The organism is Neoroseomonas alkaliterrae, from assembly GCF_014199195.1.
Taxonomy (GTDB): Bacteria; Pseudomonadota; Alphaproteobacteria; order Acetobacterales; family Acetobacteraceae; genus Neoroseomonas; species Neoroseomonas alkaliterrae.
In genome coordinates, this window is the sequence record NZ_JACIJE010000002.1 from 220318 (window position 1) to 273881 (window position 53564).

At 74.4% G+C, this 53564-nt stretch carries 57 protein-coding genes and 2 tRNA genes (1 of these 59 running past the window's edge); 20 read left to right on the forward strand and 39 right to left on the reverse strand.

Going from position 1 to position 53564, the window contains the following annotated elements; translation table 11 throughout:
• Window positions 1–106: 106 nt before the first annotated feature.
• Window positions 107–1111 (reverse strand): RluA family pseudouridine synthase, encoded by a 1005-nt coding sequence (locus FHS88_RS04425; protein WP_246419440.1) that lies wholly within the window; start codon window positions 1109–1111, stop codon window positions 107–109.
• Between FHS88_RS04425 and FHS88_RS20520 the strand changes: the two genes are divergently transcribed.
• The 3 genes from FHS88_RS20520 (at window position 1098) to FHS88_RS04435 (ending at window position 1679) form a co-directional block, all read left to right on the forward strand.
• On the forward strand, window positions 1098–1376 hold the full coding sequence (locus tag FHS88_RS20520) for a DUF6476 family protein (RefSeq protein WP_338146401.1): 279 nt from the start codon (window positions 1098–1100) through the stop codon (window positions 1374–1376). The genes FHS88_RS04425 and FHS88_RS20520 overlap by 14 nt on opposite strands.
• Window positions 1377–1383: 7 nt before the next feature.
• Complete coding sequence (locus tag FHS88_RS04430) at window positions 1384–1584, forward strand: DUF2256 domain-containing protein (protein ID WP_184481720.1); 201 nt, start codon at window positions 1384–1386, stop codon at window positions 1582–1584.
• A 19-nt stretch (window positions 1585–1603) separates the two neighbouring features.
• Window positions 1604–1679, forward strand: a tRNA-Glu gene (locus FHS88_RS04435).
• A gap of 184 nt (window positions 1680–1863) precedes the next feature.
• Here FHS88_RS04435 and FHS88_RS04440 read toward each other — a convergent pair.
• A tRNA-Arg gene (locus FHS88_RS04440) sits at window positions 1864–1940 on the reverse strand.
• Between the two features lie 72 nt (window positions 1941–2012).
• Between FHS88_RS04440 and FHS88_RS21035 the strand changes: the two genes are divergently transcribed.
• Entirely contained in the window at window positions 2013–2135 is a 123-nt protein-coding gene (locus FHS88_RS21035; protein ID WP_272872796.1) for a hypothetical protein, read from the forward strand.
• 541 nt (window positions 2136–2676) lie between these two features.
• Here the strand turns inward: FHS88_RS21035 and FHS88_RS04445 are convergent.
• The 3 genes from FHS88_RS04445 to FHS88_RS04455 form a co-directional block, all read right to left on the reverse strand.
• On the reverse strand, window positions 2677–4182 hold the full coding sequence (locus tag FHS88_RS04445; protein WP_184481722.1) for a tripartite tricarboxylate transporter permease: 1506 nt from the start codon (window positions 4180–4182) through the stop codon (window positions 2677–2679).
• A gap of 12 nt (window positions 4183–4194) precedes the next feature.
• Entirely contained in the window at window positions 4195–4821 is a 627-nt protein-coding gene (locus FHS88_RS04450) for a tripartite tricarboxylate transporter TctB family protein (RefSeq protein WP_184481724.1), read from the reverse strand.
• A gap of 88 nt (window positions 4822–4909) precedes the next feature.
• Window positions 4910–5776 carry a tripartite tricarboxylate transporter substrate-binding protein gene (locus tag FHS88_RS04455; RefSeq protein ID WP_184481726.1) on the reverse strand — a complete coding sequence of 289 codons (867 nt, stop codon included), beginning with the start codon at window positions 5774–5776 and terminating at the stop codon, window positions 4910–4912.
• A gap of 234 nt (window positions 5777–6010) precedes the next feature.
• Between FHS88_RS04455 and FHS88_RS04460 the strand changes: the two genes are divergently transcribed.
• From FHS88_RS04460 to FHS88_RS04485, 6 genes are all read left to right on the forward strand, one after another.
• Window positions 6011–7186 (forward strand): M20 metallopeptidase family protein, encoded by a 1176-nt coding sequence (locus tag FHS88_RS04460; RefSeq protein WP_184481728.1) that lies wholly within the window; start codon window positions 6011–6013, stop codon window positions 7184–7186.
• 23 nt (window positions 7187–7209) lie between these two features.
• A complete protein-coding gene (locus FHS88_RS04465; protein ID WP_184482304.1) occupies window positions 7210–7410 on the forward strand; it encodes a GDCCVxC domain-containing (seleno)protein in 201 nt (66 codons plus the stop codon).
• Between the two features lie 18 nt (window positions 7411–7428).
• On the forward strand, window positions 7429–8217 hold the full coding sequence (locus tag FHS88_RS04470) for a creatininase family protein (RefSeq protein WP_184481730.1): 789 nt from the start codon (window positions 7429–7431) through the stop codon (window positions 8215–8217).
• Entirely contained in the window at window positions 8214–9200 is a 987-nt protein-coding gene (locus FHS88_RS04475; protein WP_184481732.1) for a 2-dehydropantoate 2-reductase, read from the forward strand. The genes FHS88_RS04470 and FHS88_RS04475 overlap by 4 nt, the downstream gene beginning before the upstream one ends.
• Before the next feature lie 53 nt (window positions 9201–9253).
• Entirely contained in the window at window positions 9254–9400 is a 147-nt protein-coding gene (locus FHS88_RS04480) for a hypothetical protein (protein ID WP_184481734.1), read from the forward strand.
• A gap of 350 nt (window positions 9401–9750) precedes the next feature.
• The gene (locus tag FHS88_RS04485) at window positions 9751–10662 is read left to right on the forward strand and encodes a transglutaminase family protein (RefSeq protein ID WP_184481736.1); all 912 of its coding nucleotides are present in this window, start codon (window positions 9751–9753) and stop codon (window positions 10660–10662) included.
• Window positions 10663–10754: 92 nt separating this feature from the next.
• On the opposite strand, the gene FHS88_RS04490 is transcribed toward FHS88_RS04485, so the two are convergent.
• From FHS88_RS04490 to FHS88_RS04560, 15 genes are all read right to left on the reverse strand, one after another.
• Entirely contained in the window at window positions 10755–11339 is a 585-nt protein-coding gene (locus FHS88_RS04490) for a nitrile hydratase subunit alpha (protein WP_184481738.1), read from the reverse strand.
• Entirely contained in the window at window positions 11339–11644 is a 306-nt protein-coding gene (locus FHS88_RS21040) for an SH3-like domain-containing protein (RefSeq protein ID WP_184481740.1), read from the reverse strand. The genes FHS88_RS04490 and FHS88_RS21040 overlap by 1 nt, the downstream gene beginning before the upstream one ends.
• Window positions 11641–11934, reverse strand: a complete 294-nt coding sequence (locus tag FHS88_RS21045) for an SH3-like domain-containing protein (protein ID WP_184481742.1) — start codon at window positions 11932–11934, stop codon at window positions 11641–11643. The genes FHS88_RS21040 and FHS88_RS21045 overlap by 4 nt, the downstream gene beginning before the upstream one ends.
• A gap of 77 nt (window positions 11935–12011) precedes the next feature.
• Window positions 12012–12944 carry an SH3 domain-containing protein gene (locus FHS88_RS04505; protein ID WP_221244329.1) on the reverse strand — a complete coding sequence of 311 codons (933 nt, stop codon included), beginning with the start codon at window positions 12942–12944 and terminating at the stop codon, window positions 12012–12014.
• Between the two features lie 44 nt (window positions 12945–12988).
• A complete protein-coding gene (locus FHS88_RS04510; RefSeq protein ID WP_184481744.1) occupies window positions 12989–13363 on the reverse strand; it encodes a DsrE family protein in 375 nt (124 codons plus the stop codon).
• Between the two features lie 12 nt (window positions 13364–13375).
• A complete protein-coding gene (locus tag FHS88_RS04515) occupies window positions 13376–13804 on the reverse strand; it encodes a hydroxymyristoyl-ACP dehydratase (protein ID WP_184481747.1) in 429 nt (142 codons plus the stop codon).
• Window positions 13801–14628 (reverse strand): beta-ketoacyl synthase chain length factor, encoded by an 828-nt coding sequence (locus FHS88_RS04520; protein ID WP_184481749.1) that lies wholly within the window; start codon window positions 14626–14628, stop codon window positions 13801–13803. Before FHS88_RS04520 ends, FHS88_RS04515 begins: the two co-directional genes overlap by 4 nt.
• Window positions 14625–15809, reverse strand: coding sequence for a beta-ketoacyl-ACP synthase (locus tag FHS88_RS04525; protein ID WP_184481751.1), 1185 nt, complete (start codon window positions 15807–15809; stop codon window positions 14625–14627). The genes FHS88_RS04520 and FHS88_RS04525 overlap by 4 nt, the downstream gene beginning before the upstream one ends.
• A gap of 5 nt (window positions 15810–15814) precedes the next feature.
• Complete coding sequence (locus FHS88_RS04530; RefSeq protein WP_184481753.1) at window positions 15815–18106, reverse strand: MMPL family transporter; 2292 nt, start codon at window positions 18104–18106, stop codon at window positions 15815–15817.
• Window positions 18103–18666: a LolA-related protein gene (locus FHS88_RS04535; RefSeq protein WP_184481755.1), complete on the reverse strand. Its 564-nt coding sequence runs from the start codon at window positions 18664–18666 to the stop codon at window positions 18103–18105. Before FHS88_RS04535 ends, FHS88_RS04530 begins: the two co-directional genes overlap by 4 nt.
• Window positions 18663–19565, reverse strand: coding sequence for an LpxL/LpxP family acyltransferase (locus FHS88_RS04540; RefSeq protein ID WP_184481757.1), 903 nt, complete (start codon window positions 19563–19565; stop codon window positions 18663–18665). Before FHS88_RS04540 ends, FHS88_RS04535 begins: the two co-directional genes overlap by 4 nt.
• Window positions 19562–19900: a hypothetical protein gene (locus FHS88_RS04545; protein WP_211842740.1), complete on the reverse strand. Its 339-nt coding sequence runs from the start codon at window positions 19898–19900 to the stop codon at window positions 19562–19564. Before FHS88_RS04545 ends, FHS88_RS04540 begins: the two co-directional genes overlap by 4 nt.
• A 110-nt stretch (window positions 19901–20010) precedes the next feature.
• Window positions 20011–21324 (reverse strand): AMP-binding protein, encoded by a 1314-nt coding sequence (locus FHS88_RS04550; RefSeq protein WP_184481759.1) that lies wholly within the window; start codon window positions 21322–21324, stop codon window positions 20011–20013.
• Window positions 21314–21913, reverse strand: a complete 600-nt coding sequence (locus FHS88_RS04555) for a COG4648 family protein (protein WP_184481761.1) — start codon at window positions 21911–21913, stop codon at window positions 21314–21316. Before FHS88_RS04555 ends, FHS88_RS04550 begins: the two co-directional genes overlap by 11 nt.
• Before the next feature lie 5 nt (window positions 21914–21918).
• Window positions 21919–22185 carry a phosphopantetheine-binding protein gene (locus FHS88_RS04560; RefSeq protein ID WP_184481762.1) on the reverse strand — a complete coding sequence of 89 codons (267 nt, stop codon included), beginning with the start codon at window positions 22183–22185 and terminating at the stop codon, window positions 21919–21921.
• A gap of 161 nt (window positions 22186–22346) precedes the next feature.
• On the opposite strand from FHS88_RS04560, the gene FHS88_RS04565 reads away from it, so the two are divergent.
• The gene (locus FHS88_RS04565; protein WP_184481764.1) at window positions 22347–23192 is read left to right on the forward strand and encodes a DUF3473 domain-containing protein; all 846 of its coding nucleotides are present in this window, start codon (window positions 22347–22349) and stop codon (window positions 23190–23192) included.
• A 119-nt stretch (window positions 23193–23311) separates the two neighbouring features.
• Here FHS88_RS04565 and FHS88_RS04570 read toward each other — a convergent pair whose 3' ends face one another.
• On the reverse strand, window positions 23312–23677 hold the full coding sequence (locus tag FHS88_RS04570) for a hypothetical protein (RefSeq protein ID WP_184481766.1): 366 nt from the start codon (window positions 23675–23677) through the stop codon (window positions 23312–23314).
• Window positions 23678–23765: 88 nt separating this feature from the next.
• Between FHS88_RS04570 and FHS88_RS04575 the strand changes: the two genes are divergently transcribed.
• A complete protein-coding gene (locus FHS88_RS04575; protein ID WP_184481768.1) occupies window positions 23766–23945 on the forward strand; it encodes a hypothetical protein in 180 nt (59 codons plus the stop codon).
• Between the two features lie 20 nt (window positions 23946–23965).
• On the opposite strand, the gene arsJ is transcribed toward FHS88_RS04575, so the two are convergent.
• Genes arsJ through FHS88_RS04590 form a run of 3 tightly spaced genes read right to left on the reverse strand, consistent with a single transcriptional unit; the run spans window position 23966 to window position 27092 of the window.
• Window positions 23966–25201, reverse strand: a complete 1236-nt coding sequence (gene arsJ, locus FHS88_RS04580; RefSeq protein WP_338146407.1) for an organoarsenical effux MFS transporter ArsJ — start codon at window positions 25199–25201, stop codon at window positions 23966–23968.
• Window positions 25198–26241 (reverse strand): ArsJ-associated glyceraldehyde-3-phosphate dehydrogenase, encoded by a 1044-nt coding sequence (locus FHS88_RS04585; RefSeq protein ID WP_184481770.1) that lies wholly within the window; start codon window positions 26239–26241, stop codon window positions 25198–25200. Before FHS88_RS04585 ends, arsJ begins: the two co-directional genes overlap by 4 nt.
• Complete coding sequence (locus FHS88_RS04590) at window positions 26238–27092, reverse strand: metalloregulator ArsR/SmtB family transcription factor (RefSeq protein ID WP_184481772.1); 855 nt, start codon at window positions 27090–27092, stop codon at window positions 26238–26240. Before FHS88_RS04590 ends, FHS88_RS04585 begins: the two co-directional genes overlap by 4 nt.
• Window positions 27093–27442: 350 nt before the next feature.
• Between FHS88_RS04590 and FHS88_RS04595 the strand changes: the two genes are divergently transcribed.
• Complete coding sequence (locus FHS88_RS04595) at window positions 27443–28138, forward strand: trypsin-like serine peptidase (RefSeq protein ID WP_184481774.1); 696 nt, start codon at window positions 27443–27445, stop codon at window positions 28136–28138.
• A gap of 44 nt (window positions 28139–28182) precedes the next feature.
• Here the strand turns inward: FHS88_RS04595 and FHS88_RS04600 are convergent, their stop codons facing one another.
• From FHS88_RS04600 to FHS88_RS04610, 3 genes are all read right to left on the reverse strand, one after another.
• Window positions 28183–29295: a glycosyltransferase family 4 protein gene (locus FHS88_RS04600; protein WP_184481776.1), complete on the reverse strand. Its 1113-nt coding sequence runs from the start codon at window positions 29293–29295 to the stop codon at window positions 28183–28185.
• A gap of 368 nt (window positions 29296–29663) precedes the next feature.
• The gene (locus tag FHS88_RS04605; RefSeq protein ID WP_184481778.1) at window positions 29664–30164 is read right to left on the reverse strand and encodes a L,D-transpeptidase family protein; all 501 of its coding nucleotides are present in this window, start codon (window positions 30162–30164) and stop codon (window positions 29664–29666) included.
• 54 nt (window positions 30165–30218) lie between these two features.
• Window positions 30219–31379, reverse strand: a complete 1161-nt coding sequence (locus FHS88_RS04610; RefSeq protein WP_184481780.1) for a GTP cyclohydrolase II — start codon at window positions 31377–31379, stop codon at window positions 30219–30221.
• A 253-nt stretch (window positions 31380–31632) separates the two neighbouring features.
• Here FHS88_RS04610 and FHS88_RS04615 point away from each other — a divergent pair, with 253 nt between their 5' ends.
• On the forward strand, window positions 31633–32346 hold the full coding sequence (locus FHS88_RS04615) for a response regulator transcription factor (protein WP_184482312.1): 714 nt from the start codon (window positions 31633–31635) through the stop codon (window positions 32344–32346).
• Complete coding sequence (locus tag FHS88_RS04620) at window positions 32343–32729, forward strand: carboxymuconolactone decarboxylase family protein (protein WP_184481782.1); 387 nt, start codon at window positions 32343–32345, stop codon at window positions 32727–32729. The genes FHS88_RS04615 and FHS88_RS04620 overlap by 4 nt, the downstream gene beginning before the upstream one ends.
• Before the next feature lie 155 nt (window positions 32730–32884).
• Here the strand turns inward: FHS88_RS04620 and FHS88_RS04625 are convergent, their stop codons facing one another.
• The 4 genes from FHS88_RS04625 to FHS88_RS04640 form a co-directional block, all read right to left on the reverse strand.
• On the reverse strand, window positions 32885–33997 hold the full coding sequence (locus tag FHS88_RS04625; RefSeq protein ID WP_184481784.1) for a DUF2235 domain-containing protein: 1113 nt from the start codon (window positions 33995–33997) through the stop codon (window positions 32885–32887).
• Window positions 33998–34062: 65 nt separating this feature from the next.
• Window positions 34063–34800, reverse strand: a complete 738-nt coding sequence (locus tag FHS88_RS04630) for a DUF5765 domain-containing protein (RefSeq protein ID WP_184481786.1) — start codon at window positions 34798–34800, stop codon at window positions 34063–34065.
• 141 nt (window positions 34801–34941) lie between these two features.
• Window positions 34942–36306, reverse strand: a complete 1365-nt coding sequence (locus FHS88_RS04635; protein ID WP_184481788.1) for an ammonium transporter — start codon at window positions 36304–36306, stop codon at window positions 34942–34944.
• A gap of 10 nt (window positions 36307–36316) precedes the next feature.
• Window positions 36317–36655 (reverse strand): P-II family nitrogen regulator, encoded by a 339-nt coding sequence (locus FHS88_RS04640; RefSeq protein ID WP_184481790.1) that lies wholly within the window; start codon window positions 36653–36655, stop codon window positions 36317–36319.
• Window positions 36656–36838: 183 nt separating this feature from the next.
• On the opposite strand from FHS88_RS04640, the gene FHS88_RS04645 reads away from it, so the two are divergent.
• Window positions 36839–38098, forward strand: a complete 1260-nt coding sequence (locus tag FHS88_RS04645) for an FAD-dependent monooxygenase (RefSeq protein WP_184481792.1) — start codon at window positions 36839–36841, stop codon at window positions 38096–38098.
• A 94-nt stretch (window positions 38099–38192) separates the two neighbouring features.
• On the opposite strand, the gene FHS88_RS04650 is transcribed toward FHS88_RS04645, so the two are convergent.
• The 3 genes from FHS88_RS04650 to FHS88_RS04660 all read right to left on the reverse strand — a co-directional run bounded on the left by FHS88_RS04650 (window position 38193) and on the right by FHS88_RS04660 (window position 42122).
• On the reverse strand, window positions 38193–38858 hold the full coding sequence (locus tag FHS88_RS04650; protein ID WP_184481794.1) for a LolA family protein: 666 nt from the start codon (window positions 38856–38858) through the stop codon (window positions 38193–38195).
• A gap of 43 nt (window positions 38859–38901) precedes the next feature.
• Window positions 38902–39492, reverse strand: coding sequence for a DUF4412 domain-containing protein (locus tag FHS88_RS04655; RefSeq protein ID WP_184481796.1), 591 nt, complete (start codon window positions 39490–39492; stop codon window positions 38902–38904).
• 95 nt (window positions 39493–39587) lie between these two features.
• On the reverse strand, window positions 39588–42122 hold the full coding sequence (locus FHS88_RS04660) for a DNA translocase FtsK (RefSeq protein ID WP_184481798.1): 2535 nt from the start codon (window positions 42120–42122) through the stop codon (window positions 39588–39590).
• A 125-nt stretch (window positions 42123–42247) separates the two neighbouring features.
• Between FHS88_RS04660 and FHS88_RS04665 the strand changes: the two genes are divergently transcribed.
• Together FHS88_RS04665 and FHS88_RS04670 are read left to right on the forward strand one after the other, a co-directional pair.
• Window positions 42248–42904, forward strand: coding sequence for a Crp/Fnr family transcriptional regulator (locus tag FHS88_RS04665; RefSeq protein WP_184481799.1), 657 nt, complete (start codon window positions 42248–42250; stop codon window positions 42902–42904).
• Window positions 42905–42986: 82 nt separating this feature from the next.
• Window positions 42987–43184, forward strand: a complete 198-nt coding sequence (locus FHS88_RS04670; RefSeq protein WP_184481801.1) for a YgaP family membrane protein — start codon at window positions 42987–42989, stop codon at window positions 43182–43184.
• A 4-nt stretch (window positions 43185–43188) separates the two neighbouring features.
• Here the strand turns inward: FHS88_RS04670 and FHS88_RS04675 are convergent, their stop codons facing one another.
• Both FHS88_RS04675 and FHS88_RS04680 read right to left on the reverse strand, forming a co-directional pair.
• A complete protein-coding gene (locus FHS88_RS04675; RefSeq protein ID WP_184481803.1) occupies window positions 43189–43695 on the reverse strand; it encodes a hypothetical protein in 507 nt (168 codons plus the stop codon).
• A complete protein-coding gene (locus FHS88_RS04680) occupies window positions 43692–45413 on the reverse strand; it encodes a transglycosylase domain-containing protein (protein WP_338146408.1) in 1722 nt (573 codons plus the stop codon). Before FHS88_RS04680 ends, FHS88_RS04675 begins: the two co-directional genes overlap by 4 nt.
• 247 nt (window positions 45414–45660) lie before the next feature.
• Between FHS88_RS04680 and FHS88_RS04685 the strand changes: the two genes are divergently transcribed.
• The gene (locus FHS88_RS04685) at window positions 45661–46638 is read left to right on the forward strand and encodes a Bug family tripartite tricarboxylate transporter substrate binding protein (RefSeq protein ID WP_184481807.1); all 978 of its coding nucleotides are present in this window, start codon (window positions 45661–45663) and stop codon (window positions 46636–46638) included.
• A gap of 108 nt (window positions 46639–46746) precedes the next feature.
• Here FHS88_RS04685 and FHS88_RS04690 read toward each other — a convergent pair whose 3' ends face one another.
• Together FHS88_RS04690 and FHS88_RS04695 are read right to left on the reverse strand one after the other, a co-directional pair.
• Window positions 46747–48351 (reverse strand): GMC family oxidoreductase, encoded by a 1605-nt coding sequence (locus tag FHS88_RS04690; RefSeq protein ID WP_184481809.1) that lies wholly within the window; start codon window positions 48349–48351, stop codon window positions 46747–46749.
• Window positions 48352–48429: 78 nt separating this feature from the next.
• The gene (locus FHS88_RS04695) at window positions 48430–49374 is read right to left on the reverse strand and encodes a LysR family transcriptional regulator (protein ID WP_184481811.1); all 945 of its coding nucleotides are present in this window, start codon (window positions 49372–49374) and stop codon (window positions 48430–48432) included.
• A 106-nt stretch (window positions 49375–49480) separates the two neighbouring features.
• Between FHS88_RS04695 and FHS88_RS04700 the strand changes: the two genes are divergently transcribed.
• Window positions 49481–49921 (forward strand): DoxX family protein, encoded by a 441-nt coding sequence (locus tag FHS88_RS04700; protein ID WP_456306772.1) that lies wholly within the window; start codon window positions 49481–49483, stop codon window positions 49919–49921.
• 31 nt (window positions 49922–49952) lie between these two features.
• Here FHS88_RS04700 and FHS88_RS04705 read toward each other — a convergent pair whose 3' ends face one another.
• Window positions 49953–53564 carry the 3' portion of an NAD-glutamate dehydrogenase gene (locus FHS88_RS04705; protein ID WP_184481813.1) on the reverse strand. It continues 1065 nt past the right edge of the window, so the window shows 3612 of its 4677 coding nt (coding positions 1066–4677); its start codon lies beyond the right edge, outside the window — the gene reads right to left on this strand; its stop codon occupies window positions 49953–49955.

The window sequence follows — 53564 nt, forward strand, 5'->3', positions numbered from 1 at the left end:
CGGGGCGGGCCGGACGGGGCATCTTCTGGCGCCCTTCGGAATCCGACGCCGCTTATCTACCGCGCCGCCCGCCCGGGCGCAACAAAAACCGAGTGCAATAGTCGGGTTACTGGCCGTTACCATCCAGCAACGCGACCAGCGCCGCGAAATCCGCCGGCGGCGGGCTTTCGAAGGCGAGCGACTCGCCCGTCACCGGGTGGCGGAATCCCAGCGTGGCCGCATGCAGCGCCTGGCGGGGAAACGCCAGCAGGGCGTCCCGGGGCGCAGGGGGCAGCAGGCGCGCCGCAGCCGGGGTGCGGCGCAGATAGACCGGATCCCCCACCAGCGGATGGCCGATATGGGCCAGATGCACGCGGATCTGGTGGGTGCGGCCGGTGAGCAGGCGGCAGCGCACAAGGGCGACGGCGCCGCCCCAGGCGCGTTCGACCGCATAGCGGGTGGTGGCGGGCTTGCCGCCGCGCTCGACCACCGCCATGCGCTTGCGGTCGCCGGGATGGCGGCCGATCGGGGCGCTGACCTCGCCCGCGAGCGGCGCCGGCAGGCCCCAGGCCAGCGCCAGATAGGCGCGGTCGAGGTCGCGGTTGGCGAAGGCCTCCGAGAGGGCGCGGTGGGCGCGCTCGGTCTTGGCGGCGACCATCAGGCCGGAGGTGTCCTTGTCCAGCCGGTGGACGATGCCGGGGCGCTTCTCCCCCCCGATTCCGGGCAGGTCCTCCCCCGCATGGGCGAGCAGCGCGTTGACCAGCGTGCCGTCCGGGTTGCCGGGCGCGGGATGGACGACGAGGCCGGCGGGCTTGTCCACCACGATCAGGTCGGCATCCTCGAACACCACGCTCAGCGGGATGGGCTGGGCCTGCGGCGTGGCCGGCGCGGCGGGAGGGATGGCGAGCACGTAGAGCGAACCGGGCCGCACCGCCTCCGACGGGTCGGTGAGCGGCGCGCCGTCGCGGCTGGCGTGGCCCGCTTCGATCAGCGCCTTGACCCGGGAGCGCGAGAGCGAACCTATGGCATCCGCGAGGAAGCGGTCGGCGCGGGTGCCGGCGGCCTCGGGCGGCGCGACGGCTTCGGCGCGGCCGGGTTCGGCGAACGAGGGGGATGGCGTGGCGGCGCTCAAGGCTCTGGTGATCGGGATGGGGGTGCTGATCGTGGCCGGCACCGTGACGCTCGCGGTGCTGCTCGTCCAGCGTCTTGGCGCGGCGCCGGGGGGCGGCGCGCCGTCAGCGCTTGCGCTCGGCGAGCCCGAGGGGAGCCGCATCGGCGGCATCGCCGCGACGGAGCGGGCGATCGCGGTCTGGGTGGTGCGGCCGGACGGGGAGCGGGTGATCCTGCTCGACCCGAGCGGGGCGCGGCGGATCGGCGAGGTCCGGCTGCGCGACTGACCCGCCGATGGCGCACCGCAAGCCGCATTTGCCGGAGAAGACCTGCGCGTCCTGCGGCCGCCCCTTCGCGTGGCGGCGCAAATGGGCGCGGGACTGGGAGGAGGTGCGGCACTGCTCCGACGCCTGCCGCGACGGGCGGCGCGCCGAGGCGCTGCGAAAGGCGGGCGCGGCGCGGAAGGGTGTTGATCCCGGCGGAAGACGGGGCTAGAAGCGCGCCTCCGGCCCGGGTCCCCTTCGTCTAGAGGCCTAGGACACCGCCCTCTCACGGCGGTAACAGGGGTTCGAATCCCCTAGGGGACGCCACATTTCCTGGCGGATGAGCGCGCATCGCCTGCCTTGGCGGCCGGCTTGCATGAAGCATGAGTCAGCCGAAGTGGCAAACGCCCGTCTTTGGGTGGATCGAACCGATCCGAGCCAAGCTGCCGGCTTCCCGACAGCCAGGGTGTTTCGGCCTTCGAGCGCAGGCTTGCTATCGGCTTGAAAGTTTTGGCGGACCCGACACGATTCGAACGTGCGACCTTTGCCTTCGGAGGGCAACGCTCTATCCAGCTGAGCTACGGGTCCCGATGGGCTGTCTCAGATACCGCCCTTCGCGATGCAAGTCGACCCCCGCTTTATGCAAGTCGACTGCCGCTTTTGCTCGACTTCATGGCGCATGTCGCGGTCGGTCTCGGCTCGGACCTGATCCGCGACGCCGTGCTGGGCGGCGCCGGTTTCGGCGACAGCCTGGCCGCCGGCCGGCAGGTGCGAGGCGTCTAAGGGGGGGCGCCATGAAGCTTGCGTCGTGGGGTGTCACTGGCGGCGGGGTGCTCATGGACAAGGTTTTCGACAGCGCGCCCCGGCGTGAGGCGTTGGCCGAAGCCGGGCATCATGCATCGCATCCATGCGCGGCGCCCGCTCGCATCGTGGCAGCGCTGGATGAACAAAGCCCAGGCCCCGAGGTCTAACACGCCCTCGGCACGCTCGCATGCAATTGCGGCCGTTGCCGCGCCAGCCATCGCGGCCTGTCGCGCGACGGCGCCCATCCGCACCTGCTCCGCACGGCGATGAACCTACGCCGCGCCGAACGCCTCCCCGTATGACAGGCGAACCGCGTCCGAACCGCCACTGCCTGGCCGCGAAACCCATCGCCAACGCCCGCTCCAACAACCTCCACCAAACGACCATGCGCGGCTCGCGGAGGTCTCCGATGCAGCAGATATGGACGCACCCAGATTTCCGTATTTCCGATCAGCACCGCGCAAAAGAATAGGGCGGGCCCCCACCGGGAACCCGCCCTGCTGCCGGATGGAACGCTGCCTCAGCCGCCTTCCTGAAGCGCCGCGTCCTTGCCCTTGCGGACATTGGGCATCAGCATCGCCACCAGGGCGATGGCAGCGATGCCGAGCAGCACCGCGCTGATCGGCCGCTCGATGAATACGCCCCAGTTGCCGCGCGAGAGCAGCATGGCCCGGCGCAGATGTTCCTCCATCATCGGGCCGAGCACGAAGCCGATCAGCATCGGCGCCGCCTCCAGCCTGAGCTTCGAGCACATGTAGCCGAAGATGCCGAAGAACACCGTCTGGTACACGTCGAAGACGTTGTTCTGCAGCGAGTACACGCCGATCGCGCAGAAGATCATGATCGAGGGATACATGTGCCGGTAGGGCACCGAGAGCAGCTTCACCCACATGCCGACCATCGGCAGGTTGATGATGAGCAGCATCACGTTGCCGACCCACATGGAAGCGATCAGGCCCCAGAACAGGTCGGGCTGCGCCTCGACCATGCGGGGCCCGGGCTGGATGCCCTGGATGATCAGCGCGCCGACCATCAGCGCCATCACCGCATTGGCCGGGATGCCGAGCGTCAGCAGCGGGATGAACGACGTCTGGGAGGCGGCGTTGTTCGCCGATTCCGGCCCCGCCACGCCCTCGATCGCGCCGGTGCCGAACTCGTGCCGGCCCTTCGAGATCTTCCGCTCCATCATGTAGGAGCCGAAGGAGGAGAGGGCCGCGCCGCCACCCGGCAGGATGCCGAGGACCGAACCCACCGCCGTGCCGCGCAGCACCGCGGGCACCGAGCGGCGGAACTCCTCGCGCGTCATCATCAGGCTGCCGACCTTGCCCGACATGACGTTGCGGGATTCCGGACGCTCGAGATTCATGATGATCTCGGCGATGCCGAACATGCCCATGGCGATCGAGACGAAGCCGACACCGTCCGACAGTTCGGGGATGCCGAAGGTGAAGCGTTGCTGGCCGGTCTGCACGTCGGTGCCCACCATGCCGAGCGCCACGCCGAAGATCACCATGCCGATGGACTTGACCACCGAGCCCTGCGCCAGCACGGCCGAGATGATCAGCCCGAGGAACATCAGCGAGAAGTAGTCAGCCGGCCCGAAGGACAGCGCCACCTGCGTCAGCAGCGGACCTGAGGCCGCGACCAGCAGCGTGGCGACCGTGCCGGCGAAGAAGGAGCCGATCGCCGCGATGGCGAGCGCCGCGCCCGCCCGCCCGCGCCGGGCCATCTTGTAGCCCTCGAGCGTTGTGACGACCGAACTGACCTCGCCTGGCAGGTTGAGCAGGATCGAGGTGGTCGAGCCGCCATACTGCGCGCCGTAGTAGATGCCCGCGAGCATGATGATGGCCGTGGTCGCCGGCTGGCCGAAGGTGATGGGCAGCAGCAGCGAGATGGTCGCCACCGGCCCGATGCCCGGAAGCACGCCGATCGCCGTGCCGATGACGCAGCCGATCAGGCAGAAGAGGATGTTGTTCCAGGTGAGCGCGACGGCGAAGCCGTGCGCCAGGTTCGCGAAAAGGTCCATGGCGGCGCTTCCTTACCGGCCGAGCTCGGGCCAGACCGGCACCCGTATGTCGAGGTACCAGATGAAGACGAACCAGCAGAGCGCGCAGAGGAACAGCACCAGCCCCGCGACGCCGAGCGGCCGGTGCGTCTTGTCCGCGAAGGAGGCGAGCACGACCGAGATCGTGATGGCGACCATGAAGCCGAGCGATTCCAGCACCAGCCCGAACAGGGTGAAGGCCGCGCTGACGAGGAACAGCGGGCGCCAGCTCTCGATGATGCTCGGGATCATGCAGCCGACGAACAGCCCGATGCCGAGCGGGTTCCAGCCCGCGCCGATCCAGCCCGGCATGTGGGAGGCGGCGATCCCTGCCGCCGTGCCGCCGACCGCACCGGCGATGAGGTAGATGACCTCGCTCGGGGTCCATTTCTCGAGCGGGTCGGGCCCGTTGAACAGGCCGAGCACGAGCACCGCCACGCCCAGACCCATCAGGATCCAGAACGCGAGCATCGGCATGTAGCCCGGCCCCATGCGCCGCGCCGAACCGAGCGCATGCTGCTCCCAGCCCAGGCCGAACAGGCCGCCGTTGATCAGGAGACCGACCAGGGCAAAACTCAGCAGGATGCCTGCCGAGATCAGATCCTTCGTATTTGGCTTCATGCTGTTTCGCCTGCCCTCGCGGGCAAATTAGGTGGGTCCCGGCGATTCTTCTTGGTCTAGTTGAACAGCGATTTCTTGCTTGTCGTGCTCAGTCGGCAGTCGCTCCTGACGCTTGCACGAGGGGCGCCCAGGCGGCGATCTCGCGGCGAACGAACTCGGTGTACTCCTCGGGCGACATCGCGCCCGCCGAGCCGCCGAGCTCCGCGAAGCGCGCCCTGACGGCATCCGTCGCGAGGAAGGCGCGCGTCTCGCGGTTCAGCCGCTCGACGATCGCCGCCGGCGTGCCGGCCGGTGCGGAGAGGCCGAACCAGGATTCGCTCGCGAGGTCGAAGCCCTGCTCGCGGAAGGTCGGTACATCGGGGAAGGAGGGGTGCCGCTGCGCCGCCGCCATCGCCACCGCCAGCACGGAACCCTGGCGGATGTGCGAACTGGCCGAGGGCAGGCTGTCCGACATCATCGGCACCTGGCCCGCGATCACCGCCTGCATCGCCGGCCCCGCCCCGCGGAACGGGATGTGGTTCAGCTCCTTGCCGATGATCTGGCCCATCCGCACCACCAGCAGATGGTTCGACGAGCCCGCGCCCGAGGTCGCGACATCAAGCCCCTGCGGGCTGCGCGCCCGCGCCACCGCATCGGCCAGCGTCCTGATGCCCGCGCGCGGGTTCGCCACCCACACGGTCGGGTTCGAGATGACGAGTGCGATATGCGCGAAATCGGCCACCGCGTCGTAGCGGATGCGCCCGCGATAGACCGACGGGCTGATGCCGTGGCTCGCGATGTTCGACATCAGCAGCGTGTAGCCGTCCGGTGCTGCGCGGGCGACCGATTCGCTGCCCACCGTCGCGCCGGCGCCGGCGCGGTTCTCCACCACCACCGACACGCCAAGCCTTTCCTGCAGGCCGGCGGCGAGCAGCCGCGCCACGAGGTCGGTCGTGCCACCCGGCGCGAAGGGCACCACCAGACGGATCGGCTGCGACGGCCATGCCTGCGCGGACCCCGCGCGCGGCGCGGCAAGGACAGGAATGGACGCGGCGATGAGCAAACGCCGCCCGGGCTTCCAGGACATCTCGCCCCCCAATTTCTGTCTTGCCCTATCGCATGCGCCACACCGCCCCGCAAGCCGAGCCTTGTATCACCGCGCCGCCTTCCTATGCTGCCCGCCATCAGCCTTGCGCCGGAACCCAGACCGATGCTCGCCAACGATCCGCAGCGCGCCATCCGCGAAGCCGCTGAGGCGGCCGAACCGCGCCTCGTCGCGCTGCGGCGGGACATCCATCGCGTGCCGGAACTCGCCTTCCAGGAGACACGCACCGCGGGCATCGTCGCCGCCGAACTCGCGCGCCTCGGTCTCGAGCCGCGCACCGGGATCGGCCGCACCGGGGTGGTGGCGGAGATCCGCGGCGCCCGCCCCGGCCCCACGCTCGCCATCCGGGCGGACATGGACGCACTGCCCATCCATGAAGAGACAGGGATCGCCTTCGCCTCGACCATCGAGGGGCAGATGCACGCCTGCGGCCACGACATCCACACCGCGACGCTGCTCGGCGTCGCGGCCGTGCTGAAGGCGCTCGCGCCGCAGATCGCCGGGACGGCGCGCCTCGTCTTCCAGCCGGCCGAGGAGATCCTGGAAGGCGCCGCCGCGATGATCGCCGACGGCGCGGCGGATGGCGTGGATCTCGCGCTCGGCTTCCACAACCACCCGGACATGCCGGTGGGCAGTTTCGGCTTCGTTCGCGGCGCCTGCCTCGCCGCCTCGGACCGCTTCGACCTGACGGTGCGCGGCAGATCCGGCCACGCCGCGCATCCCTATGCCGCCGTGGATCCGATCGTCGCCGCCGCGCATTTCATCGCCCAGGCGCAGACGGTCGTGAGCCGCGAGATCAAGCCGCTGCATCCCGCCGTCGTCACCGTGGGCATGGTGCAGGGCGGGACCACCTACAACATCATCCCCGAGCGGGTGCATCTCAAGGGCACGGTCCGCACCCTGCACGCCGATGCGCGCGACACCGCCGAGGCCGCGCTGAAACGCCTCGCGGACGGGCTGCAGGCGAGCCTGCGCGTGGCCTGCGAGATGCGCTACGAACGCAAGGTGCCGCCGCTCGTCAACGACGCCCGCGTGCTGGAGCCGGTGATCGCCGCGGTCGCCGCGCAGACCGGCATCGCACCCGAGGAAGGCGAGCCCTCCATGGGCTCGGAGGATTTCGCCGAGTTCGCAGCGCGCGCGCCCGCCTTCCAGCTGCGCATCGGCTCCGGCGCGCCGGGGCGGGAGGACCGTCTGCACAACGCCTTCTACCAGCCCGACGAACGCTGCATCGGCCTCGGCGTGCAGGCCTTGAGCCGCGCGGCGCTGGAGCTCCTGTCGTGACCGCCGCGCCCGTCCTGGAGTCGATGCTGACCTGCCCGCATTGCGGCACGCGGCGCCTCGAACGCATGCCGACCGACGCCTGCCAGTTCTTCTACGACTGCACCGGCTGCGGCCGCGTGCTCCGGCCCCGGCCGGGGGACTGCTGCGTGTTCTGCTCCTACGGCAGCGTGCCCTGCCCGCCGGTTCAGGCGGCCGGCGGCGCGCGCTGCTGCGGCGCCGGCTGAACCCTCCTGAGGCGCCCGATGACCCACCGCATCGCCGAACTCACCGCCCCCGAGGTGGCCTCCCGCCTCGGTGCCGGCGCCGTCGCCATCCTGCCCATGGGCAGCCTCGAGACCCATGGCCCCGCCCTGCCCATGGGCGACTACCTGGTGGCCGAGGAGCTCGCCGCGCGCATCGCCGCCGCCGCGCTGGCCGCCGGCGCCGACGCGCTGGTCGCCCCCGCCATCCCCTTCGGCGGGGAGGATTTCTTCGCCGGCGTGGCCGGCGGCATCACCCTCAGCGTGCCGACGCTGACCGCCGTCATCGAGGAGATGGCCGAGGCCTTCATCCGGACCGGTACGCGGCGCATCCTCATCGTCAACGGCCATGCCGGAACCATCGCGCCGGCCGAGGCCGCCGCGCGGGCCATCCGCCATCGCCACGGGGTCATCATCCCCGCGCTGCATCTCTGGCGCGAGGCCGGGAAGCTGCATGCCGAACTGGGCGGCGCGCCGGAACGCTTCGGCCATGGCGGCGATCCGGTGGCCTCGGTCACGCTGTATCTCCGACCCGATCTCTGCCGCCCCGAGCAGGCCCGCATGCGCGAGCCGACCGGCCCCTATCTCGGCACGCCGCCCACGGGCTTCGGCGCCATCCGCAGCCGCGGCGTGGAGTTCGCCGTGCCGATGTGGGTCGAGGAGGTGGCCCCCGGCGGCGTCGCAGCACCCGATCCGCGCGGCGCCAATGCGGCCCATGGCGCGGCCATCACCGAACGCCTGGTCGCCGCCGGCGCCGCGATCTGCGCCATGCTGAGGGACCACGCGCCGTGACCCGCATCTGCGTCTTCGGCGCCGGGGCCATCGGCAGCCACCTCGCCACGCGCCTCGCCCTCGGCGGTGCGGAGGTCTCCGTCGTCGCGCGCGGCGCGCATCTCGAGGCGATGCGCGAGAAGGGCATCACGCTGCGCGCCCATGACGGCACGCATCATGTGCGCGTGCAGGCGGAAGCCGATCCGGCGGCGATCGGCCCGGTGGACGCGGTGCTCGTCACCACCAAGGTGCCCGCGCTGCCGGCGGTGGCCGAGGCCATCGGCCCATTGCTCGGCCCGGCTACGGCCGTCGCCTTTGTCACCAACGGCATTCCCTGGTGGTACTTCCTCCGCCATGGTGGGGCGCAGGAAGGGCGTCGGCTGCCCGTGCTCGATCCGGGCGGTGTCATCGAATCGCGCATCGGCATCGCGCGCACCCTCGGCGGCGTCGTCTATTCCGCCAGCGCCGTGGTGGAGCCCGGGATCGTCACCTCCGAACACGCCGATCTGCGCCTGTTCCTCGGCGAGCCCGACGGCACCCTCAGCGAGCGCGCGCTCGCCATCGCCCGGCCGATGAGCGCGGGCGGCATGCCGACCGACGTGGTGCCGGACATCCGCCACCGCGTCTGGGGCAAGCTGATGGGCAACCTGACCTCCGGCCCGCTCTGCCTGCTCTCGCGCCAGGACATGATGACGACCTTCGCGGACCCGGTGATCTTCGCCGCCGGGGTGCGGATCGCCGAGGAAGGCGCCGCCCTCGCCCTCGCCTATGGCCACGACCTCGCCACGCCGGCCGAGGCGCGCATCCGACGCTCCGGCATGATCGCGCACAAGCCCTCGATCCTGCAGGATCTCGAACTTGGCCGCGCGATGGAGGTGGACGCGCTGTTCACCGTGCCGATGCTCCTGGCGCGGGAGGCCGGCGTGCCGATGCCCACCTTCGAGCTCTGCGCGCGGCTCGCGATCCAGGCCGCGCGCGCGGCGGGGCTGGCACCGGCGGAATGAAACCCGCCGCGGCGATGCGCGCCGCTCCCGCCAGCACGGCAGGAGCACGCAGAATGTCGAACCGCGACACCCTCTGTTTCCTGGGCGGCATCATGGTCGCCGCGCTGATCGGCGGGGCGGTCAGGATGCATCAGGACAGCCAGCGCTCGGGCGTGGAGATCACCGTCGGCCGCGGCGGCCCCAGCATCCAGGAGCGGTGAGGGCGGCGTCGCCGCGATGCGTCGGCGGGATTGCCGCAGCCGGTGCCGCCCTTCGCGCATGCGCCGGAGGGCCCGACGGCGCCGCGCGGCGTCATGACGAAGCATGGCGTCCGGCGGAGCATGGCGTTCCCGGACGGACAGACGACAGGGGGCGCGGAGCGGATGGCCGGGCGGGCTCGCGCCTGCCGCGGCGCGACGGCTTCCGCCGGCATGACGTGCAGCCGCGCGTCCGCGCCGCAGTCCGATAGGCGTGCCTTCCCGATGCGGCGGCACGGCCCGCGACCATCCGCCTCATGGCGGCCGGCGCAGCCGCGGCGCTATAGGTTGCGGCGCTCCGAGAGATTGCCGTCATGCCCCGCGTCCGCATCCGCCACGCCACGCGCTACACCTATCGCAAGCCGGTCGGGCTCGCGCAGCACCGGCTGATGGTCCGCCCGCGGGACAGCCACGACCTCCGGCTGCACGAGGCGACCCTCGCCGTCTCCCCGCCTGCCGCCGCCACGCGCTGGGCGCATGACGTGTTCGGCAACTCGGTCTGCCTGCTCGACTGGGATCCCGCGGAACGGACCGAGGCGCTCGAGATCGTCTCCAGCCTCGACCTCACGCATTACCCGGCCGGGCCTGCGCTGCCGCGCGCCACGCTCGACCCGTCGGTGGAGATCTTCCCCTTCTCCTACGGCGCGGAGGAGGCGCCCGATCTCGCCCACCTCGCCGAGCGCCACCTGCCCGACCCCGCGCGCCGCGTGGATGCCTGGGCACGGCGCTTCCTCGCTCAGGGCGGGCAGACGCGCACCCTGGCGATGCTCGAGGCCATGACCCGCGCCATCAAGGAGGAATTCGCCTACGAGGCGCGCGACGCCGAGGGCACCAACAGCCCCGTGACGACGCTCGAGACCGGCCGCGGCGCCTGCCGCGACTTCACCCTGCTGATGATGGAGGCGGTGCGCAGCCTCGGCCTCGCGGCGCGCTTCGTCACCGGCTACCTCTACGAGGCGGGCGGCGCCGGCACGGTCGGCGGCGGCGCCACCCATGCCTGGGTCGCGGTCTATGTGCCCGGCGCCGGATGGGTGGAATACGACCCGACCAACGGCCTCGTCGCCGGGCAGAACCTGATCCGCGTGGGCTCCACCCGCACGCCCGAGCAGGCCGTGCCGGTCGGCGGCGGCTATATCGGCGAGGCGGCGGATTTCGAGGCGCTCGCCGTGGATGTCACGGTGCAGGTGGGCGAGGATCCGCCGCCGCAGGAGGCCGCGCCCGCCTGATGCCCCGCGGGCAAAGGTTGGTGCATTGTCCGCGGGGAATCAGGACGTGGTTCCGCGCGCGGCCGCCCCGCCAGCCCCGCGCGCGGGCATGATCAGCCGGCCTTGGGCACCGCGACGCCGACCAGCGCGTCCCGCGTGACGATGGAGGCGAGCCGCGCCTCGTCCCAGCCTTCCGTGCCGGCCGGGCGCATGGGCAGCACCATCCAGCGATAGTCCGCCGTGCTGTCCACCACGCGGACCTCCACGCTGTCGGGCAGCATCAGCCCCCATTCGGCCAGCACCGCGCGGGGTTCGCGCACGGCGCGGGCGCGGTAGGCGAAGGACTTGTACCAGCCCGGCGGGTAGCCGAGCACGGCGCGCGGGTAGCAGGAGCACAGCGTGCAGACGACGAGGTGATGCCGCGTCGGCGTGTTCTCGAGCACGCCGAGCGGCGGCGCCCCGGCCATGGAGACGCCCATCGCCTCGGCCGCCGCGGCGCCGTCCGACAGCAGCAGCGCGCGATAGGCGGGGTCGGTCCAGGCGCGGGCGACCATGCGCGCGCCGGTCTCGGGGCTCGCCTTGTCGGTGTTCGCCTGGCGCTCGGCGATCTCGGCCTCGGTGACGATGCCCTTCGCCTCCAGCGCGGCGACCAGGCGATCGAGCAGGGCGAGGCTCTCGGGGCGCGGCGGTGCGGCCATCAGGCGCCTCCCTCGGCGGGTTCCAGCCAGTGTTCGAAGACCTCGACCATCACCGTGTCGCCGGGCCTGCCCTCGTGCCAGATCGGCCCCTGCTCGAAGAGCACGTGGTAGAGGGTGCGCGCCGGCGCGGGGCGGGCGAAGGCGAGGTCCTCCGGGTTGGCGAAGGCGCCGAGCGGGCGGACCACGGTGCCGGTGCGGCCGCGGATGTAGTGCGGCGTGCGGATGTGGCAGGGGCCGCGGCGCTCGGGCCAGTCGTCCCGCACGCGCACCCGGGCGCCGGGGGTGAAGCGGGCGGCGCCGCTCATTTCAGCGCCTCCGCGTCCACATGGCCCTTCTCGACCATCAGCGCGGCGATGGAGCGCAGCCAGCGCTCGTAATAGCCGAGGGCGAAATACTCCTCCTCGGGGATGCTCTCGATGCCGCGGCGCAGCTCGTCCACGGTCATCAGCTTCTTCTGCGCGAGCACCTGGCGCAGCGCGTCCACGCGCTTGCCGAAGGCGTCGGGCGGCGCCTCGTCGTGCTCGACGGGGGTGCAGCGGAAGCGGGCGAGGCCACCGATGTCGTGCGTCGCGGGTATGCGGGTTTCGTCCGGCATGGGCGCAGGCTAAGGCGGCGGTGGGCCGCGCGTCCAGGGCGCATCGCGCGGGCGGCGCGGCCGGCGCGACCGGCGCGCTAGCGCACCTCCTCCTCCGCGCCCACGCCCCACACCTCGGCGCGGCGGATGAAGCCGCGATGCTCGCCCACCTGCGCCTCGCACCACGCGCTGCGGGCCTCGCATTGCCGCAGGCGCAGCACGACGCCGGGGCGCAGCCGGGCGACGGGCGCGGCCTCCGGCTCGGGGCGGCGGCGCAGTATGGCCTCGCTGCCCGGCGCGCCGCGCACGATCACGCTGCGCCGGCCCATCAGCGTGGACTGATGCACCCAGCCCTCCGTCCCCTCGGGGTCGCGGATGCGGCGCCAGAGTTCGAACTCCCGGATGATCTCCACCGGCAGGTCGCGCCGCTGGTAGGTCCATTCGATCGGGAAGCGCGTGCCCGGGCCGCTGCGCAGGTTCACCGAATCCGAGCGCAGGGCGGCGAAGCGCGGCAGCGGCAGGTTGGTCACGGAGCCGACCGTGGGCTGGGGCTCCGGCGGCGGGGTGGCGGGCGCGGCAGGTTCGGGCGGACGGGCCGGGGCGGCGGCGGCGCCCGCGGCCGCGCCTGCCGCCGCGGCACCGGCCGCCGCGCCGGCGGCGCGGCCCTGGGTGCCGGCCTGGCCGCGCGGCGGGCGCTGGGCGGTGGCGCCGCCGGGGCGGGCATCGGGCCGGTTCGGCGGGCGCACCACGGGCGCGGCCTGCGGGGCGGGCTGGGCGCGCGGCGCGGCCGGGCGCTGGGCGGCCTGGGGCCGGGCCGGGGCGGCGGGGCGCGCGGCGGGTGCGGGGCTCGGCTGCGGCGTCGTGGCCGCGGGCGGCGTGGCCGGGCGGGGGGTCGCGGCCGGCGCGGGGCTGCCGCCCGGCCGTTGCGGCGGCGGCAGGCTGCCCGCGCCGCCGAGCGAGGATTGCCCGGCCGCCGGCAGGGTGCCAGCGATCGCCAGCGCAACGACAGCGATGCGGAGGAGGACCGTCATGCCCCTCTCTGTCCACCCCGGCCCGTTGCCGGGTCAAGCGCGCGCTACAGGGTGACGACCTGCCCCTCGCCGACCGCTTCGAGGAAGGTGGCGATGCCGGCCACCTCCACCCCGCCGAGGAGCGGCAGGGTGTCCAGCGCTTCGGCCTTCAGCCCCGCCTCGCAGGCGATCAGGCGCACGCCGAGTTCGGCGCAGGCGGCGCGCAGCGTGGCGATGCCGGCGACGCCGCGCGCCGCGAGCGCCGCCTCGCGCGGGTCCTCGATCAGCGGGCAGGGCTCGGCGAGCAGCAGGCAGCCGCGATTGGTGGCGAAAAGCGTCACCTCCCGCCCCAGCGCCGCGGCGCCGGCGGCGACCACGAGCGCGTAATGCCCGCGCGCATGCCCGCCGGATTCGAGCAGCACGCCGAGCCGCCTCGCCATCGCGCCCGCCCCTCAGGCCAAGAGGATGGTCGCGCGGCCGGCGAGCAGCCTGCGCGCCCCCTCGGCCACCTCGAAGCCGTAGATGAAGCCGCGGCTCTCGCGCGCGAGGGCGGTGGCGGTGACGAGCAGCGGCGCCTCCGCGGTGTCGAGCCGCTCCGCGGCCAGCGTCACGCCCGACAGCGCGACGAGGAAGCCCGGCCCCTGCGGCGCCCCGGCGGTCAGCGCGCCATGCAGCGCCATGGCCTGCGCGGCGTATTCCACCCCCGCGAGCGCCGGCAGCGCGCCCTCGCGCCGGAGCGGATTGGCGGCGTCGCGATGACTGCGCGCTTCGCAGCGGATCGCCCCTTCATCGCAGGACAGCACGGCGTCGAGCAGGCACATCGCGCCCTGGTGCGGGATGAGCCGCGCGATCGCCGCGCGCGTGGCGGGCAGCGCGGTCATGGCGCGACGGCGATGTCGAGCGCGGCATCCTCGAGCAGCGCGAGGCGCAACCGCGCCGGCCGCCGGGCCGCGAGCGCGGCGAGCAGCGGCAGCGACCGCGCCGCCGGGTTGCCCGCGCGCAGCGCCGCGAGGGGGGGCGGCAGCGGCGGCTCCTCCGCCACGGCTTCGGGCGCGAAGCGCAGGTCCAGGCTGCCATGCGGGCCGGGCCGGGGCGTCAGCACGAGTGCCACCGCGAAGGCGCCCTGCATCGGCCGCAGCGCATCGAGCGGCTCGGGCATCGGCACGTCATGCGCGACGCAGAGCACCGGCCGGCCGCGCGCCGCGACCTGCGCCCCGGCCTGCATCAGCCCGGTGGCGAAGGCGAAGTCATGCCCGCCGAGGCTCGCCGAGGGCCGCGCCGAGCCGACCGCGATGCCCCAGTATCCGGCGGCGGCATTGTGCACCGAGTTGTGGAACTGGGTCGGCGATATCGCGCCATCCGGCGCATGCAGCGCATCGAGGATGGAGACGATGACCTGCGGCTCGCCGTTCGAACTGGCGAAGATCGTGTCGAGCTCCTCGGGCGGCAGGCCGCTCGCGGCGACGGCCTCGGCGGCGACGGCCAGCGCCAGGCGGACCGAGGGGCCGGTGCGGCGGCGCTCGGTCGCGGGCAGCAGGGCGGGCGGCGGCGGCGTGAAGGGCGCGGCCTCGAACGGCGCCTCGCCGGCGAGCACGGGCATGGCGGCTTGCCAGCCCGCCAGCCCCGGCCCGAGCACGCCGATGCCCGCGATGCCGAGGCTGCACGCCCCGCCGCCGCCCCCCGCGATGCCGCCCGGCGCGCTCACGGCAGCCGCCCGATCACCAGCGCGCAGTTGCTGCCGCCGAAGCCGAAGGAGTTGGACAGCACCCGCGCGACCGGCGCGGCGATGTTCGCCACCGCGATGCGCGAGGCGAAGGACGGGTCCGGCCGGTCGAGGCCGAGGCAGCCGGGCACCAGCCCCTCCTCGACGCAGATCGCGCTGATCGCCGCCTCCAGCGCGCCCGAGGCGCCGAGCGTGTGGCCCGTCCAGCCCTTGGTGGAGGAACAGGGCACGGCATCGCCGAAGACGCGCGCGATGGCGCGGTCCTCCATCGCGTCGTTCGCGCGCGTGCCGGTGCCGTGCATGTTGACGTAGCCGATGGCCGCGGGCGCGAGTCCCGCGCTGGCAAGCGCCTCCTGCATCGCCGTCACGGCGCCATGCCCGTCCGGATGCGGGGAGGACATGTGGTGCCCGTCCGAGGACGCGCCGCCGCCGAGCAGCGCGAGCGCCCCGCCATCCCCGGGCCCCGCGCGTTCGAGCAGCGCGAAGGCCGCAGCCTCCCCGATGCTGATGCCGTCGCGGTCCTCGGCGCAGGGGCGGGTCGGGCCGCGCGCGAGCAGTTCGAGCGAGCCGAAGCCGTGCAGGGTGAGGCGGCAGAGCGTGTCCGCCCCGCCCACAACCGCGGCATCGGCGAGGCCGGCCGCGATCAGCGTGGCGGCATCGAGGAAGGAGCGCGCGCCCGAAGTGCAGGCGGTGGAGACCGAGACGCAGGGACCGGCGAGGCCGAGCCGCGCGCGCACGTAGCGCGGCAGGGCGTGCAGGTCGTGGGTGCGGGCGAAGTCGTAGGGCGCGAGCGCGCCCGCCGCGTCGCGGCGCGACCAGCGGCGCTCGGTCTCCTCGATGCCGGAGGTCGAGGTGCCGAGCACCACCGCGATGCGCTGCGCGCCATGCCGCCGGGCGGCGGCGGCGACCGCCTCCATGAAGCCGTCCTGGCGCAGCGCGAGTTCCGCAAGGCGGGTGTTGCGGCAGGCGAAGGCGGCGAGCGGGGCGGGCGGCTCCACCGCCTCGGCCTCGCGCACGCGGCCGATCCAGATGCCCGGCGGCATGTCCGGCAGGTCGCAGGGCGCAAGCCCGCTGCGGCGCGCGGCGAGGGCGGAGCGCGTCGCGGCGAGCCCGGCGCCCATGGCGCTGGTGGCGGTGTAGGCGGTGATGCGCAGCGGGAACATGCGCCTCATGCGCGCCCGCGCCGCGGCGGCGCCAGCGCGCAGGCGAGCAGGAAGGCCGCGGCGACGCCGAGGCTCACGGTCAGCCCCATCGCGTGCAGCACGGGTGTGCGGCAGAGCGCGAGCAGGCCGAAGGTGAGCAGCGTCGTGACCATGCAGGTGACGACCGCGCCCAGGGCGCGTGCGTCCTCGGCGGCATCCTCCTGCGTCATGCGCGACATGAACAGCGCATAATCCATGCCCACGCCCGCCAGCAAGAGCGCGGCGGTGAGGTGGAACACGCTCACCCTCTCGCCGAGCAGGTGCAGCGCGGCGAAGGCGAGCAGCAGCGCGCCGCCCGGCACAAGGGCGAGGCGCAGCCCGGCACGGCCGCGCCCGGCGAGCAGCAGCGCGAGCACCAGCCCCGCCCCGAGCCCGCCCCAGCGCAGGGCCGTCGCGATGCCCGCATCGAGGATCCTCTCGGTCTCGGCCTTGATGTCCACGACCAGCAGGCCCGGCGCGGCGGCGGCGCGCAGCGCGGCGGGATCCTGCGCGCCCTCGGGCAGCAGCAGGGCGCGCCAGCCGCCGTTCTCGGGCCGCAGCAGCGTGGCGAGGCGGGCGGCAAGCAGCGGCGCCCCCTCCAGCGCATCGGGCGTGAGCGGACCGGCCGCGCGGGCCGCCGCCACATCCTCGAGGAACGGCGCGAAGGCGCCGGGGCGGAAGGGCAGGCCGGCGCGCGCGGCCTCGAGCCGGGCGGCGAGGGTGGCGGCATCCGGCAGCGTATCGAGGCGTGCGCGCTGGGTGGCCGCACTCGGCAGCCAGCGCGCCGGGTGGTCGAACGCGGCGGCGGCGCCGGCGGCCGTGAGCGCGGCGGCGGCGCGTTCGGCGGCGACCAGCGCGCCTTCGGCATCCGGCGCCCGCACCGAGAGCACGAGGCGCACATCCGGCGCGCCGGCCTGCGCCCGCAGCCTGCCGTCGAGCTCGCGCAGCGCCTCCGGCACCGGGCTCAGCGCCGCGATGTCGCGTTCGAGCCGCGGCGCGCCGGCGAGCAGCAGCGCCGCCGCCACGCCGCCGAGCAGCCAGGGCACGAGCCGCCGCCGCGCGGCGAGCGCCGCGACCGCGTCCATCGCCCCGCGCGGCAGCGGGCGCAGGGCGGGCGGTTCGGCCGGCAGCAGGGCCGGCAGCAGCAGCCGCGCGGCGAGGGCGGCGGCAAGCAGCCCCGCCCCGGCGAAGAGGCCGAGCTGCGCGAGGCCCGGGAAGCCCGAGGCCAGCATCGGCGTCAGCCCCGCCACCGAGGTCGCGACCGCGAGGCGCAGCGTCGGCCAGACCCGCCGCGCGGCCTCACCCACGCTCTCGCCCGGCGCGCGGTGCGCGACCACCACGACGGGGTAGTCGGCCGCGACGCCGAGCATCGTCATGCCGAAGCCGAAGGCTGCGCCATGGACATGGCCGAAGGCCGCCTGCACCGCGAGCAGCCCGGCGAGCGCGCCGAGCAGCACCGGCAGCGCGACGGCACCGAGCAGCATCAGCGAGCGGTAGCGCCACAGCAGGAACGCGGCGACCAGGCTCGCGGAGAGGATCGAGACCAGGCGCACATCGGCGCGGATCGCCTCGGCCGCCGCGGCGGCGAAGACGCCGGGGCCCGAGAGCAGAAGCCGCGCCTCCCCGGAAGGCGCGGCGGCGGCGAAGGCGGCGCGGGCGGCCTCGGCGGCGCGGGCCTGGGCCTCTGGGTCCATGCCGCCGGCGCGGGTTTCCATCAGCAGCAGGGCGCGCGGGCCCTCGGCCATCCAGACGCCGTCATGAAGGGCGATCCGGTGCTCCTGCGCCCAGCCGCGCAGCAGGGCAGGGAAGGCGCCGGTCGGGTCGGCGAAGGCGAAGCGCCGGACCAGCGGCTCGGCGGAGGAGCGCAACCCGTCCAGCACGGCCTCGAGCGCGGCGCGCAGCGCGGGCTCGGTGAAGGCCTCGGGCGTGGTGGCGGGCGAGAGGGCGTAGCGCCGGGCAAACAGCAGCGCGGCCTCGGCATCGGTGGGCTGCGGCGGGCCGTTGGCGACCACCGCGAACAGGCCTGATTCGCGCAGCCGCTCGGCCATGGCGCGGGAGAGGCGGGCGAGTTCGGCCTCCGGCGCGCCCTCGATGCCGGCGAGCAGCAGGCGCGTCCCGGCACCCTCGCGCAGTTCGCGCAGCAGGAAGGCGGCTTCCTCGCCCTGCGCGGCAGGCAGGAAGTCGGCGATGTCGGCGCGCAGCGGGACATGGCGCAGCGCCAGCGCGAAGGCCGCCGCGGCCAGCAGCAGCGCGAGCAGGAGCGGCGCGTGGCGCCTCATGGCAGCGGCGTGGCGGCGAGGCGCGAGCGCCCGTCGCGGCCCTGCGTTTCGACCACCAGCAGCCGCCCGTGCTCGCCCTCGAGCACGATGCGCTGCACGGCGGCGAGCACGCGCGCCGAACGCGGCACGAGGGTGATGCGCCAGCGCGCCGGGCTGCCGGCGGCGGCGACCTCGTGATGGGCGGCAAGCGTCGCGGCGTCACCGGCCAGGGTGGCGCGGATCGCCTCGACCAGCGGGCGGATCTCGGGTGCGGCGTCGAGTGCCGTCTCCTGCCGCGTGCCGCGGTCGGGGCGTTCGAGCAGCAGGCGGTCGCCCTCGACCAGCAGGCGTTCCTGGAAGGGCTCGGTGGTGCGCTTCTCGAGCCGGTCGGGGGCGCGCCAGGCGAGCAGACCGCGCGCGACGAGCGGACTTTCGAGCTCGGGCAGTTCCTTCTCCTCGACGAAGGCGGCGCGGCTCTCGCGCGTCGCGGCCAGCGCCGCCATCACCTGCGCGAGAAGCGCCTGCGCGCGCGCGGGTGCTGCGGGCAGCAGCGCGGCGGCGAGCAGGGCGCGGCGCCTCACGCCTCCTCCGCCCAGACGTCGTGGAAGTTGAACCAGTTGTAGGGATGGGCGCGGCAGATCTCGCCGAGCCGCTCGGCATAGAGGGCGAGCCAGCGGGCGATCGCCTCCTCGCGCGCACCGCGCGGCAGGTCGAGGGCGGGGGCGAAGGGCTCGAAGCGCAGCGTGTAGCGGCGCGGCCCGGTGCGCAGCGCGAAACCGAGCACTACCGGCGCGCGGAGGATGGCCGCGAGCGTCATCGGCCCGGCCGGCAGCGGCGCGGGCGCGCCCAGGAAGGGCACCGGCACCATGCGGTCGGCGCGCGTCGCGCGGTCGGCGAGCAGGCCGACGATGCCGCCGCGCGCGATCACCTCGCGCGCCTCCAGCATGGAATCGGGGCGGCCGAGCGGGATCACCGAGCCGGCGCGGGCCGGGTCGAGGCTGTCGAACAGCGCATCCGCCGCGCCGCCGCCGGGATGCATCAGCATGCGGATCTCGACCGGCGCGCCCGCGCCGCCGATCGCGCGCAGCGCATCGAAGGATCCCATATGCGCGCCGAGCAGCACGAGGCCCTCCCCGCGCGCGGCGGCCTCGCGCAGCATCGCCGTGCCATCGATCTCCAGCCGGTAGGCGGCGGTGCGGCCGGTGAGCAGGAAGACCCGGTCGAGCATGCAGGAGGCGAAGCAGAACCACAGGCGCCAGAGGTCGCGCCAGCCCGCCTCGCGCCCCAGCGCGCGCGCGAGGTAGCGGCGCATCGCCCGGCGCTGCGAGGCCGGCGCGGTGGCGAGGAAGAACAGCGTGACCGGATGCAGCAGCGCATTGGCCACCGGCCAGCCGAGGCCGAGGGCGATGCGCGTCATCAGCCGCAGCGCCGCGCCGCTGCCGCGCTCCGGCGTGCGGGCCCAGGCGGCGGTGCCGCTCACGGGGCGAACAGCGCCTCGCCCGAGGCGACCGGCCTGCCCGCCGATGCGAGCGCGAAGCCGACCCGGCCGGGGCCGAGCAGGGTCAGCGTCGCCCGGACCTCCTGGCCCGGCAGCACGGGGGCGGCGAATTTCGCGCGCGGCAGGCCGGCGAGCGGGCCGAGGCCGAAGGCGGCGCGCGCCGCCGCCGCCACGCGGTCGAGCAGCACCACGCCCGGCACCACGGGCCGGCCAGGGAAATGGCCGGGCAGCGCGGGGTGGTCGGCGGGGATGGCGAAATCCGTCTCGTGGCGCATGGCGCGGTTGAACCCGTCGCCGGTGCCGGAGGCAAGGGGCATGGCGGCCGCCCGCGCCCCGGCGCGCCGGCGAAGGCCGGCAGCGGGAAGCGGGGGCGGATGCGCGCAGGTCGCCGGGGACCGGGCACGCCGCGCCGTCCCGCCGGGGACGCTCACCGCTTCCAGGCGAGGGCGGCGATGGCGGCGCGGCTGATCTTGCCCACCGCGTCGCGCGGCAGCGCGTCGAGCATCACGACGGGGCGCGGCAGGAAGGCGGGCTCCACCCGCTCGCGCAGGGCGGCGAGGACGGCCTTCGCGTCCATCCCCGGCGCGACCACGGCGGCGGCGAGGCGGGCGCGCGGGTTGCGATCGAGGTCGGGCGGGGCGAGGAACACCCCGTCCTCCACCCCCTCGATGGCCGTCAGGATGCGGGTGAGGCCGGCGATGGAGGCGCGCTTGCCCGCGAGCTTGACCATGTCCGTCAGCCGCCCCGCGAGGCGGAACCGCCCCTGCCCGCACCATTCCAGGCGGTCGGCGAGCGGGACCGGGGCAGGCAGGCCGGGGACGGTGACGCTCGCCCCCTCCTCGCCGATCGTGAAGGCGACGCCGGGATAGGGCTCCCAGCCCTCCTCCCGGGTCGTGTGGCGGGAGGCGATGGAGCCGGCCTCGGTGGCGCCATAGATCTCGCGCACCGGCGCGCCCCAGGCGGCCTCGGCCTCGGCGGCGAGGGCGGCATCCAGCGGGGCGGTGGCGGAAATGACGCCGATCAGCGGCGGCAGGGCGATGCCGGTGCCGAGCAGGGCGCGCATCTGCAGCGGCGTGGTGACGAGCAGGCGCGGCGCCGGCACGGCGGCGAGCGCGGCCTCTATGTCCGAGGGGTAGAAGACCGGCCCGGCATGGCCCGCGCCCCCGCCGTGCAGCGGCAGCATCAGCGTCGTCTCGAAGCCGTACATGTGCTGGGCGGGGATGGTGCCGACGATGCTCGTCCCCGGGGCCACGGCGAAGCGGGCGGCGGCCGCCCGGGCGCCGGCCACCAGCGCGCCCCAGGGCTTGGCATGGGGCTGCGGCTCGCCGGTGCTGCCGGAGGTGAAGCCGATGGCGGCGATGCGCGCGGCGGGAATGGCGGGGTTCGGCGCCTCGGGGCCGGCCTCGGCCGCCGGGGCGATGACGGGCAGGGGCAGCGAGGCCGGCGTGTCGGACAGCGCGCAGCGCGCGCCGTGGCGCGCGGCGATCTCGGCAAGGCGCTGCGGCGTGCGGTCGGCCGAGAGCAGCGTGACCTGCCCGCGCATCAGCGCCGCGGCGAAGCCGAGCAGCGCGAGGTAGCGGTCGGCGCAGACATTCAGCACCGGCCCCTCCGCCGGAAGCCGCGCGGCGAGGCCGGCCGCCTCGGCGAGGAAGCGGGCGGTGGTCACCGGCTCGGCGCCGCGGCGGAACAGGACCTCACCTGGCGCGCGCGCGGTCAGCGGGAAGGCCGGTTCAGCGGGCATCGGCCAGGACATCCACGCGCCAGATGGCGCGCAGCGTGCGCCAGGGATGCGTCGGCAGGTCGGGGAAGAGGCGCAGCCGCAGCGCGTGCTCGGCGAGGAACAGCACCGCCGAGACCACGATCGAGGCCGCCGCCGCCCGTGCCGGCGATGGCCCGAACCCGGCCATGGCCGCCGCGCCCACCAGCGCGAAGCCGAGGAAGGCGAGCGTCCAGAACAGGGTGAGCGCGCGGGTATAGGCGGCGAGGCGCGGGCCGGGCTCGCCGAGATCGGCGCGGGTGTAGCGGGTGATCAGCGCCTCCTGCCCCGGCGCCAGGGTGCGCCCGAAATGCCAGGCGAAGCCGAGATGGCCGAGAACGGGCAGCGCCGCGAGCAGGGCCGCGGTGCCGAGCGTCAGCGCCGCCGCCAGAAGCGCCGCCGCGGTGGCGCCGGCGGCAAGGCACACGCCGGCCATCCGCTGGGACGGCGCGAGCACCGCACCCGCCGCACCGGCCGCCGCCACCGCCGCGGCAAGGTCGGCCCCCATGGCATGGGCCGCGACGAACAGTCCCGAGAGCGGCAGCGAGACGGCGAGCCGCGGCGCCAGGCGCATGGCGCTCAGGCCGTCCGGTGGGTCTCGATATGCGCGGCGAGTGCGCGCAGGGAGGCGAAGATGCGGTGGTTGCGCTCGTCGTCGGAGCGGAGTTGGAAGCCGTAGCGCTTGGAGACGGCGAGCGCGATCTCGAGCGCGTCGATCGAATCGAGGCCGAGTCCATCGCCGAACAGCGGCGCCTCCGGGTCGATGTCCTCCGGGGCCGTCTCGAGGTGCAGCGCCTCGACGATCAGCCGGGCGACCTCCTGTTCCAAGGAGAGGGTCGTCGTCACTCGCGGTCTCCCGTCGCGCCTCGCATTCCACGCCCCGGGAGCCGGCCGTCGCGGCCCCGGCATGGCCTTGACGGATCCTTGGGGGCTGGCGACTTCACGATGGCATGCCAGCCGCTCCCGGAACTCTTACCTATCAACGCGAAAGCGCCCGAACAAGGGCGATGGCGCGGGCCGAGCGCGCCTTCGCCGCCCTGCCCGCCCGCTTCACCTTCACCGTGGACGTGGAGGGCCATGGCGGCGCCGCCGCGGGCCCGCAGACCCGCCGGCTGATGGACCTGCTGGAGGAGGCGGGCTCGACCGGGACCTTCTTCGTGCTCGATGCCGTCGCCCGGGAGGAGCCGGCGCTGGTGCGCGAGATCCACCGGCGCGGGCACGAGGTGGCCTCGCACGGCCACGCGCACCGCAAGCTCGCGGCCGAGACGCCCGCCTCCTTCCACGCCGGGATGGCGGCGGCGCGCGACCGGCTGGCGGCGCTGACGGGCGCGGCGCCGCTTGGCTACCGCGCGCCGTTCTTCTCCCTGACCCCGGCCGCCGGCTGGGTGCCGGAGGCGCTGGCCGCGCTCGGCTTCGCATATTCCTCCTCGGTGTTGCCGGCGCGCAACCCGATGGCGGGCTGGCCGGGCGCGCCGGATGCGCCCTTCCGCTGGCCCTCGGGGCTGGTCGAGGTGCCGGTCCCGGTCGGGCGCGTCGGGCCGCTGACGCTGCCCTTCCTGGGCGGGATGTATCTGCGCTGGCTGCCGCCCTGGCGGCTCAGGAGCCTCGCGACCGACTGGGCGCGCCGCGCCGGCGAGGGGGCGCTGTGGTCCTATTGCCACCCCTACGACCTCGACGAGGCGGAGCGGCTGACCCTGCGCCGCGATGTCGGGCCGCTGGCGAGCCTGATGCTGTGGATGAACCGGAGCGGCACGCTGCCGCGGCTGCAGGGGCTGATGCGCGGGCGCCGGTCGGAGAGTTTCGCGGCGCGGCTGCCGGCGATCGCTGCCGCGGCGGCGGCGTGGGAGCCCTGACGCGGCCGGGTTCGGGCCTGCCGCCGCACGGGGCGGAGGCGGGATGGCGCCGGGCGACGGCACCGCCTTCCGCAGCGCCATGGCGTCGCGTGGAAGGGCCGGGCCCGCGCCGCCCGGCATCAGGGCCGGCGGCAAAGCCTCGCCTCGGCGGCGGCCAGGCCCTCGGCGGTGCCGCCGCCGCTGATCACGATGTCGCGCGGGCCGTCCTGGCGCAGGCGGTCGGCGACGCAGAGGCAGAAGGCGGCGACGCGCCGCAGCGGCCAGTCGGGGTTCTCGCCGAGGGACTCGCGCAGGCCGGTGGTGCAGCGCCAGCGGAACAGCGCGTCGCCGAAGGGTGTCGCGAGCGGGGATTGCGCGCCCTGCGGCGCGGCGATGGCAGGCGGCGCCGCGGTGGCGCCGGTGCGCGCGGGCGCCTCGCGGAACAGGGCGAGGGACGCGGCAGCGAGCGCGCCGAGGCCGATCAGCAGGACGAGAAGGCGCAGCACGCGGCGCAGCATGGACCCGCCCCGCGCCGGCAGCCAGGGGCGCCCATCGCGGTTCCCTTCCGGGGCCGGATGGGTCTAGCGTCCGGCCATGAGCCGCATCCTGATCGCCCTCGGCCTCGTGCTGGGCCTGGCCGTTCCGCCGGTCGCGCCCGGGGGCGGCGCGGCGCAGGCGCAGACCCAGCCGCCCGGGCCGCCGCCGGGCTCGCCCGGGCCGACGCCGCGCCCGCCGCGCTCCTGCACGCCGCCGCCCGCCCCGCCGACCTCCTGACGCGGCCTCAGCCGGGCGCCTCAGCCGGGCGTCGCCGCCAGGGCCTGCGCGCGCACGCTCGGCAGGGCGAGGGTGATCGCCCAGCACAGCACCAGCATCGCCGCCGCGCCGAGGAGGCAGGCCAGGAGCCCCGCCCAGGCGTAGAGCAGCCCCGAGAGCGCCGTGCCCGCGAAGCGCCCGGCCGCATTGGCGGCGTAGTAGAAGCCCACATCCTCCGCCGCCTTCTCGCTGCCCGCATAGGCGAGCACGAGGTAGGAATGGACCGAGGAGTTCACCGCGAAGAGGAAGCCGAACACGCAGAGCCCCGCCGGCACGAAGAGGTCCGCGCGCGGCACGCCGGAGAGCATCATCGCGGCAAGCACGGCCGGCACGGCGGCAAGGGCGAGCGACCAGGCGCGCGCGGCGGGAACCTCGGCCGAGAGCCCGTCCGCGCTGCGCGCGACGAAGGCCGGTGCCGCCGCCTGCACCACGCCATAGCCGATGGTCCAGAGGGCGAGGAAGCCGCCGACCATGGTGAAGCTCCAGCCCGCGGCGTAGAGGAACACCGGCAGGCCCACCACGAACCACACGTCGCGCGCGCCGAAGAGGAACACGCGCGCGCCGGCGAGCAGGTTGATGCCGCGCGACTTGCCGAGGAACTCGCGCGCCGAGCGCGAGGCGCGGGCCTTGCCCATCATCGGCGGCAGCGAGGCCACGACGCCCGCGAGCACGAGGGCGAGCGCGGCGGCCATGGCCCAGAGCGCGCCGCGGAAGCCGAGCAGTTCCAGGAGCACGCCGCCCAGGAAGAAGCCCGCGCCCTTCATCGCGTTCTTGCTGCCGGTGAAAAAGGCGACCCAGCGGAACAGCCGGCCGGAGGCTTCCCCGGCGGTCAGCTTGATGGCGGATTTCGAGGCGGTCTTGGTGAGATCCTTCGCCACCCCGCAAACGCCCTGCGCCGCCACCACCCAGGCGACGGAGAGGGCCGCCGCCCAGCCCGGCGAGACCGCCGAGAGCATCAGGAAGCCCGCGATCTGCGTGGTGAGCCCGACCGCGAGCATCCGCGCGATGCCGAAGCGCGTGGCGAGCCAGCCGCCGATCAGGTTCGCCCCCACGCCCGCCGCCTCGTAGAGCAGGAACAGCAGCGCGAGTGTGAAGGGCGAATATCCCAGGCGGAAGAAATGCAGCAGCACGAGCATCCGCAACGCGCCATCGGTGAGCGTGAAGCCCCAATAGGCGAGGGTGACGATGGCGTAGTTGCGCGTGCCCGCGGCGCTCACAGCCCGACGCGCTCCATGTGGCAGGCGAGATCCACCATGCGGCAGGCATAGCCCATCTCGTTGTCGTACCACGCATAGACCTTCAGCAGCGTGCCGTCGGTGACCATGGTGCTGGGCGCGTCCACGATGGAACTGCGCGTGTCGCGCGCGTAGTCCGCCGAGACGAGCGGACGCTCCTCGTAGCCCAGGATGCCGGCGAGCGGGCCTTCGGCAGCGGCGCGGAACAGCGCGTTGACCTCCGCCGCCGTGGTCTCCCGCCGCAGCTCGAACACGCAGTCGGTGAGCGAAGCGTTGAGCACCGGCGCGCGCACCGCATGGCCGTTCAGCTTGCCCTTGAGCTCCGGGTAGATCAGCGCGATGGCGGTGGCGCTGCCCGTGGTGGTGGGCTGCAGCGACAGCATGGCCGAGCGCGCGCGCCGCAGGTCCTTGTGCGGCGCGTCCACGACCACGTTGGTGTTCGTCGGGTCGTGGATGGTGGTGATCTGGCCGTGGCGGATGCCGATCGCCTCATGCACCACCTTCACCACCGGCGCGAGGCAGTTGGTGGTGCAGGAGGCCGCGGTGACGATCTTGTGGCGGGCGGAGTCGTAGAGATGCTCGTTCACGCCGACCACGACGTTCAGAACGCCGTCGAACTTCACGGGTGCGGCGACGATCACGCGCTTCGCGCCGCGGTCGAGATGGCCCTGCAGCGTCTCGGGGCTGAGGAACTTGCCCGTGCATTCCAGCACGACATCCACGCCGAGATCGCCCCAGGGAATGTCGGCAGGCTTCGCGTGCTCGGAGAAGCCGAGGCGGGCATCGCCGATGCGGATCGCGGCCTGGTCCTCGGCCGCGATGGGCGCGCGCCAGCGGCCCTGTACGCTGTCGAATTCCAGCAGATGCGCGGTCGCGGCCGCGCCGCCCTTGACCTCGTTCAGATGCACGATCTCGAGGCGGTTGCCCGCCCGCGGGTCGTCCTGCGGGCGTTCGGCCGCGCCCATCGCGGCGCGCAGCGCGAGCCGCCCGATGCGTCCCATGCCGTTGATGCCGACCCTCATGCCCGGGCCCCCGCGAGCGGCTGGGCGAGCTCGTCCATGCGCGCCTTCAGCGCCATGCGGTCGAGCGTGCCGAAGGGCAGGCTGACGAAGATGGACAGGCGCCGGTGCAGCGCGGCGTAGAGCTCGTTGAGCAGGGTGGCGCGCTCGGTGGCGCTGCCGGTGAACTTCGCGGGGTCGGGCAGCGGCCAGGCGGCGGTGACATGCGTGCCGGCGAAATCCGGGCAGGCCTGCATGTTGAGCGTGTCGCAGAGGGCGATGACGAAATCCATCGCCGGGGCCTGCTCGCCCGTGAACTCGGTCCAGGATTTCGAGCGCAGCGGCGCGGTGTCGTGGCCCATGGCGCGGAGCTGGGCGAGCACCTCGGGCAGCGGGCCTTCCGGCGCCGGCTCCGAGCCGGCCGAGAAGGCGCGGAAGCGGCCGCGGCCGATATCGTTGAGGATGGCCTCGGCCATGATCGAGCGGGCCGAGTTCCGCGTGCAGAGGAACAGCACGTTGAAGGCGGGGGGCATGGGGCGGGTCTCCGCGAAGGGGTCGAGAAGGCGGGCGAGGTCGCCGCAGCGGGCGGGATCGCCGCCGCAGCAGGCATCGGCGAGGAAGGCGAAAAGGCCGCGCAGCGCGGCCACCTGCGCCGCATAGACGAGGCTGCGGCCCTGGCGCGTGGCGGCAATCAGCCCCGCCTGTTCCAGCGCCCGCAGATGGAAGGAGAGGGTGGAGGGCGCGACCCTGAGCCGCGCGGCGAGATCGCCGGCCGGCATGCCGTTCGGCCCGGCGGCGAGCAGGGCGCGCAGCAGGGCGAGGCGCGTCGGCTGGCCGAGGGCGGCGAAGGCGGTGGCGGCAGGATCAAGATCCATGATTCCAGAATAGTAGAAATGACGTGTCGCCGGTGCGAAGCTTTCGTGACAGCCTGGGCGGATCCCGGTCGGTCGCCGAGGGCGCGGGACGGCGGCCTCCTTGGGGCGCCGCATGCGGGACGGTCCCGGGCGCGATGCATCGCACCAGAAGCCGGGCAGCATCGCCGCGCACCGAGCGCGCCCGCCGCGCGCCCCAGGCAGGCCCTGCACGCTCTGGCCGGCGGCAAACGAGGCGGAGGAACGCCGCCGCCCGCTTCCCTCCGCCGGCGCATGCGCGGCCATGACCGCCGCGCCGGGCCGTCCCGGCGGGCAGGGTGGCGGCGGCGGCCTCGGCAAGGCAGGAATGGGGCATGCGCCGCGCCCGCCGCCTCGTGATGCTTTTGCTCCTGCTGGTCCCGCCGGCTGCGGCGTCGGAGGTGCCGGGCCTCGGGCCCGTGGACACGCGGCGGCCGGTCCCTCCGGGCGAGCCGCCCTTTAACGCCATCGCCCTGGTCGAGACCGAGGCCGGCGGGCGCTGCACCGGCGCGATGGTGGCGCCGAACATGGTGCTGACCGCGGCGCATTGCCTGGTGAGGCGCGATGCGCGGCGGCTGGTGGCGCCGGCGCGGATCCGGGTGCGGCTGGGCGGGGCGACGGCGCGCGGCGTCGCGCTGCGCAGCGGGGCGGGCTTCGACCCCGCGCGCGAGGAACCCTGGCGCGCGGACTGGGCGCTGGTCTCGCTGTCGGAGCCGATCGGGCGCGGCCGGGTGCTGCCCCTGCTCCGCGAGGCCCCCCCGGCCGGTGCGCCCCTGACCCTGCCTGCCTGGCGGCATGACCGGCCGGACGTGCTGCTGGCCGATCGCGGCTGCCGGGTGGTGATCGTCGGCACCTTCGGGCCGCAGGGCATTCTCGTCGGGCACGACTGCGCGGGCACCACCGGATCGAGCGGCGCTCCGCTGCTGATGGCCGTGCCGGGCGGCCACGTCATCGCCGGGGTCCAGGTGAAGGCGGCGATGGGGCGGCCGCTGGGCTTGGCCGTGCCGGCCTTCACGATCCCCGCGCCCTGATCCTCGACGGCTGGGCGCCGGGCATGGCTGCCCCTGCGCGCCGGTCAGCCTTCGAGAAGCGCGATGGTGCGCGCCACCACCTTGGCCTCGTCGAAGCGGTCCAGCGCCATCGCCCGCCCCGCCGCGCCCATCCGCGCGCGCAGCGCGGGATCGGCCGCGAGCCGGCCCAGCGCCGCCGCCAGCGGCTCCACCGCCATCGGCGGCACGAGGAAGCCCGTCTCGCCGTCGCGGACCTGCTCGCGCGGGCCGCGGATGTCGGTCGCGACCACCGGCAGCCCGGTCAGCATGGCCTCGATGACCGACATGGGCAGGCCCTCGAAATGCGAGGGCAGGCAGAAGACATCCGCCGCGGCCAGGATGCGCGCGACATCGTGGCGGTAGCCGAGGCGCCGCAGCCGCGGCCCCAGCGCGGCGGCGGCGCGGGCGAAATGGGGCTCCAGATCCTCGCCGTGGTCTGAGGCGAGGCGCTCCCCCACAACCCACAGCACGGCGTTGGGCGGCGCGGACTCCATCGCGCGCAGCAGTTCCGGGTGGCCCTTGTGGCGCACCAGGCGGGAGACGACGGCGATGACGCAGTCCTCCTCCCGCGCGCCCAGCTCCGCGCGGATCGCCGCGCGCGCCGCCGCGTCGGGGTGGAACAGCGCCGGGTCGCGCCCGTTCAGCACCGCGACGGGGCGCGGATGGATGCCGAGGCGGCGCGCATCCTCCGCCTCCTCCTCGCTGACGGTCAGGAACACGTCGGTCATGCGGCCGCCGAGGCGCTCCATCTGCAGCGAGAGGCGGCGGCGCCACCACGGCCCCGGCTGGTTGAACAGGAAGCCGTGGCAGGTATAGGCGATGCGCGGCACGCCGGCGGCCTTGGCGGCGGCGCGCGCGAGCAGCCCGCTGATCGGCATGTGGGCATGCACGAGGTCGAACCTCTCCCGCCGCATGAAGGCAAGCAGCGCGCGGAAGGCGCGCGTCTGCGCCACCGGGTTCAGGCTGCGCGCGAGCGGCATGGCTTCGATGCGGAAGCCCTCGGCGCGCGCGATGTCGAGCAGCGGGCCCTCGGCGGAGGTCCCCACCACCTCGTGCCCGCGCGCGCGCAGGCCGCGCATCAGCGGCAGCAGGAAATGCCGCAGCGAGAAATCCACATTGGTCAGTTCCAGGATCTTCATCTGCCCTCGGGTGGCGGGCGCCGTCCGTCTCGTCTGCCGCCCCGCGGCCCGGCCGCGCCGGCATCCGGGGGCGCCCGGCGGGCGAGGGCGGCGGGCGGTGTAGCCGAGACCGGCGGCGGCGCGAAGGCCGGGGTGCGGCGGGAGCGCCACGGGCGCGCGGCCGCCCCGAAGCCACTGCGCGACGCCGGCTGACGCAAGGCCAGCCCGGTCGCCTCCCGTCAGCGGGGCAGCCGGGTGCCGACCGAGCGTCCCGCAGCCGGTCGCCGGGCGCGGGGGCCGCCGCGCGGCCGCCCATCCGGGCTGCTGCGCCCGGCAAGGCGCGGGCATGCGCGGCGAACCGGCCGGGCACGCCATCCCCGGCCGGCCGCTCAGCCGCCGGACACCTCGATCGCCGTCAGCCCCGCCGCCAGGAGGCGCCGCAGCTCGGGGCCGGGCAGGGCGATGCAGCCCTCGGTCGGGGGCAGCCCGGGCCGGGCAAGGTGCAGGAAGATCGCGCTGCCGCGGCCGGGGTGCACCGGCGCATCGTTCCAGCCCAGCACGCCGATCACGTCATAGATGGCGTCCTCGCGCCACAGCCGCTCGTGCCGGGCGGGGTGGGGCAGGCGCACCTGCCGGTTGTAGTCGGCATGCGCGGGGTCGTCGCACCAGCCATCCTCGGGCGCGATGGGCTCGGCGGGCAGGGCGGTGGCCGGGCGCGGGCCGCGGTCGGCGCGGAACAGCACCCGGCGCAGCGGCAGGAGGCCGGCCGGGGTGGCGCCATCGCCCTCCCGCTTGTCGGCGCGGATGCCGCCGGCGCCGAGGGCGCAGCGCAGCGTCTCGCCGCGGAAGCGCAGCAGGCCGTCGGGGGTGACAAGGGCGGTGCTGGTCATGGCGCGGAACGGCCCGGCCCGGCGGCGGCGCCCGGACGCCGGCGGGCCGGTGCCCTACAGGATATGCCCGAAGCGCTCGGCCTTCGTGCGGAGGTAGCCGTCGTTCACGCCGTTCGGGTCGAAGGCATGGGCCTCGCGGCCCAGCACCTCGATCCCGCAGGCGGCGAGGCCGGCGATCTTGTCGGGGTTGTTGGTCAGCAGCCGCACGCGCTCGACGCCGACCGCCCGCAGCATGGTGGCGGCGACGAGGAAGTTCCTCTCGTCCGCGCCATAGCCGAGCGCGCGGTTGGCATCGAGGGTGTCGAGCCCGCCATCCTGCAGCGTGTAGGCCCGCAGCTTGTTCACGAGGCCGATGCCGCGGCCTTCCTGCGCCAGGTAGAGCAGAACGCCGCCCGCCGGATCCTGCGCCATGCGCGCGATGGCCCCGCGGAGCTGCGGCCCGCAGTCGCAGCGCAGCGAGCCGAGCAGATCCCCGGTGAAGCATTCGGAATGGGCGCGCACCAGCGGCGCGCCGCCGGCCGCCGCCGTGGCCTCCGGCGCGCCGACCAGGATGGCGAGGTGCTCGATCCCGCCATCGGCGGCCCGGAAGGCGACGATGCGCGCCTCGGGGGCGTCCTCGAGCGGCACCCGCGCCTCCGCGACACGGGCGAGCGAGGTGGCGGCCGAGGCCGGGTAGGCCAGCACCTCGGCGGCGCCGACGCTCAGCAGCGCGAGCCGCGCGGCGGCCGCCTCGGTCGCCGGCGCGGCGACCAGGGCGGGCAGCAGCCGCCCGAGCTTGGCCAGCGCGAGGGCAGCCTGGGAAAGCGGCGGGGCGGAGAGGCGCTCGGGCGTCTCGGGCAGGAGCCGCCCGGCGGTCGGGTCGGCGAGGCTGCGCAGAGCCTCGGGCGCGAGCAGGGCGGGCGGCAGGCGCAGCGCGACGGCGCCCTCCTCCTCCGCCCCATGGGGGACGGGGCGGTGCAGCACCGCCGCCGCGCGCACGGGCGCGAGCAGCAGCACCGGCGGCGCCAGCCCCGCCGCCGCCAGTTCGGCGAGGCCACGCGCGCCCACCGTCTCGGCCGCCGCGACCACCAGCGCCCCGTCGGGGCCGCGCAGCAGGACCGGCGTGCCCCGGCGCAGGTCCGCAACCGCGCGGTGGACCTGGCGCAGCGCGAGCGCCCGCGGGTCGGGAACCAGGTCCGGCGTCTGCTCGGCGGCGAGGGTGCCTGGTGGCGTCATCGTATGGCGTTCCATAGCGTTCGGGTCATGGCGCGCCCCGAATGTGGCGTGCCGAGGGCAGAGGCTTGATCCGGGATGTGGTACGTATCGCGGGCGCGTCCAGATGAGTGAATCCGCAATCACAGATGCGCGAGCAGGTGTGGTAGTTCACGAGGCCGCTGGCACTCGCCGGCCGGTCGCGCCATACCTGGGCCGGGGGCTTGAGCGGCCGCTGGCTGTCATGAGCCGCGCCGCGCAGCAGGGGTTGAAGGGAATGCCGGGGCCGCGCCCTGTCTTGATCATCGAGGATGATGCCGCGCTGGCGCAGACGCTGGCGGAACAACTCGCGCTCGAAGGGGAGTTCGAGCCGGTGACGGTCGGGCTGCTGGCCGATGCCGATGCGCGCCTGTCCGCCCCCGATGCCCGCTTCGACCTGGTGGTGCTCGACCTCTCCCTGCCCGATGGCGATGGCCGCGAGTTCTGCGCCCGCATCCGCCGCCGCGGCTTCCGCATGCCGGTGATGATGCTGACCGGCGCGGATGGCGAGGCCGATGTCGTCGCCGGCCTCGATTCCGGTGCGAACGACTACATCGCCAAGCCCTTCCGCATGAACGAGCTGCTCGCACGGATGCGCGCGCAGCTGCGCGTCTATGACAGCAGCGAGGACGCGGTCTTCCAGGTCGGGCCCTATCTGTTCCGCCCCTCGGCCAAGCAGCTCCAGGACACCGCGCGCGGCAAGCGCCTGCGCCTGACCGAGAAGGAGGCGGCGATCCTGAAATTCCTCTACCGCGCCGGCGGGCGGCCGGTGCCGCGGCAGATCCTGCTCAACGAGGTGTGGGGCTACAACGCCAACGTGACCACCCACACGCTCGAGACGCATATCTACCGCCTGCGCCAGAAGATCGAGCCCGACCCGACCGATGCGCGGATTCTGGTCACGGAATCCGGCGGCTACCGGCTCGAGCTCGACGCGCCGCCGCAGGAATGACGCGCCTCGTCTCCTATGCCGAGGCGCCGCCCGAGGTCCGGGCGGTGTTCGACGACATCATGGCCACGCGCGGCGTGCCGGACGTGAACAACTTCTGGAAGGCGCTGGCGGTCCATCCGCCGACCCTCGCGCGCACCTGGGAAAGCCTGAAGGCGGTCATGGCGCCGGGCGCGCTCGACCCGCTGACCAAGGAGATGCTGTATCTCGCCGCCTCGGCCGCGGCGGGCTGCACCTACTGCGTCGCTTCCCACACGGCGGCGGCGAAGGCGAAGGGCATGACCGAGGCGATGCATGGCGAGCTGCTCGCGGTGATCGGCATGGCGGCCGAGACCAACCGCCTCGCCGAGGCGCTGCGCGTGCCAGTGGACGAGGCCTTCGGCTGAGGCGCGCCGCCCGCTGGCGGAGCCCTCTGACAACAGTGGACCAAGGGGTTGACCTTTCGCCCGCCGGCGTGGCGCGCGGGTCTGGCGGGGCGGTCGCGGGCGGAACCGGATCCTGATGCCCTGCGGATAAAGGTTCGACCGTGGTCCGCAGGGCATCAGCCGTAATGCGGCACCAAGTTCTTCGGGCGATAGGTCATGGTCTCGGCCTCGGGCTCGTCGCGCAGGCGCAGCGTGACGCTCCGGCCGTAGCGGGCCTGCACGCTCGGGTGGATCGTCTCGTTGATCGGCACGAGCAGCCGGCCCGCCTCGTCGCGCGGGCGCGCCAGCCGCTCGAAGACGCCCACGCGCGGCGCCTTGCCCGCGACCACGCGGATGGTGGGCGTCAGCCGGTCCTTGCGCGACCAGCCGAGGCGGGATTCGTGCTGCGGCGCGAGCGGATCGAGCGCGCCGGCTGCGGGCAGCATCGCCTCGTCCAGTGCGAGGCCGGCCTGCGCGGCCTCGTCGGCCATCCAGCGCAGCGGGATGTCGGCGAGGCTGCGCTCGGCATAGCCGCCGCCGACATCGGAATGCGCGCCCGCGAACCAGGTCTGCGCGATGCTGCAGCCGTCGGGCGCCTCGCCCGTCCAGAGCGTCGGCTCGAACTCGTCGCGATGCTCGTCGATCGCGAGCGCATGCCGGCCCACCTCGACGATGCGCGAGGGTGTGGTGTCGTGGAAGCGGTACTTCGGCGCCGTCAGGGCGCTGAGCACCGTGCCCGGCACGCCGAGCGCGCCGACCGTGTCCCAGACGCCAAGGAAGGCAACCTTCACATCGTGCGAGCGTGTGCCCGGATGCGCGTCCAGAAAGGCCTCGCGGTTGCGGACCGGGGCGGTGCGGTAGAAGCGCCAGGCGGCGGCGACCTCGCCGAGGCTCTGGCGGTAGAGCAGCCCGCAGGCGCCGAGGAAGCCCGACAGGCTGCGCGCCGTGAAGGCCCCGCGCGAGAAGCCGAAGAGGAAGATGCGGTCGCCCGGCACGTAGTTCTGCGCCAGGAACATGTAGCCCGAGCGGATGTTGTCATCCACGCCGTCCCCGGTCGCGCCGTCGAGCATGCGCTGGAGGTCGCTGCCGGTGGTGCCGACGCCGCGCATGTAGAGGGTGAGCTGCGCCACGCCGCCCGCGCCGCTGTTCGCGCGCACGGCGCGCGCGAGGCGGAAGACGTTGGTCTCACCCTTGCCGCTGTCGGCGCTGTTCCAGGTGCCGTCGAAGCAGAGGACGAGATGCTTGGCCATGGCCTATCCTCCCGGGCGACGTGATCCAGGCTAGCCGGGCGCCAGGCCGGGCGGCGTGAGCCTCGTCACGGTGCCTGGCCCGATGCCCTCCACGGCCATCCCTGGCCGGCCTCGAAGCGCCGGCGGATCCAGGGGCTGAGCGCGATCAGCACGATCCCGATCGAGAACAGGCACCAGATCGCCGGAGCCTCCTGCGGGCTTGCGGTCAATCGCCAGGCGAGGATCGGGCCGACCAGCGCGTGGAACAGGACGAAGCGCGAGGCGCCATAGGCCAGCGGCAGGAGAAAGACCGTCATCACATAGGTGGGGAATCCCGAGCCGAGCCGGGACGGAAGGCCGATCGCCGCCAGGAGGTCGTTGCCCGGAATGGCCCAGCCGATGTGCCATTCCCCCGAGACGGTGCACAGCGGCGAGCCGCATAGCGCCGCGCCCGTGCTGCAAGGCCCGGCCCACTCGAAGGGCCAGAGCTGCAGCAGCATCACCGCCGCCGAGACGCCGCAGCAGAGGAAGACCGCACCCCGCATCCGCGCCCGCACGCCCTGCGGCGCGAGTTCCATGGCGAAGGCATTCACGAAGAAGGGCTGGAAGACGATGTGCAGATACGACAGCAGGGCGATCGTCTGGTTCAGCGGATCGGTGCAGCGGTCCACCACCAGATAGCCGACGACCTGCAGGATCTCCATCAGCGTGAACCACGCCAGGGTGGCCGGTATCGCCGGTGGCTCGCGCCGCCGCATGGTGATGGCGGTCGCCGCCGCGCCGATGCCGGCCATGGCGACCGTCGCCCCCAGGGAGAAACACATCAGCCCGCCCGCCCCTGCCCGATCGGGGAGGGCGTGTGACGGGCCGGCGCCCGGGATGGCCAGGGCGGTCCCGCGAAGCGGGACGGGCGCGGAGGTTGCCCTCCGCGCCCGCCCGGTGCGGCCTTGCCTGGCCGCCTCGCGTCAGTTGATGCGTTCGCCGTGCATCGTCACGTCGAGGCCCTCGCGTTCCTCCTCCTCGGTGACGCGCAGGCCGATCACCACATCCACGATCTTGAGCAGGATGAAGGTCGCGATGGCGGTGAAGACGATGGTGGCGCCGACCGCGGTGCACTGCTTGATGAACTGCTCCATCGAGCCCGCGGTGCCCTCCGGCGAGGCGTCGGTCGCCGACAGCGGGCCATAGGCGAGGAAGCCCACCAGCAGCGCGCCGACGATGCCGCAGATGCCATGCACGCCGAAGGCATCGAGGCTGTCGTCGTAGCCGAGCGCGTGCTTGAGCGCCGTCGCCCCCCAGTAGCCCGCAAGCCCCGCGGCCACGCCGATGATCAGCGCCGAGCCAGGCAGCACGAAGCCGGCCGCCGGCGTGATGGCGACAAGGCCCGCCACCGCGCCGGAGATCGCCCCCAGCACGCTCGGCTTGCCCTTGATCATCCATTCCGCGAACACCCAGGCGAGCACGGCAGCCGCGGCCGCGACCTGCGTGACCAGCATCGCCATCGCCGCGCGCCCGCCGCCCGAGGAGGCGGCCGAGCCGGCGTTGAAGCCGAACCAGCCCACCCAGAGCAGCGAGGCGCCGATCACCGCGAGGCCGAGATTGTAGGGCGCCATGTTCTCGCTGCCGTAGCCGACGCGCTTGCCGAGCACGATCGCGGCGACGAGGCCCGCCACGCCGGCATTGATGTGCACCACCGTACCGCCCGCGAAGTCGAGCGCGCCGTCCTTGAACAGCCAGCCCGAGGGGTGCCAGACCCAGTGCGCGACCGGGCTGTAGACCAGCAGCGTCCAGAGCGAGATGAACACCACCAGCGCCGAGAACTTCATCCGGTCCGCCACTGCGCCGGTGATCAGCGCCGCGGTGATGATCGCGAAGGTCATCTGGAACATCACGAAGAGCGCCTCGGGGATGGTGAATTCCACCGTGTCCGAGCCCGAGCCCATGGTGAAGGGCTTGTCCCAGTTCTCCGCGATGCCCGAGAGCAGGACCTTCGAGAGGTCCCCGACATAGGCGCCATAGGCGCCGCCATTGCCGAAGGCGATGGAGTAGCCCGCCACCACCCACAGCACCGAGACCAGGCCGCAGATGAAGAAGGACTGCATCATGGTGGCGAGCACGTTCTTCTTGCGGACCATGCCCGCGTAGAAGAGCGCCACGCCCGGGATCGTCATCATCAGGACGATCGCGGTGGAGGTGAGCATCCAGGCGGCATCGCCGGTGTCCACCTTGTCGGCCGCCGCCGCGGGGGCGGCCGCGAGCAGCAGGGCGGCGGCCGCGAGGCCGCCGCGCGCGAGCATGCGCTTCACTGTCCTCTGTTCCTTTCCGTGCATGCGGCCGCTCTCACAGGGCCGAGTTGTCGGTCTCGCCCGTGCGGATGCGCAGCGCGCGCTCCACGTCGAGGACGAAGACCTTGCCGTCGCCGATCTTGCCGGTGCGCGCGGTCGTGGCGATCGCCTCGACCACGGCGTCGGCGAGCTCGTCCGCGACGGCGACCTCGATCTTCACCTTGGGCAGGAAGCTCACGTGGTATTCGGCGCCGCGGTAGATCTCGGTCTGGCCCTTCTGCCGGCCGAAACCCTTGACCTCGGTCACCGTCAGCCCCTGGACGCCGAGCGGGGTGAGCGCCTCGCGCACCTCGTCGAGCTTGAAGGGCTTGATCACAGCCATCACCAGTTTCATGGCGCCGTCCTGTTCCTCTCTCCGGCGGACGGGCGAAGGCTTTCCAAGAGCCGTGCCACCGCCCGGAATGGCGGCAGCGCGCCGCAGGGACGGCGGGCTCGCGATGTCCTTGCACGAAAAACAGGCAGGCGCCCGGTTTCGATGCAGGCTGGCGCGGCGGCGGCATGGGCCTAGATTGCGGGCATGACCAGCCCCATCGAGGTCGAGGCCTGCATCCTCGGCGCCGGCCCCGTCGGCGCGACCCTCGCCGCCCTGCTCGCCGCGGGCGGCGTCCGCGCCGCCGTGGTGGACGCCACCCCGCTGCCGCCCATGGAACTGCCCGAGTTCGACGGGCGCGCCTATGCCATCGCCCTGACCTCGAAGCGGCTTCTGGAGGCCGCGGGCGTGTGGGAGAGGCTGCCCGAGGAACCCTGCCCGATCCTCGGCATCCGCGTCGCCGACGGCCGGCCGGGCGAGCGCGCCTCGAGCCTCTGCCTGCATTTCGACCATCACGAGGTCGGCGAGGAGCCCTTCGGCTGGATGGTCGAGGCGCGTGCGCTGCGCGTGGCGCTCAATGCGCGCCTGCCGCTCGCTTCAGGCCTGTCGGTCTTCGCCCCGGCCACCGCGACGGTGGAGCGCGGCCCGGAGGGGGCGCTGCTTCGCCTGTCCACCGGGCAGGAGATCCGCGCCCGCCTGGTGGTGGGGGCGGAAGGGCGGAACTCCCCCTCGCGCCGCGCGGCCGGCATCGCCGCCGCGCGGCTCGACTACCACTGCATGGGCATCGTCGGCGCCGTGGCCCATGAGCGCCCGCACCGCAACCAGGCGCTGGAGCAGTTCCTGCCGCACGGCCCCTTCGCGCAGCTGCCGATGCGCGGCCTGCCGGGCCATCCGCATGTCAGCGCCATCGTCTGGACCGAGCGGACGGCCATCGCGCGGCGCTGCCTCGCCCTCGACGACGCGGCCTATGGCCGGCAGATCGCCGCGCGCCTCGGCGGGCATCTCGGCGCCGTGACGCCGATCGGGCGGCGCTGGTCCTACCCGATCAGCGCCCTGCACGCGGCGCGCTACGTGGATGAGAGGCTCGCGCTGGTCGGGGATGCCGCGCACGGCATCCATCCCATCGCCGGACAGGGGCTCAACCTCGGCTTCCGCGACGTCGCCGCGCTGGCGGAACTGGTCGTCGAGGCGGTGAATGCCGGAGAGGATCCCGGAAGCCCCGCGCTGCTCGCGCGCTACCAGGCGGCGCGGCGGCCCGACAGCCTGGTGATGCTCGGCGCCACCCATGCGCTGGAGCGGCTGTTCACGGCGCGGCTCGCGCCGGTGCGTCTGGCGCGGCGGCTCGGCATCGCGGCGGTGGACCGGATGCCGGCGCTCAAGCGCTTCTTCGCGAGCCGCGCCATGGGGATCGGCGCGACCGGCGGGCTGCTGGCGGGCGGGCGGCTCGCGGGCAGCGCGAGCGGCTGACCTGCCTCATGCCAGCGGGGCTGGTGGGGCGGCCGCGCGCGGAACCAAGACCTGATGCCCTGCGGGCAAGGGGCGATCCCTTGTCCGCAGAGTATCAGTTCCCCGGCCCCTGCGGCGCCCCGAAGCCGCCCGGTTCGAAGAAGCGCGGGTCGTTGAACTGGAACAGGCCGGCCGGCAGGCGCAGCCCCGTCTCGATGCGCGAGAGCGTCACCCGCGTCTCGCGCCCCTGCGGGTCGGTCACCGCCCATTGGCGCAGGGCCAGCGGCTCGGGCTGGAAGACCAGGGTGAGCCGGCCCTCGCCGGGCTCGGCGGTGCGGAACATCGTCACGCGCAGGAAGCCACCGGAACGGTCCACGCCGGTCACGGTGACGTCGCCGCTCAGCCGCACCTCCCGCCGCAGCAGGATGCCGAGCGGCGTCTGGCTGACCAGCAGCGTCGTGGGCGCGCGCAGCTCGCGGTCGTACATCAGGAACTGGCCGGCATCGGCCACCAGCAGCAGCGGCTCGGGCGGGTCGTATTCGAAGCGCATGCGCCCGGGGCGCGAGATCCAGGCCGTCCCCTCGGCCGAGGCGCCGTTGTGCGCGATCTGCAGGAAGCGCGCCCGCAGCGTCGTCATGGCGTTCAGATAGGCCTCGATCCGCGCGATGTCGGCGCGGTCGCGCTCGTTCAGCGCTGCGGGCGGCGGGGCCGGGGCACGGGTCTGGGCCGCGGCCGGGGTGGCGAGGGCCAGCGGGGCGGCGAGCAGGGAACGGCGTCTCATCGCCCGCAGATGTGGCGCGCCCGCGGCGCGCTTGGAAGCCCCGTCAGCGCGGGCCCGTCGGGCGCTGGCCGGGCATGCCCTGCGGCATCTGCATGGTCTGGTAGCCCTGCGGGCGCCGGAACAGCGAGGCATCCTGCGGCGCGTAGACCACCCGCACCGCCTCGATGCGTCCCGAACCGCCCCCCGCGGCGCTTCCCTGGCCCCGCAGCAGCACGCCATCACCGGTGATGCAGGCCTCGCTCTCGCCGGACCCGGACTGGTAGCGCCAGACCGTGCAGTCGTGCCCGGCGACCCTCTCGGTGCCTCCGCGTGTGAAGCGGGCAGTTTCGAAATAGCGCTGTTGGGCGGTGGCCTGCTCAATGGGCACGTCCATCACCATGCGCATCGCCTCCATCACCATGAAGGCGCGCTGGCCGTTGTGGTCCACGACCATGTAGCCCGCGCCCTGCGGGAGGTTCGTGCGCACCAGCCGCTGCGCGGCCGACCACAGCATCGTCAGCTCGGCCTGCTGGCCCTGGCCGGCCACGCGGAAGGTCACGGCGACATCGCGCGTGGGGAAGAGCTGGGGCCGATCCTGCGCCTGCGCGGCGAGGGGGGCTGTCAGGAGGGCGGCGGCGAGCAGGAACGGGCGCATGGATCTCTCCGTGGGGAGCCGGAATGCTGGCACGGCAATGATGGCGCGAGGATGAAGCCTTTCAGGCCGGGGCGAACGCCGCCCATGCGCCGCAGTCAGTCCCGCGGCCCCGGCGCCAGCACCTCGCGCCTGCCCACATGGTTCGCGGGCCCGACGACGCCCTCCTTCTCCATCTGCTCGATCAGCTTCGCGGCGCGGTTGTAGCCGATGTTCAGATGCCGCTGGATGAAGGAGGTGCTGGCCTTGCCCTCGCGCGTGACCAGCGCCACCGCCTGGTCGTAGAGCGAGGCCTCGGCATCGGTGTTGCCGCCGAGCATGCCCGGCAGCGCGCTGGTGCCGTCCTCGTCCGGTTCCTCGGTCACTTCCTCGACATATTGCGGCTCGCCCTGCTCGCGCAGGAACTCGACCACGCGCTCCACCTCGGTGTCCGAGACGAAGGGGCCGTGCACGCGCGCGAGCCGCCCGCCGCCGGGCATGTGCAGCATGTCGCCCTGGCCGAGGAGCTGCTCCGCGCCCTGCTCGCCGAGAATGGTGCGGCTGTCGATCTTGCTCGTCACCTGGAAGGAGATGCGGGTCGGGAAGTTCGCCTTGATGGTGCCGGTGATGACATCCACCGAGGGCCGCTGCGTCGCCATGATGACGTGGATGCCCGCCGCGCGCGCCATCTGCGCGAGGCGCTGCACCGCGGCCTCGATCTCCTTGCCGGCCACGATCATCAGGTCGGCCATCTCGTCGATGACGACGACGATCATCGGCAGGGGTTCGAGCGCGAGCGGCTGCTCCTCGAACACCGGCTTGCCGGTCTCGGGGTCGAAGCCGGTCTGCACCTTGCGCGTGAGCACCTCGCCGCGGGCGCGCGCGGCGCTCACCTTCTCGTTGTAGCCGCCGATGTTGCGCACGCCGAGTTGCGACATGGCGCGGTAGCGGCGCTCCATCTCGCGCACCGTCCATTTCAGTGCGCCGATCGCCTTGGGCGGCTCCGTCACCACCGGGGCGAGCAGATGCGGGATCCGGTCATAGACCGAAAGCTCCAGCATCTTCGGGTCGATCATGATGAAGCGCACCTCCTCCGGCCCGAAGCGGTAGAGGAGGGAGAGGATCATGGTGTTGATCCCCACCGACTTGCCCGAGCCGGTGGTGCCCGCGATCAGCAGATGCGGCATGCGCGCGAGGTCGGCGATCACCGGCGCGCCGCCGATGTCCTTGCCGAGCGCCAGCGGCAGCTTGCCCTGGTTCCTCGCCCATGCCTCGTCGGCGAACATCTCGCTCAGATAGACCGTCTCGCGCTTGGCGTTCGGCATCTCGATGCCGATCACGTTGCGCCCCGGCACGGTCGCGATGCGCACGGCGATGACGGACATGGAGCGCGCGATGTCGTCGGCGAGCCCGATGACGCGGGAGGATTTCGTGCCCGGCGCGGGCTCCAGCTCATACAGCGTGACCACTGGCCCCGGGCGGATCTCCGCGATGCGCCCGCGCACGCCGTAATCCTCCAGCACGGATTCCAGCAGCCGCGCATTGGCCTGCAGCGATTCCTCGGAAGGCCGCCCGCTGCGGCGCGCCGGCGGCTCGGTCAGCAGTTCGAGCGGCGGCAGCTTCCAGCCGGTGCCGAGGTCGAGGGCGCGCTGCTCCGGCGCGCGGCGGGTGCGCTCGGGGGCGCGATCCAGCACCTTGGTGCGCGAGGCGAGGCGCGGACTTGCCGGCGGCTCGGTGCCGGCGCGCGCCTCGCCCTCCTGGCCGGGCAGCGGCGCCGGCGGGGCGGAGGGCGGCGGCGGCGTCGTGCTCGCGGCCTCGTCCGCGGCGCGCAGCATGTGGCGCAGCGGCACGTCGGTCGGCTCGCGCCGCAGCAGCGCCCCCGCGCCCCGCCCGGCGCGCCGGAACCGGGCGGCGATGCGCGCGAGAAGGCCCGGCCGGCGCGGCGCGGCCGGCTCGGGTTCGGGCTCCCGCTCCGGCATTTGGCGGCGCAGCACCGAGGCGCCCTGGCGCGCCGCCCCCACGGCCGCCCGCCCGGCCCCGCGCCATTCGCCGAAGGTCAGACCGCAGGCGATGAAGGCGGCGCCGACGGCGGCGACCATCACGATGCCCTGGCCCGCCAGCGCCCCGAGCGGCCCGAACAGCGCCGCGAGCCCGTCCACCACCGCGCCCGCGAGAAGCGGGCCCGCCACCCCTCCCGGCCCGGCATCCACCGGCACCAGCGCCGGCAGCGGCAGCAGCGCGAAGGCGGCGGCACCGAGCGGCATGCCGGCCAGCAGGCCCGCGAGCCGCGCCATGATCCGCCCCAGGCCGCGATGCGTCGCCAGCCGGAACGCCCATGCGAGCAGCGCCAGCACGGGCAGCCCCGCCCCGAAACCGAAGCCCTGCAGCAGCAGGTCCGAGACGACCGCCCCGGCCGGCCCGGCGAGGTTGGCGACCGGCCCGGCGGTGGCGGTGTTGAGCGAGGGATCGGCCGGGTCGTGGCTGATCAGCGCCACCGCGAGCCCGACCGCGCCGAGCGCCGCCAGCAGGCCGAGGAACTCCATCAGCCGCCGGTGCAGCACCGCGCGCACCGCGGCCGAGGCGAAGCGGCCGCCCGTCGCGGCGGAGAACCGGGTGGCGGCGTGGGATTCGTCGGTCAGGGCGGCGCGGGGCATCGGGCGTGTCGTGTTGAAGCGTTCTTGCAATGCTACACCGGAACCCGCTGGCGAGGCATCATTTCCCGCCGGGCATCGTCGCACCCCTTGAGGGGGCGTTGCGCCGACGCCACGCTTGCGCCGCCATGACCCTCGCCGACGATCCCTTCCCCGCCGGCCTCGATGCCGCGACCCGCGCGCGCATCGCCGCCCAGGCGCTGCCCCTCAAGGCCCCGGCCGGCGCCACGCTGTTCCGCCCCGGCGATCCCTGCCGCGGCTTCGTGCTGCTGCGCCGCGGCCGCGCGCGGGTGGACCTGATCGCCGAGGACGGCCACGCCCTGCTGCTCTACCGCGTGGTGCCCGGGGAGGCCTGCGCCATCACCACCTCCTGCCTCTTCGCCGAGGAGCCCTATTCCGCCGAGGGCACGGCGGAGACGGACTGCGAGGGGCTGCTGCTGCCGGCCCCCCTCTTCGCCCGGCTGGTGGAGGAGAGCGCGCCTTTCCGCAGCTTCGTCCTGAGCGGCTTCGCGGCCCGCCTCGGCGCGCTGATGGGGCGCATCGAGGACCTGTCCTTCCGCAGCGTGGACGCCCGGCTCGCCGCCTGGCTGCTCGACCGCGCGCCGGGCCCGGTGGCCGCGACCCAGCAGGAGATCGCCTCCGACATCGGCACGGCGCGCGAGGTGGTCAGCCGCCGGCTCTCCGCCCTCGCCCGCGCGGGGCTGGTGCGGCCGGAGCGCGGCACCGTCGCGCTGCTCGACATGGCGGGGCTGCAGCGCGTGAAGGCCGGCGGCGCGGCTGCGTGACCTCGTCACCGACAGGCGCGCCGCCCGTCTGCGAGGAAGCCGCCACGACCGGCATCCGCCGGCAGCATGGAGGATGGGACGCATGAGCTGCAACGTGGGGGGCCTGGACCGGATGCTGCGCATCGCGGCGGGCGTTGTGATCCTCGCGCTCGGGGCCTTCGGGCCGCTGGGGTGGTGGGGCCTGATCGGGCTGGTGCCGCTCGCGACCGGGCTGGTGCGCTTCTGCCCGGCCTATACGCTGCTCGGCATCCGCACCTGCGCCGCCGACGGCAAGGCGTAGCCGGTCAGGGCTCCGCGCCGGGCAGGAAGATCGGCACCGCCGCCGCGCCGCCCGGTTCCGCCGCGACGCTGAGCAGCGCGCCGCCCGGGCAGGGCGCGAGCGCGACGCGCAGCCCGCTGCCGGGCCGCGCCTCTGCGGCGGCCTCGGTCGCGAGCGACAGGGCGGTGGCCTGCAGCTCGCCCGGCGGCACGCCGAGTGGCGGGATCTCCGCCGCGGCCTCGATCGCGACCTCGCGCCCGGGGCCGAGGATCAGCACGAAGAGCGGGTGCATCGCCTCGAGCACGGCGGCGGGCGGCGTGTCCTCCGCGGGCGGCGCGGCGAGCGCGAGATAGGCGCGCAGCAGCGCCCCGAGCCGCGCCGAGGCCTCGCGCAGGCGTTCCGCGCGCGCGGCGTCGCGCTCGGTCATGGCAGAGCGGTGCATCAGCTCGGCCGTGCCGCCGATGGCGGCAAGCAGGTTGTTCGCCTCGTGCCGCACCGCACGGGCGAAGCCGATCAGGTGCTCGGTGCTCATCGCGGTGTGCCGCGCGCGGCCTCCAGGATCTCGCGGAAGAGACGGGCGGGCAGGCCGCCGCCCGCCACACCTTCCATCGGCGACGCATCGTCGTTGCCCAGCCATACACCCAGCACGATGCCGTGTGCCATGCCGATGAACCACGCGTCACGGTTGTCCTGCGTGGTGCCGGTCTTGCCCGCGACGGCCACGCCGGGCAGCGCGGCGGCGCGGCCCGTCCCCTGCGCGACGGCTGCGGCGAGCATGCGGCGCATCGCCGCCGCCGCCTCCGGCGCGATGACCTGCGCCGGTGCCGGCGGCAGCCAGGCGAGCGGCCGGCCCTCGGCGCGCGCCTCGGCGATGCCGTGCGGCGCGACGCGGCGGCCGCCATTGGCGAAGGCCGCATAGGCCGCGACGAGGTCGAGCAGCGTCACCTCCGTCGTGCCGAGCGCGATCGAGGCCTCGCGCGGGAAGGGGCCGGGCATGCCGAGGCGCTGCGCCGCCGCCGCCACCTGCCGCGGCCCGCCCGCGCGCTGCATCACGCGCACCGCCGCGGTGTTGACCGAATGCGCGAGCGCCTCCTCGATCGTGATGGTCCCGCGCGCACGCCAGGTGCCGTTGCCCGGCGACCAGCCGGCCAGCGTCAGCGGCGTGTCGGCGACGCTCTCCTCCGGGCTCGCGCCGGCCTCGATGGCGGCGAGGAAGACGAAGGGCTTGAAGGCCGAGCCCGGCTGGCGCCGGGCCTGCGTCGCGCGGTTGAAGGGGCTGGCGCGGTAGTCCCGCCCGCCCGCCATCGCGCGCACCGCGCCGCTTGCCGCATCCAGCGCCACCACCGCGCCCTGCGTCACGCCCGCGGCGCGGCCCGGCCCGGCGAGCAGCGCCTCGAGCCGCGCTTCCACCGCCGCCTGCAGGCGCGCATCGAGCGTCGTGCGCAGCAGCAGGTCGGCGGTCGGCGGTGCGCGTTCGGCGATGCCCTCGCGCACCCAGTCGGCGAACCATCCGGCATCGCGCGAGGGCGCGGGCGGGAAGCGGATGCGCTCGGCCTCCCGCATCGCCTGGGCGGGCGTTATGGCGCCGGTATCGGCCATCGCCTCCAGCACCTCCACCGCGCGGGCGACGGCGGCCGATGGATTGACGCGGGGGTTGAGGCGCGAGGGCGCGCGCGGCAGCCCCGCGAGCACGGCCGATTGCGCGATGGTGAGCCGCGCCGCGGGCACGCCGAAATAGAGCCGCGCCGCCGCGTCCACCCCGAAGGTCCCGGCCCCGAGATAGACGCGGTTGAGATAGATCGTCAGCAGCTCGTCCTTGCTGAAGCGGGCTTCCAGCCACAGCGCCAGCAGCGCCTCCTGCACCTTGCGGCGCAGGCTGCGCTCGGGCGTGAGGAACAGGTTCTTCGCGAGCTGCTGCGTGATCGTGCTGCCGCCCTGAACGACGCGCCCGGCGGCGAGGTTGGCCAGCAGCGCGCGCGCCATGCCGATGATGTCGAGCCCGCCATGCTCGCGGAAGCGGCGGTCCTCGATCGCGATGAAGGCGGCGGGCAGATGCGCCGGCAGGTCGCGCAGGCGCACCGTGTCGCCGTAGAGGTCGCCCGAGGTGGCGAGCAGCGCGCCCTCGGCGGTGGTCATGGTCACCGAGGGGCGGCGGGTATGGGCGAGGGCATCCTCGGGCCGCGGCAGGTCCCAGGCGAACCAGACCAGCGCCACGCAGCCCGCCACCGCGCCCCAGACCGCGAGAATCACCGCCCAGCGCAACAGGCGCGGCGCCAGGCGGCGTCGCGCGCGTGCGGGGGGCGCTGGTCGGGCGGAGGCGGCGCCGGGGGCGCGCCGCGCCCGCGGCGCGACGGCACGGGGCATGTGCGGCCTGCTTAGCACGGCCGCGGCCCATGCGACACGATGCCTTGTGCGCGGCCGCCGCCGCGCCACCTCTCTGCCGCCGGCCCGCCGGCCAATGCCGCACACGCGCTTCACGTCGTCCTGGGAGCTTCCGATGATCCATGCCACGCGCCGCGCGACGCTCACCGCGGCCGCCACCCTGCCCTTCGCCGCCCGCGGCGTCCGCGCGCAGGATTGGGCCCCGCGCGAGACGATCCGCCTGATCAACCCCTTCGCCCCGGGCGGCTCGCCCGACATCCTGGCGCGCGTCATGGCGCCGCACATGCAGGGCTTCCTCGGCCAGCCGATGGTGGTCGAGAACCGGCCCGGCGCGGGGGCTGCGGTGGGCACGCGCTCGGTCGCGACGGCGCGGCCAGACGGGCACACGGTGCTGCTGGCGCCGATCTCCTCCGTCATCGCGCCCTTCATGATGCGCGATCCGGGCTATGCGCTGTCCGACTTCAAGCCGGTCTCGCTGCTGGCCACCACGCCCTTCGTGCTGGTGGCGCGGCCGGGGCTGTTCGCCGATGTGCGCGCCTGGGATGCGGCGGTGCGCGCCAATCCCGGGCGCTACAAGGCGGCGACCGGCGGGCCGGGAACGCCGCACCAGCTCGCCGCCGTGCTCTACCAGTCCATGTCCGGGGCCGACTTCACGCTGGTGAACTACCGCGGCACCGCCCCGGCGCTGACCGACATCCGCGCCGGCACGGTGGAGTTCATGTTCGCCGACATGCCCGCGACCATGGGCCAGGTGCGCGACGGCGCGCTGCAGGCGCTCGCGGTGAACACGCCGCAGCGCGTGCCCGCCCTGCCCGACGTGCCGACCATGGCCGAGACCGTCGCGCCCGGCTTCGAGGCCAATTCCTGGGTGATGTGGTGGGTGCCGGCCGCCACGCCGGATGCCGTGGTGAACCGCCTGAACGCGGCGGCGCGCCACGCCCTGGCGCAGCCCGACGTGCGCGCCCGCGTGGCCGAGGTGGGCTTCGTCGGCGCCGGGGGATCGGATGTCGCGGCCGCGCAGGCGCATCTGCGCGGCGAGGCGGAGAAGTGGAGCGCGCTGATCCGCGCGCGCGGGCTGCGCTTCGACGATTGATGCGCTCCGCGCGAGGGACCGCGCGCGACGCCGGCAGGCGGGGCGTGCGGGACCGGTGATGCGCCGGCCGGGCGAGGGCCGATCCCGCCTTCGCCCGGCGCGCGGCGTTCACCCGGCGCGCATGTCCTCCGCGATCAGGTCCGCCGCCTTCTCCGCGACCGAAAGCACCGTCGCGTTGATGTTGCACACCGGGATGTCCGGGAAGACCGAGGCATCCGCCACGCGCAGCCCCTCGATGCCGCGCAGCCGCAGCCGCGCATCGAGTGGTGCCGCGGCATCGCCGCCCATGCGCACCGTGCAGCACGGGTGATAGACCGTGCCGCCGGTCTCGCGCGCGAAGGCGAGCAGCGCCTCGTCGCTCTCCGCCGCCGGTCCAGGCCGCACCTCGCCCGCCACGATGCCGCGCAGCGGCGCCGCGGCCATCCAGCGCCGCGCGAGGCGCATGCCGCGCAGCAGGCATTCCTCATCCGCGCGCTCGGTCAGGAAGCGCGGCGCGATCGCCGGCGCGTCCTCGGCGCGCGGGGAACGCAGCGTGACCGTGCCGCGGCTCTGCGGCCGGCATTGCCAGACGCCAAGCGTGAAGCCGGGCTCCCTCTCCGGCACGCCGATGCGGCCCTCCGCCCAGGAGATCGGGCCGCCGTTGATCTGCACGTCCGGCGCCTCCAGCCCCTCCTGCGTGCGCGCGAAGAGCGACATCATCCCCGGCGACCAGGTCAGCACGCCCTTGCCGGCGAAGGCCCAGCGCAGCACCTCGAGGCCGAGGCGCGGCCAGACGATGCGGCGGTTCGCCGACCAGCGGTGATCGGCCAGGCGGAAGGTCAGCCGCGCGATGTAGTGGTCCTGCAGGTTGCGCCCGACGCCCGGTGCATCGAGCAGCGTCGCGATGCCGTGGCGTTGCAGCTCGTCCCCGGGGCCGATGCCGGAGAGCATCAGCAGATGCGGCGAGCCGATCGCACCAGCCGCGAGCACCACCCCGAAGCGCGCGCGCAGGATGCGTTCCTCGCCGCCGCGGCGGATCGCCACGCCGGCCGCGCGGCCCTGCTCGATCACCAGGCGCAGCGCCAGCGCCTCGTCGATCACCGTGAGGTTCGGCCGCGAGAGCGCCGGCACCAGGTAGGCCCGCGCCGCCGAGATGCGCCTCTGGCCGCGGCGCGTCTGCTGGAAGGTGGCGAAGCCCTCGCGCCGCGGGCCGTTCATGTCCTCATTCACGGGCAGGCCGATCGCCTGCGCGGCGGCGGCGAATTCGCGCAGCAGGGCGGGCGTCTCGGCGAGGTGCTCGACCGGCTGCGGGCCCTGCGTGCCGCGCCCCTCGCCGCCGCCGGCGAAGGCCTCGTGGCGCATGAAGTAGGGCAGGAGATCCTCCCAGCCCCAGCCCGTGCAGCCCTTCTGCGCCCAAAGGTCGTAGTCCGACGGATGCCCGCGCACATGGCCGAGCCCGTTGATGGAGGAGGAACCGCCCCAGACCCGCCCGCGCGGGTAGTCGAGCGTGCGCCCGCCCGTCGCGGCGTCCGGCTCGGTGCGGAAGCCCCAGGTCAGCCGCGGATGGCCGAGGATGCGCGCATAGCCCGCCGGGATGTGGATGTAGGGATGGCGGTCGCGGCCGCCGGCCTCGATCACCGCGACGCTGGCGCGCCCGTCGGCGGAGAGCCGGTTCGCGAGCACGCAGCCCGCGCTGCCCGCGCCGACGATCACATGGTCGAATGTCTGCTCCATGCGGCGCATGGGAGCGCGGCGCGGCGCGGCGGTCCAGGGCGGGAAGGCGCGGCCTGGCGCCGGGCGCCCCGGACGCGCTCAATCCGCTGCCGGGGAGGCAGCCCCTTCGACCGCCGGCACCTCCCGCGCCACCGCCAGCATCAGGCGCCGCAGCCAGGCGTGGCCGGCGTCGCTCTCGAAGCGCCGGTGGAAGATCATGGACAGCCGCGTGTGCCGGATCTCGACCGGGCATTCGCGCAGCACGAGGCCATGCGCCTGCGCCAGCCGCATCGCCAGCCGCGCGGAGAGCGTCATCACCATGTCCGTGCGCTGCAGGATCTCGGGCGCGGCCGAGAGATGGGCGACGACCGCGCCGAGCCGCCGCCGCTTGCCGCGCGCGGCGAGCGCGGCATCCAGCGCGCCGTCGCGCGAGCCGTTGGGCGAATGCAGCAGATGCGGGAAGCCGATGACGCGATCCTCGGTCAGCACGCCGGTGGCGAGCGGATGCCCCGGGCGCATCAGCGTCATGAAGCCCTCGGGCAGCAGGCGGATGCGGGTGTAGATCGCCGGCGGCTCGGGCAGCACGGCGATGGCGAGTTCCGCCTCGCCGCGCTCGAGCAGCGCCTGCCAGTTGGTGCGGTCAGCGTGGCGGATGGCGAGCAGCGCGCCCGGCGCCTCCTGCGCCATGCGCGCGAGCAGCGGCGGGGCGAGCACCGCCTCGGCGTATTCCGACAGCGCGACGGTGAAGACGCGGTCGGTGCTCGCCGGGTCGAATGGCGCATGGACGGCGAGCGTGTCGCGCAGCCGGTCGAGCACCTCGGCGACCGGCCCGGCGAGGGCGAGGGCGAGCTCCGTCGGCTCGACCCCGCCGGGGCGGCGGAGGAACAGCTCGTCGCCCAGCGCCGCCCGCAGCCGCGCCAGCGCGTTGGAGACCGCGGGCTGGGAGAGGTTCAGCCGCTGCGCCGCGCGGGTGACGTGCCGCTCGCGCGCCACCGCGTCGAACACCCGCAGCAGGTTCAGGTCGAGGGTCGCAAGGTCGGCCATTGCCGCCGGTGATGATGGACGTTCCGCCCTTCCGTTGGAAGGCGCCCGACCCGCGGGCGCATGGTCCCGCCACTTGAGGCCGCGGGGCCTCTGCCGAAGAAGGACCATGACGATGACGGATGTGAAGACGACGACGCCCTATGCCGCGCTACTGCTGCGCGTGAGCATGGGCGTGATGTTCCTTGCCCATGGCGGGCTGCTCAAGATCGGGACCTTCGGCCTGGCGGGCACGATGGGCTTCTTCGGCTCGCTCGGCTATCCGCCGGTGCTCGGCGCAATCGTCGCCTTCGCCGAGGTGGGCGCGGGCATCGCCCTCATCCTCGGCGTGGGCGTGCGCGCCGTGAGCCTGCTGGCGCTGCCGATCATGATCGGCGCCACCATCCAGCACCTGCCGGCGGGCTGGCTGTTCAGCGCCCAGGGCGGCGGCTGGGAGTTCCCCGCCTTCTGGACGGCCGCGCTGCTGGTGCAGGCGGGGCTCGGCGCGGGCGCCCATGCGCTGGACCTGCGGCGGCTGCTCGGCCGGCAGGGTCCTGCCGCGGCGGCGTGATGCCGCCGGGCGCGCCCCGCCGCGGGGCGCATCACGCCAGGTTCGCGAGCGCGCGTGCCGCGACGGTGGCGGCGGCGAGGTCGCGCGCCGCGGCGGCGTCGCGCACCAGCGCCGCGACGGCTGCCGCGCGGGCGGGGTCGGCGGCGCCGCCTGCCAGCCGCTGCGCGGCGAGCCGCGCCTGCGCCGCCGCAATGTCCTCGGCCAGCGTCGCGCGCGCACGCGGGCCGAAGGCGCCCGGCGCCGGGGCCGCGGCCAGGGCCGCGCGCAGCGCGTCGAGCGCGAAATCCTGCTCTACCGCCGACCAGGCCGCGGCGGCGGTCGTCACCTCGACGCCGGCGCGCGCGGCGAGGCGCACCACCGCCGGCGCGGCCACCAGGCGCGGCGCCGCGGCGGCCAGCGCCGCAGCCGCCTCGGGCAAGCCTGGGGCGAGGTTCTCGCGCGGGGCGAGGGCGGTGAGCGCCGCGATGCCGGGGCGCAGCGTCGCCAGCACATCGGCGAGCGGCGCGGGCGGCAGCGCCAGGAGGTCCTGCGCGGCGCCTTCCTGCAACTGCCGCAGCGCGAGCTGCGCGGCCAGGCGCGCATCGGCCGGCGCCTCGGCCGCGTCGATCGCGTCGAAGGCCGCTTCCAGGCCGAAGGCCTCGCTGGCGAGCAGCGCGGCGCGGCAGGCGGCGGCGGGTTCGGCCGCCAGCGTCAGCCGCGCGATGCCCGCGCAACCCAGCCGGTTGGCCGCCTGGTTGGCGAGGATGGTCGCGAGCAGTTCGCGCCGCAGCCGGTGCCGCTCGATGAAGCGGCGATAGGTCTCGCGCAGCGGCGCCGGGAAATAGGCGGCGAGCAGCGGCAGCAGCGCCGGGTCCTCGGTCAGCGCATCCCCGGCCAGCGCATCGGTCAGCCAGAGCTTGGCGAAGGGCAGCAGGGCGGCGATCTCCGGCCGCGTCAGCGGGTCCGCCGCGCCGATGCGCCGCGCCATGGCGGCCGCATCGGGCAGGCCCGCCACCGCGCGGTCGAGCAGCCCGGCCGATTCGAGCCTTTCCATCAGCGCCGCCTGGGCGGGCAGGGCCTCGGCGCCGGCCATCTGCTCGAGGCTGACGGCGAGCGACTGCAAGTGGTTGTCGCGCAGCACCAGGGTGGCGACCTCGTCGGTCATGGCGCGCAGCAATTCGTCGCGGTTGCGGCGCGTCAGCACGCCCTCGGCCTCGGCATCGGCGAGCAGGATCTTGATGTTCACCTCGTGGTCGGAGGTCGAGACGCCGGCGGAGTTGTCGAGCGCGTCGGTGTTGATCCGCACGCCCTGGCGCGCGGCCTCGATGCGGCCGGCCTGGGTGACGCCGAGATTGGCGCCCTCGCCCACCACGCGGGCGCGGATCTCGCGCCCGTCCACGCGGATCGCATCATTGGCGCGGTCGCCGGCATCGGCGTGGGTTTCAGTGCTCGCCTTCACATAGGTGCCGATGCCGCCGAAGTAGAGCAGGTCCACCTCCATGCGCAGGATCGCGCGCATGATCTCGGCCGGTTCGGCGCGCTCGGCGGCGATGCCCAGCATCGCCCGCGCCTGCGGGCTCAACGGCAGCGACTTGGCGTTGCGCGGGAAGACGCCGCCGCCCTCGCTGATCAGCCGTGCCTCGTAGTCGGCCCAGGAGGAGCGCGGCAGGCGGAACAGCCGCTCGCGCTCGGCGTAGGAGGCCTCGGGGTCCGGGTCGGGGTCGAGGAAGATGTGGCGGTGGTCGAAGGCGGCGCGCAGCCGGGTCTTGCGCGAGACGAGCAGGCCGTTGCCGAAGACGTCGCCCGACATGTCGCCCACGCCCACCATGTCGAAGGGCGCGTCCTGCACCGAGCGGCCGAGCACTTCCTGGAAGTGGCGGTCGATCATCACCCAGGCGCCGCGCGCGGTGATGCCCATGCCCTTGTGGTCGTAGCCGGCCGACCCGCCCGAGGCGAAGGCGTCGCCGAGCCAGAAGCCGTATTCGGCCGAGAGCGCATTGGCGATGTCGCTGAAGGTCGCGGTGCCCTTGTCGGCGGCGGCGACGATGTAGGGATCGTCCCCGTCGCGGCGCACGATGCCTTCGGGGGTGACGACCTCGGTGCCGCGGTAGTTGTCGGTCAGGTCGAGCATGCCGCGCACCAGCATGCGGTAGCAGGCGACGCCCTCGGCCTGGAACGCCTCGCGATCGCTCGCAGGTGGCGGGTGCTTCAGCACGAAGCCGCCCTTCGCGCCGGTGGGCACGATGATGACGTTCTTCAGCACCTGCGCCTTCATCAGCCCGAGGATTTCGGTGCGGAAATCCTCGCGCCGGTCGGACCAGCGGATGCCGCCGCGCGCGACCGGCCCGCCGCGCAGGTGGCAGCCTTCCATGCGCACGGAATGGACGAAGATCTCGCGCCAGGGCCGGGGCTGCGGCATCTCGCCCGCGCGCGCGCTGTCGAGCTTGAGCGCGAGGTAGTCCTTGCCCTGGAAGAAGTTGGTCCGCAGCACCGCATCCAGGACGAGGCGCAGGCGCGCGAGGATGCGGTCCTCGTCCGGGTTCTCCACGCCTTCGAGCAGCGTCGCCCAGGCGGCTTCGGCGGCGGTGGTGTCGCGCTCCGTCGCGGCGGGGTCGAAGCGGCGGCGGAAGATCTCGACCAGCAGCCGCGCGGCCTCGGGCTGCGCGGCGAGCGCGGCCTCGACCGAGCCCTGGGCGAAGGGGAAGCCCACCTGCTTGAGCCAGCGGAACAGCGCGCGCAGCAGCCAGCATTCGCGCCAGCCGAGGCCCGCGCGCAGCACCAGCCGGTTGAACCCGTCGGTCTCGGTCGCGCCGTCGAGCAGCGCCGACAGTGCGCCGAGGATCTCGCCGAAGCGGTCCTCCGGGCAATCCGCCCCGGCTTCGAGGCGATAGACGTGCAGCACCACCTCCGGCCCGCCGGCCGGCGTCAGATGGTGAGGCTGTTCCTCGACGGCGCGCAGGTCGAGGCTCTCGAACAGCGGCAACGCATCGGCCAGCGGCAGCGGCCCGCCGGGATTGGCGAGGCGCAGCGTCAGCGTGCGCGCATCCGCACCCGGCGCGCGCAGGAGGTCGGCGCGCGGCCGGCCCGCCGCGATGGCGCGCTCGGCGAGCATGATATCGGCCACGCCCTGCGCCCCCGTCGCGCTCTCGCGGTAGGCGGCGGGGAAGGCGTCGCGCCAGCGCGCGAGGCGGGTCGCGGCCTCGGCCTCGCCCTCGATGCCCGCCAGCGCCTCGGCGAGCCGTTCCCCGAAGCCGCGCGCTGCCTGGGCGATGGCGCTCTCGAGCGCGGATGTCTCCACCGCCGGGACCGCGCCCGGCGTGGTGGCCACGATGTAGTGCACGCGCGCGAGCGGCGCGTCGCCGAGGGCGATGTAGAAGGCCGAGAGCCTGCCGCCATGCGCGCGCGCGATGATCTGCCCGATGCGCTCGCGCAGCCGCGTGTCGAAGGTGTCGCGTGGCAGCCAGGCGATGGCGGAGACGAAGCGCTCGAACGGGTCGCGCCGGATGGTCAGCGCCGCGCGCGGCCGGATCGAGAGATCGAGCGCGAGGCGCGCGCCGTCGAGGATCGCGGCATCCGGCGCCTGGAACAGCTCGTCGCGCGGCCAGGTGTCGAGGATGTTGCGCAGCGCGCGGCCGTCATGGCTGTCCGCCTCGACGCCGGCGAG

What these genes read in the sequence shown, in the direction of transcription:
- FHS88_RS04670 (WP_184481801.1), top strand. Translation starts at nt 42,987, where the DNA reads ATGAGCTGCAACGTGGGGGGCCTGGACCGGATGCTGCGCATCGCGGCG.
- FHS88_RS04590 (WP_184481772.1), bottom strand. Translation starts at nt 27,092, where the DNA reads ATGGATCTTGATCCTGCCGCCACCGCCTTCGCCGCCCTCGGCCAGCCG.
- FHS88_RS04485 (WP_184481736.1), top strand. Translation starts at nt 9,751, where the DNA reads ATGCCCCGCGTCCGCATCCGCCACGCCACGCGCTACACCTATCGCAAG.
- FHS88_RS04610 (WP_184481780.1), bottom strand. Translation starts at nt 31,379, where the DNA reads ATGACGCCACCAGGCACCCTCGCCGCCGAGCAGACGCCGGACCTGGTT.
- FHS88_RS04460 (WP_184481728.1), top strand. Translation starts at nt 6,011, where the DNA reads ATGCTCGCCAACGATCCGCAGCGCGCCATCCGCGAAGCCGCTGAGGCG.
- FHS88_RS04525 (WP_184481751.1), bottom strand. Translation starts at nt 15,809, where the DNA reads ATGTTCCCGCTGCGCATCACCGCCTACACCGCCACCAGCGCCATGGGC.
- FHS88_RS04575 (WP_184481768.1), top strand. Translation starts at nt 23,766, where the DNA reads ATGAGCCGCATCCTGATCGCCCTCGGCCTCGTGCTGGGCCTGGCCGTT.
- FHS88_RS04545 (WP_211842740.1), bottom strand. Translation starts at nt 19,900, where the DNA reads ATGCCCCTTGCCTCCGGCACCGGCGACGGGTTCAACCGCGCCATGCGC.
- FHS88_RS04600 (WP_184481776.1), bottom strand. Translation starts at nt 29,295, where the DNA reads ATGAAGATCCTGGAACTGACCAATGTGGATTTCTCGCTGCGGCATTTC.
- FHS88_RS04685 (WP_184481807.1), top strand. Translation starts at nt 45,661, where the DNA reads ATGATCCATGCCACGCGCCGCGCGACGCTCACCGCGGCCGCCACCCTG.
- FHS88_RS04565 (WP_184481764.1), top strand. Translation starts at nt 22,347, where the DNA reads ATGGCGCGGGCCGAGCGCGCCTTCGCCGCCCTGCCCGCCCGCTTCACC.
- FHS88_RS04675 (WP_184481803.1), bottom strand. Translation starts at nt 43,695, where the DNA reads ATGAGCACCGAGCACCTGATCGGCTTCGCCCGTGCGGTGCGGCACGAG.
- FHS88_RS04615 (WP_184482312.1), top strand. Translation starts at nt 31,633, where the DNA reads ATGCCGGGGCCGCGCCCTGTCTTGATCATCGAGGATGATGCCGCGCTG.
- FHS88_RS04530 (WP_184481753.1), bottom strand. Translation starts at nt 18,106, where the DNA reads ATGAGGCGCCACGCGCCGCTCCTGCTCGCGCTGCTGCTGGCCGCGGCG.
- FHS88_RS04605 (WP_184481778.1), bottom strand. Translation starts at nt 30,164, where the DNA reads ATGACCAGCACCGCCCTTGTCACCCCCGACGGCCTGCTGCGCTTCCGC.
- FHS88_RS04465 (WP_184482304.1), top strand. Translation starts at nt 7,210, where the DNA reads ATGCTGACCTGCCCGCATTGCGGCACGCGGCGCCTCGAACGCATGCCG.
- FHS88_RS04650 (WP_184481794.1), bottom strand. Translation starts at nt 38,858, where the DNA reads ATGAGACGCCGTTCCCTGCTCGCCGCCCCGCTGGCCCTCGCCACCCCG.
- FHS88_RS04515 (WP_184481747.1), bottom strand. Translation starts at nt 13,804, where the DNA reads ATGACCGCGCTGCCCGCCACGCGCGCGGCGATCGCGCGGCTCATCCCG.
- FHS88_RS04490 (WP_184481738.1), bottom strand. Translation starts at nt 11,339, where the DNA reads ATGGCCGCACCGCCGCGCCCCGAGAGCCTCGCCCTGCTCGATCGCCTG.
- FHS88_RS04655 (WP_184481796.1), bottom strand. Translation starts at nt 39,492, where the DNA reads ATGCGCCCGTTCCTGCTCGCCGCCGCCCTCCTGACAGCCCCCCTCGCC.
- FHS88_RS04630 (WP_184481786.1), bottom strand. Translation starts at nt 34,800, where the DNA reads ATGTGTTTCTCCCTGGGGGCGACGGTCGCCATGGCCGGCATCGGCGCG.
- FHS88_RS04450 (WP_184481724.1), bottom strand. Translation starts at nt 4,821, where the DNA reads ATGAAGCCAAATACGAAGGATCTGATCTCGGCAGGCATCCTGCTGAGT.
- FHS88_RS04625 (WP_184481784.1), bottom strand. Translation starts at nt 33,997, where the DNA reads ATGGCCAAGCATCTCGTCCTCTGCTTCGACGGCACCTGGAACAGCGCC.
- FHS88_RS04660 (WP_184481798.1), bottom strand. Translation starts at nt 42,122, where the DNA reads ATGCCCCGCGCCGCCCTGACCGACGAATCCCACGCCGCCACCCGGTTC.
- FHS88_RS04700 (WP_456306772.1), top strand. Translation starts at nt 49,481, where the DNA reads ATGACGATGACGGATGTGAAGACGACGACGCCCTATGCCGCGCTACTG.
- FHS88_RS04510 (WP_184481744.1), bottom strand. Translation starts at nt 13,363, where the DNA reads ATGGCGAGGCGGCTCGGCGTGCTGCTCGAATCCGGCGGGCATGCGCGC.
- FHS88_RS04690 (WP_184481809.1), bottom strand. Translation starts at nt 48,351, where the DNA reads ATGGAGCAGACATTCGACCATGTGATCGTCGGCGCGGGCAGCGCGGGC.
- FHS88_RS04555 (WP_184481761.1), bottom strand. Translation starts at nt 21,913, where the DNA reads ATGCGCCTGGCGCCGCGGCTCGCCGTCTCGCTGCCGCTCTCGGGACTG.
- FHS88_RS21045 (WP_184481742.1), bottom strand. Translation starts at nt 11,934, where the DNA reads ATGCCGGACGAAACCCGCATACCCGCGACGCACGACATCGGTGGCCTC.
- FHS88_RS04635 (WP_184481788.1), bottom strand. Translation starts at nt 36,306, where the DNA reads ATGCACGGAAAGGAACAGAGGACAGTGAAGCGCATGCTCGCGCGCGGC.
- FHS88_RS04640 (WP_184481790.1), bottom strand. Translation starts at nt 36,655, where the DNA reads ATGAAACTGGTGATGGCTGTGATCAAGCCCTTCAAGCTCGACGAGGTG.
- FHS88_RS04695 (WP_184481811.1), bottom strand. Translation starts at nt 49,374, where the DNA reads ATGGCCGACCTTGCGACCCTCGACCTGAACCTGCTGCGGGTGTTCGAC.
- FHS88_RS04595 (WP_184481774.1), top strand. Translation starts at nt 27,443, where the DNA reads ATGCGCCGCGCCCGCCGCCTCGTGATGCTTTTGCTCCTGCTGGTCCCG.
- FHS88_RS04620 (WP_184481782.1), top strand. Translation starts at nt 32,343, where the DNA reads ATGACGCGCCTCGTCTCCTATGCCGAGGCGCCGCCCGAGGTCCGGGCG.
- FHS88_RS04665 (WP_184481799.1), top strand. Translation starts at nt 42,248, where the DNA reads ATGACCCTCGCCGACGATCCCTTCCCCGCCGGCCTCGATGCCGCGACC.
- FHS88_RS04505 (WP_221244329.1), bottom strand. Translation starts at nt 12,944, where the DNA reads ATGACGGTCCTCCTCCGCATCGCTGTCGTTGCGCTGGCGATCGCTGGC.
- FHS88_RS21040 (WP_184481740.1), bottom strand. Translation starts at nt 11,644, where the DNA reads ATGAGCGGCGCCGCCCGCTTCACCCCCGGCGCCCGGGTGCGCGTGCGG.
- FHS88_RS04645 (WP_184481792.1), top strand. Translation starts at nt 36,839, where the DNA reads ATGACCAGCCCCATCGAGGTCGAGGCCTGCATCCTCGGCGCCGGCCCC.
- FHS88_RS04430 (WP_184481720.1), top strand. Translation starts at nt 1,384, where the DNA reads ATGGCGCACCGCAAGCCGCATTTGCCGGAGAAGACCTGCGCGTCCTGC.
- FHS88_RS04585 (WP_184481770.1), bottom strand. Translation starts at nt 26,241, where the DNA reads ATGAGGGTCGGCATCAACGGCATGGGACGCATCGGGCGGCTCGCGCTG.
- FHS88_RS04480 (WP_184481734.1), top strand. Translation starts at nt 9,254, where the DNA reads ATGTCGAACCGCGACACCCTCTGTTTCCTGGGCGGCATCATGGTCGCC.
- FHS88_RS04445 (WP_184481722.1), bottom strand. Translation starts at nt 4,182, where the DNA reads ATGGACCTTTTCGCGAACCTGGCGCACGGCTTCGCCGTCGCGCTCACC.
- FHS88_RS04550 (WP_184481759.1), bottom strand. Translation starts at nt 21,324, where the DNA reads ATGCCCGCTGAACCGGCCTTCCCGCTGACCGCGCGCGCGCCAGGTGAG.
- FHS88_RS04470 (WP_184481730.1), top strand. Translation starts at nt 7,429, where the DNA reads ATGACCCACCGCATCGCCGAACTCACCGCCCCCGAGGTGGCCTCCCGC.